This window comes from Mesorhizobium norvegicum, assembly GCF_004919685.1.
Classification (GTDB): Bacteria; Pseudomonadota; Alphaproteobacteria; order Rhizobiales; family Rhizobiaceae; genus Mesorhizobium; species Mesorhizobium norvegicum.
The window spans coordinates 1-40,937 of record NZ_SMYZ01000104.1 but is presented as its reverse complement, the minus strand read 5'-3'; the positions used below and the strand labels follow the sequence as shown (position 1 = coordinate 40,937).

At 63.7% G+C, this 40,937-nt stretch carries 38 protein-coding genes and 1 pseudogene; 20 read left to right on the top strand and 19 right to left on the bottom strand.

All coding sequences use genetic code 11. The features are described from left to right. Window positions 1-315 (bottom strand): inorganic phosphate transporter (locus FCU66_RS35455; RefSeq protein WP_181956584.1); only part of this gene is annotated, 315 nt, incomplete at its 3' end. A gap of 3 nt (window positions 316-318) precedes the next feature. Then, window positions 319-959, bottom strand: a pseudogene (locus tag FCU66_RS35450) (DUF47 family protein). Between the two features lie 151 nt (window positions 960-1,110). On the opposite strand from FCU66_RS35450, the gene FCU66_RS35445 reads away from it, so the two are divergent. From FCU66_RS35445 to FCU66_RS35400, 9 genes are all read left to right on the top strand, one after another. Next, window positions 1,111-2,010, top strand: a complete 900-nt coding sequence (locus tag FCU66_RS35445) for a LysR family transcriptional regulator (protein ID WP_136619959.1) — start codon at window positions 1,111-1,113, stop codon at window positions 2,008-2,010. Window positions 2,011-2,143: 133 nt separating this feature from the next. Beyond that, window positions 2,144-2,623: a formate dehydrogenase subunit gamma gene (locus tag FCU66_RS35440; RefSeq protein ID WP_136619924.1), complete on the top strand. Its 480-nt coding sequence runs from the start codon at window positions 2,144-2,146 to the stop codon at window positions 2,621-2,623. After that, window positions 2,620-4,176 carry a formate dehydrogenase beta subunit gene (locus FCU66_RS35435; RefSeq protein ID WP_136619925.1) on the top strand — a complete coding sequence of 519 codons (1,557 nt, stop codon included), beginning with the start codon at window positions 2,620-2,622 and terminating at the stop codon, window positions 4,174-4,176. Before FCU66_RS35440 ends, FCU66_RS35435 begins: the two co-directional genes overlap by 4 nt. Window positions 4,177-4,186: 10 nt before the next feature. Next, window positions 4,187-7,099: a formate dehydrogenase subunit alpha gene (gene fdhF / locus FCU66_RS35430; protein WP_136619926.1), complete on the top strand. Its 2,913-nt coding sequence runs from the start codon at window positions 4,187-4,189 to the stop codon at window positions 7,097-7,099. A gap of 2 nt (window positions 7,100-7,101) precedes the next feature. Then, on the top strand, window positions 7,102-7,932 hold the full coding sequence (gene fdhD / locus FCU66_RS35425) for a formate dehydrogenase accessory sulfurtransferase FdhD (RefSeq protein ID WP_136619927.1): 831 nt from the start codon (window positions 7,102-7,104) through the stop codon (window positions 7,930-7,932). After that, the gene (locus FCU66_RS35420) at window positions 7,922-8,233 is read left to right on the top strand and encodes a formate dehydrogenase subunit delta (protein ID WP_136619928.1); all 312 of its coding nucleotides are present in this window, start codon (window positions 7,922-7,924) and stop codon (window positions 8,231-8,233) included. The genes fdhD and FCU66_RS35420 overlap by 11 nt, the downstream gene beginning before the upstream one ends. Before the next feature lie 234 nt (window positions 8,234-8,467). After that, entirely contained in the window at window positions 8,468-8,704 is a 237-nt protein-coding gene (locus FCU66_RS42380; RefSeq protein WP_281285586.1) for a carboxymuconolactone decarboxylase family protein, read from the top strand. Between the two features lie 152 nt (window positions 8,705-8,856). Beyond that, entirely contained in the window at window positions 8,857-9,219 is a 363-nt protein-coding gene (locus tag FCU66_RS35405; RefSeq protein ID WP_136619929.1) for a nuclear transport factor 2 family protein, read from the top strand. Between the two features lie 40 nt (window positions 9,220-9,259). Next, window positions 9,260-9,574: a hypothetical protein gene (locus FCU66_RS35400; protein ID WP_136619930.1), complete on the top strand. Its 315-nt coding sequence runs from the start codon at window positions 9,260-9,262 to the stop codon at window positions 9,572-9,574. 52 nt (window positions 9,575-9,626) lie between these two features. Here the strand turns inward: FCU66_RS35400 and FCU66_RS35395 are convergent, their stop codons facing one another. The 7 genes from FCU66_RS35395 to FCU66_RS35365 form a co-directional block, all read right to left on the bottom strand. After that, window positions 9,627-10,112, bottom strand: a complete 486-nt coding sequence (locus FCU66_RS35395) for an ester cyclase (RefSeq protein WP_136619931.1) — start codon at window positions 10,110-10,112, stop codon at window positions 9,627-9,629. Between the two features lie 46 nt (window positions 10,113-10,158). Next, on the bottom strand, window positions 10,159-11,586 hold the full coding sequence (locus FCU66_RS35390; protein WP_136619932.1) for a gamma-aminobutyraldehyde dehydrogenase: 1,428 nt from the start codon (window positions 11,584-11,586) through the stop codon (window positions 10,159-10,161). Window positions 11,587-11,689: 103 nt separating this feature from the next. Further along, complete coding sequence (locus tag FCU66_RS35385; RefSeq protein WP_023811678.1) at window positions 11,690-12,505, bottom strand: ABC transporter permease; 816 nt, start codon at window positions 12,503-12,505, stop codon at window positions 11,690-11,692. Next, window positions 12,495-13,445, bottom strand: coding sequence for an ABC transporter permease (locus FCU66_RS35380; RefSeq protein ID WP_206077157.1), 951 nt, complete (start codon window positions 13,443-13,445; stop codon window positions 12,495-12,497). Before FCU66_RS35380 ends, FCU66_RS35385 begins: the two co-directional genes overlap by 11 nt. A 14-nt stretch (window positions 13,446-13,459) precedes the next feature. After that, complete coding sequence (locus FCU66_RS35375; RefSeq protein ID WP_136619934.1) at window positions 13,460-14,458, bottom strand: ABC transporter ATP-binding protein; 999 nt, start codon at window positions 14,456-14,458, stop codon at window positions 13,460-13,462. Window positions 14,459-14,629: 171 nt separating this feature from the next. Beyond that, complete coding sequence (locus tag FCU66_RS35370; RefSeq protein WP_136619935.1) at window positions 14,630-15,784, bottom strand: ABC transporter substrate-binding protein; 1,155 nt, start codon at window positions 15,782-15,784, stop codon at window positions 14,630-14,632. A gap of 219 nt (window positions 15,785-16,003) precedes the next feature. Further along, window positions 16,004-16,849 carry a class I SAM-dependent methyltransferase gene (locus FCU66_RS35365; RefSeq protein WP_136619936.1) on the bottom strand — a complete coding sequence of 282 codons (846 nt, stop codon included), beginning with the start codon at window positions 16,847-16,849 and terminating at the stop codon, window positions 16,004-16,006. A gap of 76 nt (window positions 16,850-16,925) precedes the next feature. On the opposite strand from FCU66_RS35365, the gene FCU66_RS35360 reads away from it, so the two are divergent. Continuing rightward, the gene (locus FCU66_RS35360; protein WP_136619937.1) at window positions 16,926-17,408 is read left to right on the top strand and encodes a helix-turn-helix domain-containing protein; all 483 of its coding nucleotides are present in this window, start codon (window positions 16,926-16,928) and stop codon (window positions 17,406-17,408) included. Between the two features lie 6 nt (window positions 17,409-17,414). Here the strand turns inward: FCU66_RS35360 and FCU66_RS35355 are convergent, their stop codons facing one another. The 3 genes from FCU66_RS35355 to FCU66_RS35345 form a co-directional block, all read right to left on the bottom strand. After that, complete coding sequence (locus FCU66_RS35355) at window positions 17,415-18,320, bottom strand: LysR family transcriptional regulator (RefSeq protein ID WP_136619938.1); 906 nt, start codon at window positions 18,318-18,320, stop codon at window positions 17,415-17,417. Window positions 18,321-18,402: 82 nt separating this feature from the next. After that, window positions 18,403-19,020 carry a DedA family protein gene (locus FCU66_RS35350; protein WP_168992005.1) on the bottom strand — a complete coding sequence of 206 codons (618 nt, stop codon included), beginning with the start codon at window positions 19,018-19,020 and terminating at the stop codon, window positions 18,403-18,405. Continuing rightward, entirely contained in the window at window positions 19,017-19,616 is a 600-nt protein-coding gene (locus tag FCU66_RS35345) for a class I SAM-dependent methyltransferase (RefSeq protein ID WP_136619940.1), read from the bottom strand. Before FCU66_RS35345 ends, FCU66_RS35350 begins: the two co-directional genes overlap by 4 nt. Before the next feature lie 286 nt (window positions 19,617-19,902). Here FCU66_RS35345 and FCU66_RS35340 point away from each other — a divergent pair, with 286 nt between their 5' ends. The 4 genes from FCU66_RS35340 (at window position 19,903) to FCU66_RS35325 (ending at window position 23,344) form a co-directional block, all read left to right on the top strand. Further along, window positions 19,903-20,577: a response regulator transcription factor gene (locus FCU66_RS35340; protein WP_136619941.1), complete on the top strand. Its 675-nt coding sequence runs from the start codon at window positions 19,903-19,905 to the stop codon at window positions 20,575-20,577. Continuing rightward, window positions 20,574-21,935, top strand: coding sequence for a sensor histidine kinase (locus FCU66_RS35335; protein ID WP_136619942.1), 1,362 nt, complete (start codon window positions 20,574-20,576; stop codon window positions 21,933-21,935). The genes FCU66_RS35340 and FCU66_RS35335 overlap by 4 nt, the downstream gene beginning before the upstream one ends. Before the next feature lie 70 nt (window positions 21,936-22,005). Further along, window positions 22,006-22,455, top strand: a complete 450-nt coding sequence (locus tag FCU66_RS35330) for an RrF2 family transcriptional regulator (RefSeq protein ID WP_136619943.1) — start codon at window positions 22,006-22,008, stop codon at window positions 22,453-22,455. After that, window positions 22,445-23,344: an NAD(P)/FAD-dependent oxidoreductase gene (locus tag FCU66_RS35325; protein ID WP_136619944.1), complete on the top strand. Its 900-nt coding sequence runs from the start codon at window positions 22,445-22,447 to the stop codon at window positions 23,342-23,344. The genes FCU66_RS35330 and FCU66_RS35325 overlap by 11 nt, the downstream gene beginning before the upstream one ends. On the opposite strand, the gene FCU66_RS35320 is transcribed toward FCU66_RS35325, so the two are convergent. Continuing rightward, a complete protein-coding gene (locus FCU66_RS35320) occupies window positions 23,341-24,117 on the bottom strand; it encodes a DeoR/GlpR family DNA-binding transcription regulator (RefSeq protein WP_136619945.1) in 777 nt (258 codons plus the stop codon). The two genes, FCU66_RS35325 and FCU66_RS35320, sit on opposite strands and share 4 nt — an antisense overlap. 501 nt (window positions 24,118-24,618) lie before the next feature. Between FCU66_RS35320 and FCU66_RS35315 the strand changes: the two genes are divergently transcribed. Together FCU66_RS35315 and FCU66_RS35310 are read left to right on the top strand one after the other, a co-directional pair. Then, window positions 24,619-25,506 (top strand): phosphotransferase family protein, encoded by an 888-nt coding sequence (locus FCU66_RS35315; protein WP_136619946.1) that lies wholly within the window; start codon window positions 24,619-24,621, stop codon window positions 25,504-25,506. Next, window positions 25,503-27,956, top strand: a complete 2,454-nt coding sequence (locus tag FCU66_RS35310; RefSeq protein ID WP_136619947.1) for a GcvT family protein — start codon at window positions 25,503-25,505, stop codon at window positions 27,954-27,956. Before FCU66_RS35315 ends, FCU66_RS35310 begins: the two co-directional genes overlap by 4 nt. Here the strand turns inward: FCU66_RS35310 and FCU66_RS35305 are convergent. Continuing rightward, window positions 27,953-28,585, bottom strand: a complete 633-nt coding sequence (locus FCU66_RS35305; RefSeq protein ID WP_168992006.1) for a class I SAM-dependent DNA methyltransferase — start codon at window positions 28,583-28,585, stop codon at window positions 27,953-27,955. The two genes, FCU66_RS35310 and FCU66_RS35305, sit on opposite strands and share 4 nt — an antisense overlap. A 103-nt stretch (window positions 28,586-28,688) precedes the next feature. Between FCU66_RS35305 and FCU66_RS35300 the strand changes: the two genes are divergently transcribed. Beyond that, the gene (locus FCU66_RS35300; RefSeq protein WP_136619949.1) at window positions 28,689-29,591 is read left to right on the top strand and encodes a phosphotransferase family protein; all 903 of its coding nucleotides are present in this window, start codon (window positions 28,689-28,691) and stop codon (window positions 29,589-29,591) included. Between the two features lie 7 nt (window positions 29,592-29,598). Here the strand turns inward: FCU66_RS35300 and FCU66_RS35295 are convergent, their stop codons facing one another. Together FCU66_RS35295 and FCU66_RS35290 are read right to left on the bottom strand one after the other, a co-directional pair. Then, window positions 29,599-30,522, bottom strand: a complete 924-nt coding sequence (locus FCU66_RS35295) for a DMT family transporter (protein ID WP_136619950.1) — start codon at window positions 30,520-30,522, stop codon at window positions 29,599-29,601. A 108-nt stretch (window positions 30,523-30,630) separates the two neighbouring features. Continuing rightward, complete coding sequence (locus FCU66_RS35290; RefSeq protein ID WP_136619951.1) at window positions 30,631-31,911, bottom strand: amidohydrolase family protein; 1,281 nt, start codon at window positions 31,909-31,911, stop codon at window positions 30,631-30,633. Between the two features lie 169 nt (window positions 31,912-32,080). Here FCU66_RS35290 and FCU66_RS35285 point away from each other — a divergent pair, with 169 nt between their 5' ends. Further along, entirely contained in the window at window positions 32,081-33,835 is a 1,755-nt protein-coding gene (locus FCU66_RS35285) for an ABC transporter ATP-binding protein (RefSeq protein WP_136619952.1), read from the top strand. Window positions 33,836-33,992: 157 nt separating this feature from the next. Here the strand turns inward: FCU66_RS35285 and ilvD are convergent, their stop codons facing one another. After that, window positions 33,993-35,837, bottom strand: a complete 1,845-nt coding sequence (gene ilvD / locus FCU66_RS35280; RefSeq protein ID WP_136619953.1) for a dihydroxy-acid dehydratase — start codon at window positions 35,835-35,837, stop codon at window positions 33,993-33,995. Window positions 35,838-36,091: 254 nt separating this feature from the next. On the opposite strand from ilvD, the gene FCU66_RS35275 reads away from it, so the two are divergent. After that, entirely contained in the window at window positions 36,092-36,562 is a 471-nt protein-coding gene (locus tag FCU66_RS35275; RefSeq protein WP_136619954.1) for a VOC family protein, read from the top strand. Window positions 36,563-36,741: 179 nt separating this feature from the next. Here the strand turns inward: FCU66_RS35275 and FCU66_RS35270 are convergent, their stop codons facing one another. Beyond that, the gene (locus FCU66_RS35270) at window positions 36,742-38,334 is read right to left on the bottom strand and encodes a peptide chain release factor 3 (protein WP_136619955.1); all 1,593 of its coding nucleotides are present in this window, start codon (window positions 38,332-38,334) and stop codon (window positions 36,742-36,744) included. A 236-nt stretch (window positions 38,335-38,570) separates the two neighbouring features. Here FCU66_RS35270 and FCU66_RS35265 point away from each other — a divergent pair, with 236 nt between their 5' ends. Continuing rightward, the gene (locus FCU66_RS35265; protein WP_136619956.1) at window positions 38,571-39,641 is read left to right on the top strand and encodes an NAD(P)/FAD-dependent oxidoreductase; all 1,071 of its coding nucleotides are present in this window, start codon (window positions 38,571-38,573) and stop codon (window positions 39,639-39,641) included. Here FCU66_RS35265 and FCU66_RS35260 read toward each other — a convergent pair. Further along, window positions 39,635-40,937, bottom strand: a 1,303-nt coding sequence (locus FCU66_RS35260; RefSeq protein WP_136625481.1) for an amidase, incomplete at its 5' end; no start/stop codon positions are given. The two genes, FCU66_RS35265 and FCU66_RS35260, sit on opposite strands and share 7 nt — an antisense overlap.

Genomic DNA, 40,937 nt, shown 5'->3' with positions numbered 1-40,937 from the left:
CGGGATGCCGGCGATCCAGGTGACGATGTTCCAGACGATGGCGCCGACGAGCGCCGAGAAGATCACCGCCGGGGTGACGATGCTGACGTCGACGATGCCTTTGCCCACTGTCTCGGCGACGTGGAGGCCAAAGAACATGAAGGCAATGAAATTGAAGAAAGCCGCCCATAGCACCGCATATTGCGGCCTCAGCACCCGGGTGGAGACGATGGTGGCGATGGAGTTGGCGGCGTCGTGCAGGCCGTTGAGAAAGTCGAAGAACAGCGCGACGGCGACCAGGCCGGCGAGAATGGGAAAGGCAATGGTTGCTTCCATCACCTAGACATTCTCAATGACGATGCCGCTGATCTCGTTGGCGACGTCCTCGAAACGGTCCACCACCTTTTCCAGCTGGCCGTAGATCTCGCTGCCGATGATGTAGGCCATCGGGTCGCTGCGGCCGTGCTTCCTGAAGAGATCCTTCAGCCCTTGCTCATGCAGATCGTCGGCCCGGCTTTCGACGCGCATGACCTCTTCGGCGATGGCGTTGAGGCGCACCGTATGGGCTCCGACCTTGCTGAGCAGCGGGATCGCCTCGGCCACCAGCTTGGCGGCGGCGACGATGACGCCGCCCATTTCCTGCATCAGAGGGTCGAATTCATTCCTTTCGAACAGCTTCACCGTCTTGACGGTCTTGTGCATCATGTCGATGGCATCATCCATCGACTGGATCAGGTCCTTGATGTCGCCGCGATCGAAAGGCGTGATGAACGAGCGCCGCACCGCCAGCAGGACCTCCGCCGTGATATGGTCGGCTTCATCTTCGAGATCGATGATTTTCTGGCACCAGCGGTGATGTCCTTGCCCTGGAGAAGCTGCTCCAGCGCCTCGGCGCCGCCGACCACGGTGCGGGAATGTCGTTCGAACAGCTCGAAGAAGCGATCTTCGCGCGGCAGAAGCTTGCGGAACCAGCCCAGCATGGTCGACCTCCCAGTTTCATCCACATAGCGCCGCATTTAGCCGCGGGGAACAGGTAGCCGGCTTAAAGATGTGGATGCAGGTCAATTGTGCATGGCGCTTGCGGTAAAGCGCGATTTCCTCGACCTTGCGCCGAACGACTGGAAAGATCGCATGATCGACAAGCTGGAATTCTTCATTGCGCTGGCCAGGGAGGAGCATTTCGGCCGGGCAGCGGAAGTGTGCGGCGTCACCCAGCCGACGCTGTCGGCCGGCATCAAGCAGCTGGAGGGCCAGCTTGGCGTCATGCTGGTTTTGCGCGGTTCGCGCTTCCAGGGGCTGACGCCGGAGGGCAAGCAAGTGTTGGTGTGGGCGCGCCGCATCGTCGGCGACACCCGCGCCATGCGCGAAGAAATGCGCGCGGCGCGCCACGGTCTTTCCGGCCGCATCCGCATCGCCGCCATTCCGACCGCATTGGCCATGGTGGCACGGCTGACAACACCGTTTCGGGCAAAACACCCCGGCGTCACCTTCTCGGTGCTGTCGCGCACCTCGATCGAGGTTCTGTCGCTGCTCGGCAATTTCGATATCGACGCCGGCATCACCTATCTCGACAACGAGCCGTTGGGGCGAGTGACCAGCGTGCCGCTCTATGACGAGCGCTATCAACTGATCACCGCGATGGGAAATCCCTATTCCGATCGCGACCAAGTGACATGGGCGGAGCTCTCAAGCCTGCCGCTGTGCCTGCTGACGCCGGACATGCAGAACCGCCGCATCATCGACCAGCATCTGGCCGAAGCCGGCGTGCAAGTGCGGCCGACGCTGGAATCCAATTCGATGATCGTGCTGTTTTCCCATATCCGCACCGGCAAATGGTCCTCGATCATGCCACTCAACCTTGCGGAAACATTCGGCTTTTCCGAGCCTATACGAGCCATTCCGATTGTCGAACCGGATGCCAGCCACACGGTCGGCCTGGTGGCGGCGCCGCGCGAACCGCACACGCCGCTGGTCTCGGCGCTGCTGGACGAGGCAATGGCGCTGGCGGACGATTTCCACGCCCACCGCTGATATAGAAATGGGAACCGATGAGGTTCGATAGAAAATTTCTATCGATCAACGAAACAGCTTTATTGATTTCGCGGGTTTCCTCTGATTTTGTAAAGACTTAGCGATAAAAGCTATCGACCAGGGAGGGCGCTGCATGACGATGCAGCCTGCAAGTACCGAGATCACATCGCGCACGGCCGCGATCATCCAGGAGCTGAAAGGTCTCGAAGGCCCGTTGCTGCCGATCCTTCACGGCATCCAGGAAGAGTTCGGCCATGTGCCGCACGATGCGCTGCAGGTCATCGCCGAAGCGCTGAACATTTCCAGGGCCGAGGTGCACGGCGTCGTCACCTTCTACCATGATTACCGCAGCCATCCGGCAGGCCGGCACGTGCTGAAGCTCTGCCAGGCGGAATCCTGCCAATCGATGGGTTCGGACGCCATCGCCGCCAAGCTGCAGCAGTTGCTGGGCATCGGCTTCCATGAGACGACCCGCGACGGATCGGTCACGCTGGAACCGGTCTATTGTCTCGGCCTGTGCGCATGTTCGCCCGCCGCAATGCTTGATGGCGAGGTGATCGGGCGGCTCGATGACGAGAAGCTCGACGAGATCGTTGCCGAGGTGCGCTCATGATCCCGCGTATCTACATTCCCGCCGATTCCGGTGCGCTGGCGCTGGGCGCCGAAAAGGTCGCCAAGGCGATCGAAAGTGAGCTGGCCGAGCGCGGCATCGAGGCCAAGATCGTACGCAACGGTTCGCGCGGCGCTTATTTCCTCGAACCCATGGTCGAAGTTGCGACAGCCAATGGTCGCGTCGCCTATGGGCCGGTCAAGCCGTCCGACGTCAAAAGCCTGTTCGACAGCGGCTTCCTCACCGGCGGCCACCACAAGCGCTGGCTGGGCGCGCCGGACAAAATCCCCTTCCTGGCCAAGCAGACGCGGCTGACCTTCGCGCGCTGCGGCGTCACAGATCCGCTGTCGCTCGAATCCTACAAGAAACATGGCGGGTTGAACGGTCTGACGAATGCGCTGGGACTGACGCCTGCCGCCATTGTCGCCCAGGTGACCGAATCCGGACTGCGCGGGCGCGGTGGCGCGGGCTTCCCGACCGGTATCAAGTGGAAGACGGTGCTCGATACCGTTGGCGACCGCAAATACATCGTCTGCAACGCCGATGAAGGCGATTCGGGCACCTTCGCCGACCGCATGATCATGGAAGGCGATCCTTTCGTGCTGATCGAAGGCATGACGATCGCCGGTATAGCCACGGGCGCGACCAAAGGCTTTGTCTATATCCGCTCGGAATATCCGCATGCGGTGGCGGTGATGAACAAGGCCGTCGAGATCGCCCGCAAGGCTGGCGTTCTTGGCGCCAGCGTGCTGGGCTCGCCCTACGCTTTCGACATGGAGATCCGGGTCGGCGCAGGCGCCTATGTCTGCGGCGAGGAGACGGCGCTGCTCGACTCGCTCGAAGGCAAGCGCGGCATGGTGCGGGCAAAGCCGCCACTACCGGCTCACAAGGGGCTGTTCGGCAAGCCGACGGTGATCAACAACGTCATTTCGCTGGCCTCGGTGCCTGTCATCATGGACAAGGGTGCGGCCTTCTACAAGGATTTCGGCATGGGCCGCTCGCGCGGCACGATCCCGATCCAGATCGCCGGCAACGTCAAATATGCAGGGCTGTTCGAAGCCGCTTTCGGCATGACGCTGGGCGAGATCGTCGACGAGATCGGCGGCGGCACGGCGACGGGGCGTCCGGTCAAGGCCGTGCAGGTCGGCGGACCGCTCGGCGCCTATTTCCCGCGCACTCTGTTCGACACGCCATTCGATTATGAAGCCTTCGCGGCCAAGGACGGGCTGATCGGCCATGCCGGTATCGTGGTGTTCGACGACACCGCCGACATGCTGAAACAGGCGCGCTTTGCCATGGAGTTCTGCGCCATCGAAAGTTGCGGCAAGTGCACACCCTGCCGCATCGGCTCGACGCGCGGTGTCGAGACCATCGACAAGCTCGCAGCCGGCATCGAGCCGGAGAAGAACCTCGCTCTAGTCACCGACCTCTGCAACACGATGAAATTCGGCTCGCTGTGTGCGCTGGGCGGCTTCACGCCCTACCCTGTCATGAGCTCGATCACCCATTTCCCCGACGACTTCAAGCCTGCGCCCGTGCGCGTGGCTGCTGAATAGGAGCTGGCAGATGAACATCAAGGCCGACTTCCCATCCCTCGTCGAAGAGATCGACTACGGAACCCCGCAATCGAAGGCGCAGAAGCAGGTCACGCTGAACGTCGACGGGCGCAGCATCACCGTCCCGGAAGGCACCTCGATCATGCGTGCCGCGATGGAGGGCGGGGTCGAGATCCCGAAGCTTTGCGCCACAGACATGCTGGACTCCTTTGGTTCGTGCCGTGTCTGCCTTGTCGAGATCGAAGGACGCGGCGGCACGCCGGCCTCCTGCACGACGCCCGTCGGCGAAGGCATGGTGGTGCGTACGCAATCCGAGCGGCTCGACGCCATTCGCCGCGGCGTCATGGAACTCTATGTCTCCGACCATCCGACCGGCTGGAACGAAAAGGCCGGAACCGGCGCCAGCGAGTTCGATGCAGTGGCGAAGTCGATCGGCTTGACCGAGAACCGCTACGGCATCGAGGGCCGCAACCACGTCAAGCCGGAAAACGGCGTGGCGCCCGGCCATGGCTCGCTGGCGGTCGACTACATCGCCCGCGACGAGTCCAATCCCTATTTCACCTATGATGCCTCGCAATGCATCGTCTGCTCGCGCTGCGTGAGGGCCTGCGAAGAGGTCCAGGGCACCTTCGCGCTGACCATCGAGGGACGTGGTTTCGAATCCCGGGTTTCAGCGGGAATGCACGAGGCGTTCATCGATTCGGAATGCGTGTCCTGCGGCGCCTGCGTGCAGGCTTGTCCGACTGATGCGCTGCGTGAGAAAACGGTCCTTGCCAAGGGCCTGCCGGAGCGCTCGGCCGTCACCACCTGCGCTTATTGCGGCGTCGGCTGCTCGTTCAAGGCCGAAGTGAAGGGCGACGAGGTCATTCGCATGATGCCCTACAAGGAGGGCAAGGCGAACCATGGCCATTCCTGTGTAAAGGGCCGTTTCGCCTATGGCTACGCCACCCACAAGGACCGCATCCTGTCGCCGATGATCCGGGAAAAGATCACCGATCCCTGGCGCGAGGTGAGCTGGGAAGAGGCGATCGCCCACACGGCCAAGGAATTCCGCCGCATCCAGTACCAGTATGGACGCACCTCGATCGGCGGCATCACCTCGTCGCGCTGCACCAATGAGGAAACCTACCTCGTCCAGAAGATGGTGCGGCAGGGCTTCCGCAACAACAATGTCGACACCTGCGCACGCGTCTGCCACTCGCCGACGGGCTACGGGCTCGGCCAGACCTATGGCACTTCGGCCGGCACGCAGGATTTCGACTCCGTCGACTACACCGACGTCGCCGTCGTCATCGGTGCCAATCCCGCCTCGGCCCATCCGGTGTTCGCCTCGCGGCTGAAGAAGCGGCTGCGCCAGGGCGCCAAGCTGATCGTGCTCGATCCGCGTCGCACCGAGATGGTCAAGTCGGCACATGTTGAAGCGGATTATCACCTGCCGCTGAAGCCCGGCACCAATGTGGCTGTGCTGACGGCGCTGGCGCATGTCATCGTCACCGAAGGTCTTTTCAACGAAGCCTTCATCCGCGAACGCTGCGACTGGACGGAGTTCCAGGATTGGGCATCGTTCGTCGCCTTGCCGGAGAACAGCCCCGAAACCGTCGGCAAATTGTCCGGCGTCGATCCCGAGCTTATCCGCGGCGCGGCACGTCTCTACGCCACCGGCGGCAACGGCGCGATCTATTATGGCCTGGGCGTGACGGAACACAGCCAGGGTTCGACCACGGTGATGGCGATCGCCAATCTCGCCATGGCCACGGGCAATATCGGCCGGCCCGGCGTCGGCGTGAACCCGCTGCGCGGCCAGAACAATGTGCAGGGCTCCTGCGACATGGGCTCCTTCCCGCACGAACTGCCCGGCTATCGCCACATCTCCGGCGAAGCCGTGCGCGACATCTATGAGACCCTGTGGGGTGTGAAGCTGGATGACGAACCCGGCCTGCGCATCCCCAACATGCTGGATGCCGCCGTCGACGGCACTTTCAAGGGCATCTACATCCAGGGCGAGGACATTCTGCAGTCCGATCCCGACACCAAGCATGTCGCTGCCGGCCTCGCTGCGATGGAATGCGTCGTCGTGCACGACCTCTTCCTCAACGAGACGGCAAACTACGCGCATGTCTTCCTACCGGGCTCGACCTTCCTGGAGAAGGACGGCACCTTCACCAACGCAGAACGCCGCATCAACATGGTGCGCAAGGTTCTGGAGCCGAAGGCGCGCTACGCCGATTGGGAGGCGACACAGGAGCTTGCGCGCGCGATCGGGCTGGACTGGAACTATCAGCATCCCTCGCAGATCATGGACGAGATCGCGATGACGACGCCGAGTTTCGCCGGCGTTTCCTTCGAGTTGCTCGACCGTGTCGGATCCGTGCAATGGCCCTGCAACGAGAAGGCGCCGCTCGGCACCCCGATCATGCATATCGATGCGTTCGTGCGCGGCAAGGGCAAGTTCATCCGCACCGAATATGTGGCAACCGACGAGAGGACCGGGCCACGTTTCCCGCTGCTGCTCACCACCGGCCGCATCCTGTCGCAGTACAATGTCGGCGCGCAGACCAGGCGTACCGAAAACGTCATGTGGCACTCAGAGGACCGGCTGGAGATCCACCCCCACGATGCCGAGAACCGTGGACTGCGCGACGGCGACTGGGTCCGGTTGACCAGTCGCTCAGGCGAGACGACGCTGCGCGCGATGATCACCGACCGGGTGTCGCCAGGCGTCGTCTACACGACGTTCCATCATCCGGACACGCAGGCCAACGTCATCACCACCGACTTCTCCGACTGGGCGACCAATTGCCCGGAATACAAGGTGACGGCGGTGCAGGTCGGTGCTTCCAACGGGCCGTCCGAGTGGCAGCGCGACTATGACGAGCAGGCACGCAACAGCCGTCGCATCGCGAAGCTGGAAGCGGCGGAGTAGTCTTGAGCGCGCGCCGCAAAGCCACGACGCAGGTATCGCGGCTGGCGCGCCGCGCGGTCGGCACGACGGCTGCCGACCGGATGGTGCCGGAAGAGACGCCGGTGGCGTTCTCCTTTGCCGGCACCACGCATGCGGTGATGATGGCAAGCCCGGCCGATTTCGAGGATTTCGCGCTCGGCTTCTCGCTGACCGAAGGCATCATCGCCTTGCCTGACGAGATCGAAGCCATCGAGGTCGAGGACCATGGCGCCGGCATCGACATCCAGATCCGGTTGAAGGACACCGCCAACACGCGCTTTGAAGCACGGCGGCGCCGGCTGGCCGGGCCGGTCGGCTGCGGGCTCTGCGGCATCGAATCGATCGAGGAAGCGATGCGCTCGGTCGATGCGGTTGGTGCGTCAAAGCTTACACTTGATGCCGACGACATCGTCCGCTCGGTCAAGCTTCTGTCGAAAGTGCAGCCGCTTCACACAGAGACCGGAGCGGTGCACGCCGCCGGTTTCTATGTGCCTGGCAAGGGCATCGTCATGGCGCGCGAAGATGTCGGCCGTCACAATGCGCTGGACAAGCTGGCCGGCGCGCTGGCCAGGGCCGGCATCGATGGCGCATCCGGTGCTGTCGTGGTGACGTCGCGGGTTTCGGTCGAAATGGTGCAGAAGACGGCGGCCATCGGCTCCGCCTTCATCATCGCCGTCTCGGCGCCGACCGCACTGGCCATCCGCACGGCGCAGGAGGCCGGCATGACGCTGGTGGCGCTGGTTCGCGGCGACGATTTTGATATTTTCACCCACCCAGACCGGGTGGTTTGCGGAGTTGCCAAGCATGTCGCATGACGAAGAACACATCATGAGCACCGGCGAGAAGCTGGTGCGCATGGCAAACCAGATCGCCGATTTCTTCCATTCGAAGCCGCGCGAGGAAGGCATTGCCGGCGTCGCCGAGCACATTAACAAGTTCTGGGAGCCGAGGATGCGGCGGCAGCTGTTCGAGATGCTGGACGGCGGCACCGAGAACTTCAACGAGTTGGTGGTGGCCGCCTCCGCCAGGATCAGGCGGCCGATCACACCGGTTGAGGCCGACCTCAAACTCGGGCTCAAGGCCTTCCCTGGAGACGTCGCCGCCTTGCAGAAATAAACGTCGAGCCGCGCTGGCTTATATTCGGCGCCGCTAAAGTTTGAGCTGCCGCAATCGGCGCTGCTCTGCTATGGTTGACGATCAGAAATCGTCAGGCCGGGCGGAAAACCTCGTGAGGCCGATCGAGACCCGATACGCCCTTAGCGGCGATGTGCGGATCGCCTATCAGGTGGTCGGCCAGGGGTCGTTCGATCTCGTCTTCGTGCCGGGCTTCATTTCCAACCTCGACCTGCACTGGGAAGACGAGGGCTACAGCCGCCTCCTGAAGCGGCTGTCAACCCAAAGACCGCGCTTGACGGCAAGACCAAGGGCCTGTTGGGCCTCGCCGTCGCGTCGCAGATCCCATGCCAGTGCTGCATCTATTTCCACACCGAAGCGGCCAAGCTCAACGGCGCCAGCGACGAGGAGATCAAGGAGGAGGTGGCGCTGGCCATCGTGCGCCACTGGTCGACGATGCTCGACGGCAGCTAGGTCGATCTCACGGCCTTCAAGAAGCAGACCGATGACGTGTTCGCGGCCGTCAAGGCCAAGTCGCAGTAACGAAAGTTGCTGCCTGGCGCTCATGCCGGGCAGTGTCCGATCAATCGAACGCCCGGAAATCAGACGGGCCAATGGAGGATGAAATGCCGACCAAGACCCAAACAGTGGATGGCGCGGCGATCAAGAAGGCGATCGAAGGCCGTGACGGCAAGATGCTGTCGAGCTTCTATGCCGACGACGCGCTGGTGCAGGTGATTGACCGCAACAACCCACCGAGCAAGCCGCGCGAGATCCGCGGACGCGCGGCGATCACAACATTCTGGGACGATATTTGCAGCCGGGCGATGACCCACAAGGTCGATACCACCATCGCCGACGGCGACAGCCTCGCCTTCACCGAGGCCTGCGCCTATCCGGACGGCACGAAAGTGTTCGCCGCGGCGATGCTGGAGCTGAAGAACGGGCGGATCGCACGGCAGACCGTCGTGCAGGCCTGGGACGAGTAGATCAATCGCGGGCTCAACCGCAATCTCGGAGGAAACCAACATGTTCAGCGCCAGATGGCAGATCGACGCCAAGTTCGGGCACAAGCAGACCGTGCTCGAACTGTTGAAGAAATGGGAACGCGAGATCGGCTCGCAGGTCGGTATCGCTGACCTCAAGTTCCAGATCATGACCGGATCGATCGGCGCCCGAGAAGCGACGGTCGAGTCGCATCACCAGGTCGAGAGCCTGGCCCAGCTGGAGGCGATGTTTGCCAAGATCGGCAAGATCGACGCGCACGCCAAATGGGGCAAGGAGATGGAGCCCTATGTCGTGTCGGGCACCAGCCTGTGGAACATCTATCGCATCGTGGAGTAGTGGCCGACGCCCTTCTCCCCGGCAACGGGGAGAAGGGAAGCAGACGGCGCTGCTACATCAGGCCAAGCTGCTTGTAGAAGCCGAGTGCGTCGTAATAGTCGCTCTGGGTCGCGATCTTGCCGTCCTTGATCGAGAACATCGAGGCACCGGTGAAGGAAAACTTCTTGCCGGTGGCAGCGGTGCCGTCGGCCCAGGCGCCGGTGTTGGTGCCGGAAAATTCCCATTCGAACGAGACACGGTCGCCCTCCACGACGGGCACACCCTTCATCGTCCAAACCGCGTCGGGGACGGCCTTGAGGAAATTGTCGATGACGCCGGTCTTGGCGGCCTCCCGACCCGTGACGGGCTTGCCGACAGAAGCGTCGTAGTAGGTGACGTCGTCGGCGAAGTAGCCGGCCGCCTTGGCCGAGTCATGCGCATTCCAGGCGGCGACATAAGCTTCGACCACCGATTGCGCTGTGTCGGCGGCAAAGGACGGCGCCGCCACGAAGAGCGTGGCGGCAACGGCTGCGGATGTCAGAAACTGGCGGCGATGCATGGTTCTTCCTCCCTGGTTTTGAATGCTTGTACTGCGCGCTCAAGCGCTAGCCGTGGGCCACCATCACATGGCGGACGGCGGTGTAGTCCTCCAGCGCGTAGAGCGACATGTCCTTGCCGTAGCCGGATTGCTTCAATCCGCCATGCGGCATCTCGTTGGTCAGCATGAAATGCGTGTTGATCCAGGTGCAGCCATATTGCAGGCGGGCGGCCGTCGCCATGGCGCGCGAGACGTCCTTGGTCCATACCGACGACGCCAGGCCATAGTCGCTGTCGTTGGCCCAGTTCACCGCCTCGTCGACTTCCGAAAAACGGGTGATGGAGACGACCGGCCCAAACACTTCGCGGCGCACGATCTCGTCTTCCTGCAGGGCGCCTGCAACGACGGTCGGCTGGTAGTAGAAGCCGGAACCCTCGCCCGGCTTGCCGCCGGTGGTGATCTCGATGTGCTTCAGTTCCGAAGCGCGCTCGACGAAGCTCGAGACGCGGTCGCGCTGGCGGCGCGAAATCAGCGGCCCGATCTCGTTTTCCGTGTCGTCCGGACGATTGTACTTGATGGTCGAGACGGCCGAGGACAGATCGGCGACGAGTTTGTCGTAGATTTTCTTGCCGGCATAGATGCGGCAGGCGGCGGTGCAGTCCTGGCCGGCATTGTAGTAGCCGAAGGCGCGCAACCCGTTGACGACGGCGCCGAGGTCGGCGTCGTCGAAGACGATGACCGGCGCCTTGCCGCCGAGCTCGAGATGCGTGCGCTTGACCGACTTGGCGGCCGCCTGCAGCACCTTCTTGCCGGTGGCGACGTCGCCGGTGATCGAGATCATGTTGACCTTGGGGTGATTGATCAGCGTGTTGCCGACGCTGTCGCCGCGGCCGAGAACGACATTGACGACGCCCTCGGGCAGGATTTCCGCCAGGATCTTGGCAAGCTTCAGCGCCGTCAGCGGTGTCTGCTCGGACGGCTTGAAGACCACGGTGTTGCCGCCGGCGATCGCCGGCGCCAGCTTCCAGGCCATCATCATCAGCGGATAGTTCCACGGCGCGATGGAAGCGACGATGCCGATGGCGTCGCGGCGGACCATCGACGTGTGGCCGGGAATGTATTCGCCGGCGACGACGCCCGGCATCGAACGGACGGCGCCCGCGAAGAAGCGGTAGCAATCGACGATGGCCGGGATTTCGTCATTGAGCACGGCGTTGATTGGCTTGCCGCAATTGAGCGCCTCGAGCGTCGCGAACTCCTTCGCGTCGGCCTCGATGCGGTCAGCGATCTTCAGCAAATAGCCGGAGCGCTGCGCCGGCGTGGTGCGCGACCACGTGACGAACGCTTGTTCGGCGGCAGTGACCGCTGCCTCGATCTGCGTCTGGCTGGCCTCGGGCAGGTTGAGGATGGTCGCCCCGGTCTTTGGATTGAGGATCGGCTCCTCGGTCTCGGTACCCTTCTCGAATTTCGAGCCGATCAGCATTTGAGTGTCCATGTAGGTTCTCCTTGAACAGGAGCGAGTAGCGAATAGCGAGTAGCGAGTAGGGTTCGACCGTCGATGATCCCTATTCGCTATTCGCTACTCCCTATTCGCTGATTCATTTTCCACTGCCCGCAATCTGGTCGCCGTCGCGAGTGAGGTAATAGGCGGCAAGGATCGGCAGCAGCGTCACCAGCACCACGACCATGGCGACGACATTGGTGACCGGGCGCTGGCGCGGACGGATCAGCTCTTCCAGCATCCAGATCGGCAGCGTCTGCTGCTGGCCGGCCGTGAAGGTGGTGACGATCACCTCGTCGAAGGACAAAGCGAAGGCCAGCATGCCGCCGGCAAGCAGTGCCGTGGCGATGTTGGGCAGCACGACATGGCGGAAGGTCTGGAAGCCGTCGGCGCCGAGATCCATCGATGCCTCGATCATCGAACCGGAGGTGCGGCGGAAACGGGCGACGGCGTTGTTGTAGACGACCACCACGCAGAAGGTGGCGTGGCCAAGCACGATCGTCCAGAATGAGAACGGGATATCGGCAAGCGAAAAGGCCGAGCGCAGCGCGATGCCGGTGATGATGCCGGGCAGCGCGATCGGCAGGATGACCAGCAGCGAGATGGTTTCGCGGCCGAAGAATTTTGTTCGCGACACCGCCGCCGAACAGAGCGTGCCGAGGACGAGCGCGATCGCCGTCGAGATCGCCGCGACCCTGACCGACAGCGACAGCGCCTGCCAGACATCCGGCCGGTTCCAGGTGACGGCGAACCATTGCGTCGTCAGGCCGGGCGGTGGCCAGACAAAGCTCTTTTCTTCGGTAGTGAAGGCATAGACGAAGATCAGCAGGATCGGCAGATGCAGGAACAGCAGACCGCAGGCTGCGGCTATCTTCAGGCCGAGCGGAGCCGACTGGGAACCATCAGAGCGCATCGAAGGCCCCCATGCGCTTGGCGCCCCAGAGGTAGAAGCCCATAATGACGATCGGCACCACGGTAAAGGCGGCGGCGAGCGGGATGTTACCGGCGGTGCCTTGCTGCGAATAGACCGCCTGGCCGATGAACAGCCGCGAGGTGCCGATGATCTGCGGGATGATGTAATCGCCGAGCGTCAGCGAGAAGGTGAAGATCGAGCCGGCGACGATGCCCGGCAGCGCCAGCGGGAACAGCACGTTGCGAAAGGTCTGGCCGGGCGAAGCGCCGAGATCGGACGAGGCCTCGACCAGATTGCCCGGCACGCGCTCGAGCGCCGCCTGCACCGGCAGGATCATGAACGGCAGCCAGACATAGACGAAGACGATGAAGGTGCCGGTGAACGACACCGACAGCGAATTGCCGCCGACGACCGGCAGCGACAGCCAGGTGTCGAGCACCCACAACAGATGCAGCTTGGCGAGCAGCCAGGTGAGGATGCCTTCCTTGGCCAGGATCAGCTTCCAGGCATAGATCTTGACCAGATAGCTCGACCACAGCGGCAGCATGATGCCGAGGTAGAACAGCGCCTTCCAGCGGCCGCGCGCATAACGCGCCGCGTAGTAGGCGATGGGGAAAGCGATGACGGCCGAGGCCAGCGTGACCAAGGCCGCCATCGTCACCGTGCGCAGGATGATGTCGAGATTGGCGGCCTGGAACAGGTCGCCATAGGTCTTGAGCGTGAACTCGCGGTTGATGAGGCCGGAAAACTCGTCGATGGAGAAAAAGCTCTGCGCCAAGAGCGCGAACAGCGAGCCAATATAGACGATGCCGAGCCACAGCACGGGCGGCAACAGCATGAGCAGCAGCAGGACCTTCGGCTTGCGCCAGAAAAGGTCCGACAACGCGCCACGCAGACCGCCGCTACCCGGCAGGATGGCGGGCGCCGTTGCACGCACCATGGCGGCGTCGAGACTCATGCCGGCTCGTCCATCAGATGCAGGTGCTCGCGATTGAAGGTGAGCACGACCGCCTCGCCTTCGGCCGGCAAGGCGGTGCCCGCCGGCACGATGGCGTGCAGCCGCAGCCCGTCGGCGTCGAGCGCCAGCTTGGTCGTGGCACCTAGATAATTGGTCGAGACGAGGCGGGCGGACACGCCCTCGCCACTTGCCGCGCGGCCGACGCGAATGGATTCAGGGCGCAGACTCCCCCAGCGATGCTGACCGGAATAGCGCTGGACGAAATCCGGCGGCAGCACGTTGGAGGAGCCGACGAAATCGGCAACGAAGCGGGTCTTTGGCCGCTGGTAGATATCCTCCGGTGTGCCGATCTGCATGATCTTGCCGTCGTTGAAGACGGCGACGCGGTCGGCCATCGACAGCGCTTCGCCCTGGTCGTGGGTGACGAAGACGAAGGTGATGCCAAGCGCCTTCTGTAGCGACTTCAGCTCCTCCTGCATGTTCTCGCGCAATTTGAGGTCGAGCGCGCCGAGCGGCTCGTCGAGCAACAGCACCTTGGGCTGGTTGACCAGCGCACGGGCGAGTGCCACACGCTGGCGCTGGCCGCCGGAAAGCTGGCCGGGCCGGCGGGCGCCATAGCCGGGCAGCCGCACCAGTGACAACGCCTCTTCCGCCGCCTTGTGCCGTTCAGCCTTGCCGATGCCCTTGACCATGAGGCCATAGGCAACGTTGTCGAGCACGTTCAGATGCGGGAACAGCGCATAGTCCTGGAACACGGTGTTGACGTTGCGGCGATAGGGCGGAACGCCCTCGGCGCGTTCGCCGAAGATCGAGATCGAGCCCGATGTCGGCTGCTCGAAGCCGGCGATGAGGCGCAGGCACGTCGTCTTGCCGGAACCGGATGGCCCGAGCATGGCGAAGAATTCGCCCGGCGCGATGTCGAGATCGACCGCGTCGACGGCGCGCACGCTGCCGAAATGGCGCGAAGCTTTCTGGAAGGAGACGGCGGAGGTCATGGGCTGTCAGTCTGTTGCCGGTTTGATGTGTTGATATCGCGCGACGTCCTACCTCCCCTTGTGGGGAGGTCGCGGCGAAGCCGCGGGTGGGGGTGCCTCGAAAAATGCCGAGCAGACCCCCACCCCGACGCTGTGCGTCGACCCTCCCCACAAGGGGGAGGGTAAGAAAAATCACCGCCCGCCGATGACGCCGATATAGTCGGACACCCAGCGGTAGTAGGGCACGCACTGATCGTTCTGGGTGGTGCATTTCGACACCGGCGTCTTCCAGAACTTGATCTTGTCGAAATTGTCGTAGCCGTTGGTCTTGCAGCCCTCGTCGGTCAACAGCTCATCGCCCTTGCAGGCGGCGGGCACGACGGGCAGCGAACCGAACCAGGCCGAGACATCGCCCTGCACCTTCGGCGACAGCGAATGTTCCATCCACATATAGGCGCAGTTGGGATTGGCCGAGTCGGCCTCCATCATTGTGGTGTCGGCCCAACCGGTGGCGCCCTCCTCCGGGATGGTGGACGCGATCGGCTTCTTGGCGGCGACCAGCGTGTTGACCTGATACGGCCACGAGCCGGAAGCGACGACGCCTTCATTCTGGAAATCGTCGACCTGGATGGCGGCGTCATGCCAGTAGCGGCCGACCAGCGTGCGCTGGACGCGCAGCAATTCGAGCGCTGCCTTGTACTGGTCCTCGTTCAGTTCGTAGGGATCCTTGATGCCGAGTTCCGGCTTGTGGAACATCAGATAGTTGGCGGCATCCGCGATGTGGATCGGCCCGTCATAAGCCTGGACGCGGCCCTTGTTGGACTTGCCGTCCGGCAGCTTCATTTCCTCGAAGACGATGTTCCAGCTCTTGGGAGCCTCCTTGAACACGTCGGTGTTGTACATCAGGACGTTGGGACCCCACTGATAGGGAACGCCGTAGTGGGCGCCGCCGACGGTGAACCACGGAGCGTCCTTGAGGCGCTCGTCGACCGTCTTCCAGCTCGGGATGAGATCGGTGTTGATCGGCTGCACGCGCTTGCCGGCAACGAGGCGCAGCGAGGCATCGCCCGAAGCGGTGACGAGGTCGAAACCGCCCTCATTCATCAGCGAGACCATCTCGTCGGAGGTGTTGGCCGTCTTGACGTTGACCTTGCAGCCGGTCTCCTTCTCGAAGGAGGTCACCCAGTCATAGCCCTTGTCGGTCTCGCCGCGCTCGATGTAGCCCGGCCAGGCAACGATGTTGACCTGGCCTTCGCCCTTGCCAAGTTCCTTGACCTGGGCGACGGCCTGACCGGAAAAGGTCAGCGCGACCGTCAGTGCAGTGCATGACTTCAGGAATGAATTCATTGTCGATCTCCCATTTGGCGCCTGACCCCGAAAGCCGGTTTCGGTCTTCGCTAGGGGTCACGCGCGGACTGAAAAACTGTCAGTTCGTCCGTTGGACGCATGTCGCTCTGATGGCGGCTTTGGTCCCTGATCGTGAAAGTGCTTTGAAAATTCCGGTTTCGCAAATTCATTTATCAGAAGGGCGATATCGGTTTTTCCGATAGCCAACCACCCACCCCTTCAAGCCAGCGCCGTCACCAACCAGCAGGCGGCATTGAAGAGAGCCTCGCCGTCCTCCACGAAAGGCGCGAACGCAGCAGGCAACACAGTAGCGATTTTTTCGGCCGTTGCCCGGTCAACCTCGCGCAGCGCGGCGCCGACCGGCCCTAGCCGGGTGGCATACGTCATCAGATCGCCTTCGGCGATCTGACACAGGACGTCCGCCTGTTCGACTTCGATTGACGACCAGCCGCTCGCTTCAAGGATCCGCTTCACCTTGGCACCGTCGGCAAAGGCAAACTGCCCCGGCGCATCGGGGTCTGGCGCGGGTGCGGGCGGCAGGAAAGGTGCAGCCGCTCGCGCAGCGGTCGTCATGAATTCATTCTCGACCGGACTGCGCCAAGCAACAAAGGCGAGTTTGCCACCGCGCCTTGCGGCCTGTCTTATGTTAGCGAACGCGGCCACGGGATCATCGAAGAACATGACACCAAAGCGCGAGACAACAGCGTCGAAGTGCCCGGATTCGAACGCATACGCCTGGGCATCGCCCACTTCAAAACTTGCGTTTGCTACCTTTTCCACCCGCGTGCGCTCCGTCGCCAGGGCGACAAGCGGCTGCGAGATGTCGAGCCCAACACAACGTCCGTCGTTGCCCACGCGGCGCGCCATCGCCAGCGTTGTGGCGCCAGCGCCGCAGCCGATGTCCAGGACATTGCCCCCTTCCCCGGGATAGCCGGCATCGACTACCAGCCGCTCGAACGGCGCCAGTATTTCGTCGAGGATCGGCTGCATCTCGACCCAGGCCTTTCCGCTGGCGTCATTCCAGAGTGCGGCTTGGCGTGTGTTTGGCTGTGCGGATTGCGGCATAACGGACCTCGCTTTTCTGTTGTTCTCACCGATCGTCGCGAGCAGTCTACGAGTTCAAGCCGACTTGAGGTCAAGAATGAAAGATATGGACATTGCCGAAGTGTCGCGCCGCACCGGCGTGCCCGCCTCGACGCTTCGCTACTACGAGGAGAAGGGCCTCATCGCCTCGATCGGCCGTCGCGGCCTGCGCCGCTTGTTCGACCCGGCCGTCCTGGAACGGCTCGCCTTGATCGTGCTTGGACGCGCCGGTGGATTCGCACTGGACGAGATTTCCGCGATGCTGACGCCCGACGGCCTGCCGAAAATGGATCGAGGGCGCCTGCATGCCAAGGCGAACGAACTGGACCACACCATCCAGCGCCTGACCGCGATCCGAGAGGCTTTGCGTCACGCCGCCCGATGTCCGGCCGCCCAGCCGATGGAGTGTCCGACGTTCCGCCGGGCCGTCAGGCTTGCTGGCGCCGGCCGCTTCGAGGTTGCTCCGATCGGGCCCTTCAAGGCGGAGGCGGTTTCCGTCACAAGGCGCAAGCGCCAGACTGGCGACGTCAGCCTGGAGTAGGCCACACTAGCGGCGCACCGTCCGCTGTGACTGGGCAAGGCCGATGAAATCGCGCGCCGCCTGCGGCAGGCCGGAGCCGCGCCGCCAGACCATGCCGACCTGGACCACCGGCAAGGAGCCCGAAATATCGCGCGATTCGATGCGGTCGCCTTCCAGCGACCAGGGCCGGTAGACGAGGTCGGGCAGCAGCGCCACGCCGGCGCCGGTGGCGACGAGACTGCGCACGGCTTCGACCGAGCGGGTGCGGAAAGCGACATGCGGCTTGGCGCCGATCGCCGTCAGCAGCTTGCCGGTGTTTTCCTCGATCTCGTCGACGGTCAGCATGATCAGCGTTTCGGAGGCAATGTCGCCAATGCTGATAATGTCGGCGCTGGCGAGCGGATGGCCGAGCGGCAGCCACAGCCGGTAAGCCGAGACTTCGAGGATTTCCGACTGCAAGGCGGTGCGGTCGCGCAAATTGGAGGTGACCATGACGGCAATGTCGAGCTTGCCGCCGATCAGGAGATGTTCGAGGTAGTCGCCATTGTCCTCGATGGCCGAGACCTCGACACCCGGATAGGCGCGGCGGTAGCGGGCGAGCAGATCCGACAGCACATAGCCGGCGACCAGCGAGGTGACGCCGAGCTGCAGCCGACCGCCCGCCACCGCCTGCTCGCCGGAGAAAGAGCGGCGCGCGTCGGACACGTCCGCGAGGATCTTGGTGGCGTGGCGCAGGAACTGGTGACCCTTGTGGGTGATGTTCAGGCCGCGCGGATGGCGTTCGAACAGTTCGACGCCGAGATCGCTTTCTAGTTCCTTGATCGCTTCGGTGACCGACGACTGCGAGATCGAGAGGTTTTGTGCTGCGCCAGAGACCGTGCCTTGCTCGGCAACGGCGATGAAGAACTGCAATTGGCGGATGGTGAAGGCCATGGCCGGACTAAACACCGGCGCGCCGGGGAAGGAAAGCCGACGGCGGAGCTTATCCCGTGACCGGAGATCCGGCGCTGCGTGGTCAGCCGAGCGCCAACTTGATGCGCCGCCGGCATGCGGGGCCATAGCGCAGCACAAGCATGAATGCCGTCTCCAGAGCCACGACGATGACAATGATGCGCAGGCCCACCGTGAACGAATCCCGGCCGCTGCCGCGCAGCAGATAGCCGGTGGTGAGAAAGCCGGCGTTCCAGAGCGTGGCGCCGAGCAGCGTCGCGGCCGCAAAGGGGAAGGCAGGCAGACAGAGCGCGCCGGCTGCGATCGGCAGGTAATTGCGCACCGTCGGGATGAACTGTGCCAGCAGGGAGACCCGGACATGATTGCGGCGGTAGGCCTGGCCGAGCCTGCGGTAGGTCGCGTGGCGCAGGAAGACATATTTGCCGAAACGTTCCACCAGCCTGTCGGCACGATCAGGCCCAATCCGGCGGCCGACCGCATACCAGACAAGGCAGCCGCTGGCGGAGGCAAGCGTCGTCACCAGCAGCAAGACCGCCAGCGTCGAACCATCCGGCGCCGCCGTCATGCCGAGGAACAGCAGCAGCACATGCGAGGGCGGGATTGGCAGGATCTTTTCGGTGAAGGCGAGGCAGAAGACGCCCAACAGACCGAAGCCGAGGATTGTCGCCAGCGGGCCGGTCACGCGAAGCGCCAGTCATAGGTGCTGAGCGTCTTGATCCTGGCGATGCGATAGACCGTCGCCGGCGGGAAGTTGCGAAAGGTATGGCCAACCCGCGTGACCTCGAGATCGAGCCGATCGAGCAGCGACTGGTCGAACGGACAGCGCCGGCCGAGCGTGAACTGATAGAGCGCGCCGCCTGGGCGAAGATTTGCGAAAACCCCGTCGAGAATGGCGAGCGTCTTGCGCGGTGAGATCAGGCGGAAGGGCAACCCGCTAATGGCGGCGCCGACCGCCGGCCCAGGGAATAGCGATAGATGGCGCAGGCCGACGGCATCCATTTCGAAGACCCGGGCGGCGGGAAAGCGCCGCTTGAGCAGTGCGGCGAAATCCGGATCGGATTCGATCAGCGTCAAATCCTCTTCACTGACCCCGCGCGCCAGCAGCGCCCGGGTGAACGGGCCGGTTCCGGGACCAAGCTCCAGCACGGGGCCGGTGTCGGGACCGATGTCGCGCGTCATCAATGCCGCCAGGCTGGAACTGGACGGCGTGACGGAGCCGATCCTGAACGGCGCCACGGTCCACGCCATGAGAAAAGACAGAGCATCATTTGCAGACATAGCTAACCTCAATCCGGACAGCAGCGCGACAATCAGTTTGGTGCGGCCATTTGATTTCATTTCAGCGCCGGACCCGACCTGTTGCATATTCGGGCCCGACGCCTTGATGCCGGCATGGCGGTTCGTGCCGACTGGCGCTGTTTGCCGTGACTGGATTGCATAGACATTGCGCAAGGTGGCAGATGCAAAGAAAGGGCGCGTCGACGCCCGCTGCCAGGATTTGCCATGCTTGCGCAATGTTGGCGCTGTAGCGCCTGCAGCAGTGGTCTTTGTAAGAGGATGGTGGATGCGTATCCTGCTGGTCGAAGACGAGCCTGAAATGGTCTCGGCCTTGCGTGCCGCGCTGAAGCGCCACGACATGGTGGTCGACCACGCCGGCTCGCTGCTCGAGGCGGAGGGCTTCGTTGCCGCCGACAGCTACGACGCCATCCTGCTCGACCGCCAATTGCCGGATGGCGACGGGCTGTCGCTTGTGCCCAGACTGCGCGCAGCGAAGAACACCACGCCCGTGCTGATGCTGACCGCGAAGGGCGACACGTCGGACAAGGTCGACGGGCTGAACATGGGCGCGGACGACTATCTGGCAAAGCCGTTCGCCTTCGAGGAATTGCTGGCCCGGTTGCGCGCGCTGCTCAGGCGTCCGGTGCCGATGCAGTCGCAATTCATCCGCGCCGGCCATCTGGTGCTCGATGTCGGGCATCGCGAGGTGTCGATCCGTGGTGAGCCGCTCAGCCTGCCGCGCCGCGAACTCCTGGTGCTGGAAACGCTGATGCGGCGGACCGGCCGCATGGTGCAGCGCGAGGCGCTGATGGAAGCGGTGTTCGGCCTCGACGACGAGATTCAGTCCAACGCGCTCGACACCCACGTCTCGCGCCTGCGCCGCAAGCTCGCCGACGCCGACGGCGGCGTGACGGTCAACGGCATTCGCGGCGTCGGCTATCTCTTGCGCGAGACGACATGACGATCAAGCGCCCGCGTTCGCTGAAATGGAGCCTGGTGCTGCGCATCGCGTTGCTGCAATGCGCGATGCTGACACTGATCATCGTCGGCATTCTTGGCGCCATGCTGGCCACCGGGCTCATTCCGCACGACTATGAGGACGGCACGATGGACGTGCTGGCGGATGCGGTGGCACGTGACGCCAGCGGCAAGCTTGTCGTCCGCGAGACGGCGGATATGGCAAAGCTGCGATCTGGAGTTCCGGACCTCTGGTTCATCATTCGCGACAAGCAAGGGCAACGGCTGCAGGAAGGAACGGTACCGACCATCTTCCAGCCCTTTGTCGGACTGCTGGACACCATCAGCGACGCCCGTATCGACCCGACCCTGGGGCAAGCCGCGCCACCCGGAGGAAAGATCCGCTGGACCGATACGGCAGCCGGCAACGTCCAGATCTTCACCGGCACCAAGGGCGGGCTTTCGCTCATGCGCCTGCTTGGGCAGGCGCCGCAATTTTTCCTGCAAGGGATACTGCCGCTCGCCGGGCTGATGGCGCTGGCCACGCTGTTCGCGACGCCCTGGGTGGTGCGCGGCGCGCTTTCAGGGCTTGGCCATGCGGCGGCCGAGGCCGGGCGCATCGACGTCGACCAGCGCGGCGTACAGCTGCCGCTGAAGGACGTGCCCTTGGAGGTGACACCGCTGGTGAAAGCGGTGAATGCGGCGTTATCGCGCCTCGACAAGGGCTATGAGCGCCACAAGCGTTTCCTGACCGACGCGGCGCATGAACTGCGAACACCGGTCGCCATCCTCAACACACGCCTCGCCGCGCTGCCGGCGACACCCGAACGGGCACGGCTGCTGCAGGACGCAGCCCGGCTTTCGACGCTGACCGACCAGCTGCTCGACCTGCAGCGTCTCGACCGGCAGGCCGCGGCTTTTGAAAAGGTCGACCTTGTGGCGATTGCGCGCAACGTCATTGTCGACCTCGCGCCGATGGCGTTTTCGGCCGGATACGAGATGTCGTTCGAACCCGAAGCAGAAGCAGTTTTCGCCTCCGGTGACCGCACCGCGATCGAACGCGCCGTGACCAATCTCGTCCAGAACGCCATCGAACATGGCGGCCGCTCGGGCAAGATCACCGTTGGCATTACAGCTCCCGCCGTCATCGAGGTGCGGGACGAAGGCGGCGGTGTGCCACTGAGCGAGCGGGAACGCGTCTTCGAACCGTTCTACCGGCTGCGCCCGCAGGACCACGGCGCGGGACTCGGCCTCAACCTGGTGCAGGAGATCATGCAATTGCATGGCGGGCGCATCGATATCCTCGACGGCAGGCCGAATGGTGCCTGCTTCCGGATGAGTTTTCGCGCTTTGCCAGCCTAGGCTTCCCATAGGCGACCGCGTGAGTGCAGGCGCGTTTGACATCGGCGCGAATCGTAACTAACTAAGTTACATGAAACGCAACAGCAGACTGTCCTCGACCCTGCACATTCTCGTCCACATGGCCGAGAAGCCCGAACGGGCGCTGACCTCCGAGCAGCTTGCCACCTTCATCCACACCAATCCGGTGGTGGTCCGCCGCACCATCGCAGGCTTGCGCGATGCCGGCATCGTCACCTCGTCGCGCGGGCACGGCGGCGGCTGGCTGCTCGGGCGGGCGCCCGAAAAAATATCCCTGGCCGAGATCAGCGTCGCCCTTGGCGAGACGCTGCTGCCGTTCAGCACCGAGCCGGAAAGCCCCGGCTGCCTCGTCGAGCAGGCGGTGATCGCCGTGCTCGACGATTTTCGCGTCGCGGCCGAAAGGCTGCTGGCGGAAAAACTCGACCGCATCACGCTGGCCGACCTGACCGCCGATTTCCGCCGCCGTTTTGATCTCATTGGAGTCTCCAGCCATGCAGTATGATCTTGCCGTCGTCGGCGGCAGCTTTGCCGGCCTGTCCGCCGCCATCCAGGTGGCGCGGGCAGGACGCAAGGTGCTGGTGATCGACGCCGGCCAGCCGCGCAACCGCTTTGCCGAGCATTCGCACGGCTTCCTCGGACAGGACGGGCGCTCGCCCAGCGCAATCCTGGGTGACGCAAGGCGGCAGCTGCTGGCCTATCCGACAGCCAGGGTTGTCGACGGGCGCGCGGACAAGGCCGTTGCCGCCGGCAGCAGCGATTTCGAAATCACCACCGATGGCGGCGAGACATTCGCCGCCGCACGGCTGGTGCTGGCCACCGGGGTGCGCGACATCCTGCCGGAGGTGGCCGGGCTTGCCGAGCTCTGGGGAAGGAGCGTGCTGCACTGCCCCTATTGCCACGGCTACGAAGTTTCCGGTGGGCCGCTCGGCGTGCTCGCAACCGGTCCGATGTCCCTGCATCAGGCACAGCTGATCGCCGATTGGGGCGATGTCACGCTGTTCGGCAACGGCCTGTTCGAACCCGACTCCAAGCAGATGCGCGCCTTGGAGAGCCGAAAGGTGCGGTTTGAGCCCACCAGCGTGACCGAGCTGCGGGAAGACGGCTCCGGCGGATTGATCGTCCACCTCGACGACGGCAGGAAGGCCGGCGTCAGGGCGATGTTCACGGCACCGCGCAACACCATGGCCAGCCCGTTTGCCGAACAGCTTGGCTGCGGCTTCACCGAAGGCCTCCTTGGTCCGGTAATCGCCGTCGACGACAGGCAGCAGACGACCGTGCCCGGCGTCTACGCCGCCGGCGACGCGGCACGTTCGATGCACAACATCGCCTTTGCGGTATCGGCTGGCACCTTCGCGGGCGTGTGCGCCCACCAGTCGCTGGTCTTCGGCTAAAACCCGGCTTCTTCGCCGGCGATGCTGAGCCGCGCGCCGGCCTGTGCCAGGGCGGCGGCTATGTCGCGCGGCGGCGAACGGTCGCTGGCGAGTTCGGAAAAGCTGTCGAAGCCGCAGACCTGGACCAGACCAAGGCGGCCGAACTTCGAGTGATCGGTGATGACGAGTGAACGCTGGCCGCGCGACAGCACCATGCGGGCGAACTCGGCCTCTTCCAGATCATAGTCCATGACGCCCATCACCGCATCGATGGCGCCGGTGGAAATGATGGCGTGGCTGACCGAGAAGCGGCTGACGAAGTCGATGGCCGAGGCGCCGAAGGCAGCGCCGGAATCGCTGCGCAGCTCGCCGCCGGCCATGTAGACCTTGTTGCCGTTGATGGTGGCCAGCGTGCGGGCGATGTCCGACGAGTTGGTGACGACCGTCAGGCGCCGGTGGCCGAGCAGTTCACGGGCAAGGAACGAGGTCGTCGTGCCGGTGTCAAGCATGATCGATTCGCCGTCGCGGATGGTGGCGGCGACCATGCGGGCAATGACGCGCTTGGCGTCGGCATTCTCACGCATGCGTCGCTCGAACGGTGCTTCTCCGATCATCGACGGTAGGCTGATAGCGCCATGCATCTTGAGGACGGAGCCGTCACCGGTGAGCGGCTTGACGTCGCGGCGCACGGTCTCGAGCGACACGCCCAGCCGGTCGGCCAGACTGGCGATGGTGACGGTGCCCTCTTCCTGCAGCAGCCGCAGAATCTCGCCATGCCGTTTCGAATGGGTCATCGGGGTCGTTTCCGGTCGCATCGCCGCGTAGATGACCGCTTCTAAGCCAAATCCGCTGGGTATTACAAGAAAACTCGAAAGAATTCGGTCATAAAAGCAGAAAAAGCCACAGAATCCCGTTGACATCAGGCATTGTGCGGCGTGACACTGATCTGGTGACAGGCTCGGACTGCCACGGGAGAATGATGGCAGAGCCGTATCCAAACTTGCGTGCCCAAAGGTCTGGAAACTGTCTGGCGCAAGGGCGAGGGAATTTTTCGAATCCGCGGGGGCGGATGCCGGCCTCGAAGAGCCCGGCACATGGGACTCGTCGGTGCGGCGCCGGATACCGATCCTGATGCCGCGCCGACGAGCTTTTTTCCAAAACGAGCATTCGTCGAAACGGCACGCTCTCTCTGCTGTGCCGCCCTGTCGATGCCGTGTCCGAGAAGAGACCAATCGACAAGCGGCCAATAAACGGGCAGCCAACAAACGGGCGGCCAATAAATGGGGGGCCAATCCATGACCGCCGAAGATCGCATCCGCGCCCTGCCCTGCTGGATCGGCAGCATTGAGATCGCACCGCTGCCCGGAGGCTTGAGCAACGCCAATTATGTGGTCAAGGACGCTGCCGGCAAGCATGTCGTGCGCTTCGGCCAGGACTATCCGTTCCACCATGTCTTTCGCGAGCGCGAGGTGATGACGGCGCGGGCGGCGCATGCCGCCGGTTTCGCGCCAGCCGTCCGCCATGCCGAACCGGGCATCCTGGTCACGGAGTTTCTCGGCGCGAAAACCTATCTGGCAGAAGACGTGCGCGCCAATCTCGGCCGCGTCGCGGCCCTGATGCGCGGCTTCCACCGGGAGATGCCCAATCACGTCTCGGGCGCCGGCTTCATGTTCTGGGTGTTCCATGTCATTCGCGACTATGCGCGTACGCTTGAAGAAGGCGGCAGCCGCAAGCGCAGCGATCTGCCACGCCTGCTGACGCTGGCCGACGAACTGGAGCGCGCACAGAAACTGCTGCCGATCGTCTTTGGCCACAATGATCTTTTGCCGGCCAACATACTCGACGACGGCAACAGGCTGTGGCTGATCGACTTCGAATATGCCGGCTTCAACACGGCGATGTTCGACCTCGCCGGCGTCGCCTCCAACGCCGGCATGAGCGACGAGGAATCCTTCGCCTTCCTGACCGCCTATTTCATGAAGGAACCTGACGAGGCGATCCGCCGCTCGCACGCGGCCATGCAATGCGCCTCGCTGCTGCGCGAGGCGATGTGGAGCATGGTGTCGGAGCTCTATCTCGACGCGCCCGGCATCGACTACGTCGCCTACACCGAGGAAAACCTGACGCGGCTCGAAGGCGCGCTGGAAAACTACAGAACGAAGTACGGGATACAGAAATCATGACATTGCCCAGCCAGGCCGCGATCGTCGTCATCGGCGGCGGCATCATCGGCTGTTCGACAGCCTATCATCTGGCACGCGACCACAAGGCCGATGTGGTGCTGCTTGAGCAGGGCAAGCTGACCTCGGGCTCGACCTGGCATGCCGCCGGCCTTGTCGGCCAGCTGCGCTCGTCGGCCTCGATCACCCGCGTGCTGAAATACTCCGTCGACCTCTATAAGGGGCTGGAGGCCGAGACCGGCCTCGCCACCGGCTGGAAGATGACCGGGTGCCTGCGGCTCGCCACCAATGCCGACCGCTGGACCGAGTACAAAAGACTGGCGACGACGGCGAAAAGCTTCGGCATGGACATGCAGTTGCTGTCGCCGGCCGAGGTCAAGGCCATGTGGCCGCTGCTGGAGACCGGCGATCTCGTCGGCGCCTCCTGGTTGCCGACCGACGGCCAGGCGAGCCCTTCCGACATCACGCAGTCATTGGCCAAGGGCGCGCGCATGCATGGCGCCAAACTGTTTGAGGATGTCCGCGTCACCGGCTTCGAGATGAAGGACGGCCGCATCACGGTGGTCAAGACCAGCAAGGGCGACATCGCTTGCGACAAGGTGGTCAACTGCGCCGGGCAATGGGCGCGGCAGGTCGGAGCAATGGCCGGCATCAACGTGCCGCTACAACCGGTGAAGCACCAGTATATCATCACCGAGAAGATCGACGGACTGGCGACCGACGCGCCGACCATCCGCGACCCGGACCGGCGCACCTATTTCAAGGAAGAGGTCGGCGGGCTGGTGATGGGCGGCTATGAGCCGAACCCGCAGGCCTGGACCACCGGTCTCCCCGGGGGCGACGTGCCTGACGATTGGGAGTTCCGGCTGTTCGACGACGATTACGACCATTTCGAACAGCATATGAGCCAAGCGATCGCGCGCGTGCCGGCGCTGGAAACCGTCGGCGTCAAGCAGATGATCAACGGGCCGGAGAGTTTTACGCCGGACGGCAATTTCATTCTCGGCACAGCGCCCGAATGCGCCAACATGTTTGTCGGCGCCGGCTTCAACGCCTTCGGCATCGCCTCGGGTGGCGGCGCCGGCTGGGTGCTGGCGCAGTGGGTGGTCGATGGTGAAGCGCCGCTCGACCTGTGGGTGGTCGACATCAGGCGTTTTTCCAACCTGCACCGCGACCGGCAGTGGGTCTGCGATCGCACGCTGGAGGCCTATGGCAAGCATTATACGATCGGCTTCCCGCATGAGGAGTATGCCAGCGGACGACCCCGCATCGTCTCGCCGCTTTACGAACGGCTGAAACGGCAGCGCGCTGTGTTCGGTTCCAAGCTCGGCTGGGAGCGGCCGAACTGGTTCGCACCGCAAGGCGTCGAACCGCAGGACATCTATTCGATGGGGCGGCAGAACTGGTTCGCGGCGGTCGGCGACGAACACCGGCACGTGCGCGAAAAGGTCGGCATCTTCGATCAATCGTCCTTCGCCAAATACGAGTTGAGCGGGCCCGACGCGCTGAAAGCACTGGACTGGGTCTGCGCCAACGATGTCAGCAAGCCGGTCGGCCGGCTGACCTACACCCAGCTTCTCAACACACGCGGCGGCATCGAGGCCGATCTCACCGTGGCGCGGCTGACCGAGGACAAATTCTACATCGTCACCGGCACCGGTTTTCGCACGCATGATTCCTCATGGATCAGCGACCATATCGGCGAAGGGCTCAATGTCACACTTGTCGATGTCACGGAGGATTTCGGCACGCTGTCACTGATGGGTCCTCGGGCGCGCGACGTGCTTTCGGCGGTGACCGGCGCGGACGTGTCGAACGCGGCATTCCCATTTGGCCATGTGCGTGAGATTGCCATAGCCGGCCACACAATTCGGGCGCTGCGCGTCACCTATGTCGGCGAGCTCGGCTGGGAACTGCATGTGCCGATCGCGGCCACCGGCGAAGTCTTCGACGCGCTGATGGCGGCAGGCAAAAAGCATGACATCCGCCCAGTCGGCTACCGGGCGCTGGAATCGCTGCGGCTGGAAAAGGGCTATCGCGCCTGGGGCTCCGACATCACGCCCAACGACACGCCGCAGGAAGCCGGGCTCGGCTGGGCGGTCAAGCTGCGCAAGAACACCGATTTCATTGGACGGCGCGCGCTCGAGAAGACCAGCGACACGGCGTTGAAGAAACGCTTTGCCGGCTTCACGGTCGACGATCCCGAGATCGTGCTGCTCGGCCGCGAAACCATCCTGCGCAATGGCGAGCCGGTCGGTTATCTCACCAGCGGCGGCTATGGCTACACACTGGGCAGGAATATCGGCTACGGCTATGTGCGCAACGCCGACGGGGTGAGCGACGATTTTCTGACCTCGGGCGACTACGAACTGGTGGTCGCGATGGAGCGGACGCCGGCCAAGATCCATCTCGAGCCGATATACGATCCGGCAGCGGAGAAAGTGAAGGCCTAGTTCACGCGCAGGGCGAGACCGCGGCTTGGCACGGTGTCGGCCTCGCCCGGCATGGAGACGTAGGGGCGCGTTTCGTCGACGCGGGTGACGAGGCCTTGCGCCTCGAGCTCAGTGATCCGCGCGGCAAAGCCCTGATCCCACAGCGTGTTCTTGACCGTCAGCACGATCACCCCGCCCGGCCGGCAGATGCGGATCAATTCGTCCAGCCCCTCGACGCCGACATGGCCCGAGGTGAAGACGCCGGCCGAGATGATCCCGGCATAGGCGTCATCGGCAAAGGGCAGATGACCGCCCAGCGCCAGGCAATGCAGCGCCGAATAGACGCCCTTGCGCGCCGCCTGGGCCAGCATGCCTTCAGAAATATCGAGTGCCTCGACCTGGGGATAACCGGCGATGTTCAACCATTCGCCGATCAACCCGGTGCCGGCCCCGGCATCGAGCAGCGGCGCGGCCCCCCGCGGCAGATGGCGGGCCAGCAGCGCAAGGCAGATCGTCGGATGGCGATAGCCGGCGGCCGACATGTCGGCGTCATAGGTCTGCGACCAGCGGTCGTAGAGTGCCGCGACTTCCTCCGGCCGCTTCGCCGCATAGGCCTCGGCGAGTGCGCCCTGATGTTTGCTGTCCGCCACTTTTGTCCTGTCCACCATTCCTTGGGTCTCGCATCGGATGATAGCCAAAGCACGAAAATTGTGGAACCGTCGCTGCGACAAATAACAGCGTGGGGGCGCAGGCATGGTGACAGACGAGGCGCGTGCGGTACTGGACGCCATTCCCAGGCTGGCCGGCTACACCGGGCCAATGGAACGGCTCGGCGGCCTCACCAATCTGGTTTTCAAGGCTGGCGAGTTCTGCCTGCGCATTCCCGGCAAGGGCACCGAGGAGTACATCAACCGCGCCAACGAGGCGGTGGCTGCGCGCGAAGCGGCAAAGGCAGGGGTCAGCCCCGAGGTGCTGCATGTCGATCCCGGCACCGGGGTCATGGTGACGCGCTTCATCGCCGGCGCCGAGACGATGTCGCCGGAAAAATTCAAGGTTCGGCCCGGCAGCCCGGCCCGAGCCGGCGAGGCCTTCCGCAAGCTGCACAATTCAGGCGCGGTGTTTCCCTTCCGCTTCGAACTGTTTGCGATGATCGACGATTATCTCAAAGTGCTGTCGACCAAGGATGTCGCCCTGCCCACCGGCTATCATGACGTGGTCCGCGAGGCCGAGACAGTGCGGTCGGCGCTCGCCGCCCATCCGCTGCCGCTCGTCGCCTGCCACTGCGATCCGCTGTGCGAGAACTTCCTCGACACCGGCGAGCGGATGTGGATCGTCGACTGGGAATATTCGGGCATGAACGACCCGCTCTGGGATCTTGGCGACCTCAGCGTGGAAGGCAAATTCGACACGGCGCAGGATGAAGAGATGATGCGCGCCTATTTCGGCGGCGAGGCCAGGCCGGCGGAGCGCGGCCGCATCGTCATCTACAAGGCGATGTGCGACCTGTTGTGGACGCTGTGGGGGCTGATCCAGCTCGCCAACAGCAATCCAGTCGACGATTTCCGTGCCTATGCCGACGGGCGGTTTGCCCGCTGCAAGGCGCTGATGGAGACGCCTGAGTTTTCACGGCACCTGGCGGCTATCCGTCAGGGCTGAGCCTGGACTAATTCACGCCCTTCGGCACGTTCTCCGGCGGCACCGTAGTCTCGACCACTTTCTGGCGGTGGAAGATGAACATACCGGCCAGAACGACGATGCCCGAGCCGATCAGGATGCGCGTGCCTGGAACGTCGCCGAAGAACACCAGCCCGAACACCACCGCCCATAGGAGCAGCGTGTAATGCAACGGCGCCAACGTCGAGGCCGGCGCCAGCTTGAGCGCCCTGGTGATCATCAGATGCGCGCCGCAGGAGACGATGCCGAGCAACAGCATGGCGCCGAAGTCGAGCGCCGACGGCGTCTGCCAGGCGCCGATGGTCAGCACACCGCCGACCAGCAACGTGCCGATGGTCTGCCACGTCACCAGATTGGTGTCGCTGGTGCCGCGCAGCCGGCGATTGAGGATGATGGCGAAGGCGAAGGAGATGCTGCCCACCAGCGCAAAGCCCGATGACAGCGAGAACGCCGCCGAGGACGGTTTGAGCATGATCAGCACGCCGCAGAAGCCGAGCAGGATCGCCATCCAGCGGCGCCAGCCGACCTTTTCGCCAAGCAAGAGGTGCGAGAGTGCCGCAACGTAGATCGGCCCGGCCATGTAGAAACTCATGACATCGGCAAGCGGCAGATAGACGACGGCGGCGTAGAAGAGCGCGGTGTCGAGCGTGGTCATGACCACGCGCAGCAGCTGCAGCTCCAGGCGTTCCATGCGAAACAGCTTGGCCGTGCCCTGATGGGCGATCATCGGGCCAAGCACGAAGAAGGCGCCGATGGAGCGGATCAGCACCACCTGGCCGACGGAGAAGCTGGCGACCAGCCACTTGCCCATGGCGTCGTTCAGCGCAAACAGGAAGTCGCCGGCCAGCATCAGCAGAATGCCGGCCAAAAGCACGTTCCTGACTGTGGAATTCTGCGCCACGGGCTGCGTCATGCCGATCCCGATTCCTCCCTTGCGTAAGCCGCGTCGTAGACGGAAGCGGCTGCTTTGACGAGGCGAAATCCGAAAATCGGCAAGGCCAGCGCCGGGATTCGGCTGGATCTAGGCGGATATGTGCCGCCGGTTCACCATTCCCGGCCTTCCGTCGATGGACAGCCTGGTCTCCTGCTTCGTCCGCTCCGCCACCACCTTGCCCCTGGCGATGACGCACAGGCGCTCGGCGCGCAGGCGCAAGGCCTCGACCGCATTGCCGGCGTCGAGGACGACAAGGCTGGCGCGCTTGCCGACCGCGAGGCCGAGATGATCAAGGCCCATGATCGCGGCATTGACGTTGGTGACCATGTCGAAGCAGCGCGCCATGTCGGCCGGGCTCGACATTTGCGCTACATGCAGGCCCATGAAGGCGACGTCGAGCATGTCGGCGGTGCCCAGCGAATACCAGGGATCGAGCACGCAATCCTGGCCCCAGCCGACGCGGATGCCGAGTGCCTGCATTTCCTTGACCCGGGTCATACCCCGGCGCTTCGGGAAGGTGTCGTGGCGGCCCTGCAGCATGATGTTGATCAACGGGTTGGGGATGGCGGAGACGCCCGCCTCGGCGATCAGCGGCAGCAGCTTCGAGACATAGTAATTGTCCATCGAATGCATCGAGGTGAGGTGCGATCCGACCACCTTGCCGTGCAGACCAAGACGCTGCGTCTCATAAGCAAGCTGTTCGATGTGACGCGACAGCGGATCATCGGTCTCGTCGCAATGCAGGTCGACCATCAGGCCGCGCCTTGCCGCGATCTCGCACAGCTCCGTTACCGAACGCGTGCCGTCGGCCATGGTGCGCTCGAAATGCGGAATGCCGCCGACGATGTCGACGCCCATGTCGAGCGCGCGGATGGTGTTTTCACGTGCCGTCGGCGAGCGATAAAACCCGTCCTGCGGGAAGGCGACCAGTTGCAGATCGATGTAGGGGGCGACCGTCTTCTTGACCTCGAGCAGCGCCTCGACCGCCAGCAGGCGGTCATCGCAGACATCGACATGGGTGCGGATGGCGAGCAGGCCCATCGACACCGCCCAGTCGCAATAGGCAAGCGCGCGGTCGCGTACCGCCTCATGCGTCAAAAGCGGCTTCAATTCGCCCCACAGCGAAATGCCTTCGAGCAGCGTGCCCGACGCGTTGATGCGCGGAATGCCGTAGGAAAGCGTCGCGTCCATGTGGAAATGCGGATCGACGAAGGGCGGCGAGACCAGATTGCCACGGGCGTCAACCTCGGTCCGCGCGGAGCCCTGCAGAGTGGGCTCGATCGCCGCGATCGTCTCGCCGCTGACGCCGATGTCGGCAACCCTGCCATCAGGCAGTGCGCCGCCGCGAACGATAAGGTCGAAATCCATCTGTCGTCATCCCGTCAAAAGAATCATCTGATGTAGCCGAGGCTGAAAATCGCATCCCGTCGATGCCGCTTGCAACAACGGTTTGTCCGCAGCGGCCGCGGATGGTTCCATCCGGCCGCAACTCCCTCTATAAGCCGCCTTCGTTGTCCCGGTTTCAAGGATCCGCCGTTTGTTTCGTTTCTTCCGCTCGACGGAAAACCAGCGCCTCGTTGCGAGGCTGCTTCGGGAATCCTTTTACCAGCACAGGTTTGGCTACGGCGCCGCGATCTTGTCGATGCTTGTGGTGGCCGCCACGACCGGCGCCAGCGCCTGGATTCTCAAAGAGATCACCGACGAATTCGTGGTCTTCAAGCGGATTGACCGCGTCAACCTGATTGCGGCGGGGGTCGCCACGATCTTCATCCTCAAGGGCCTCGCCAACTTCATCCAGGCCTACTTCATGAGCCGGGTCGGCAACGCCATCATCGCCGACCGTCAGCGCAAGATCTACGACCGCATCCTGGCGCAAGGCATCGAATTCTACCATTCGACCTCGTCGTCCGACCTGATCACACGCATGACCAACAACGCGCAGGCGGCGCGCAACGTGCTCGACCTCGTTGTCACGTCCTATGTGCGCGACCTGGTGTCGCTGGTTGTCCTGGTAGGGGTCATGGTCTGGCAGCAGCCAGCCCTGTCTCTAATCTGCTTCGTCGTCGGCCCCTTGGCTATCTACGGGGTCAACCGCATCCTGAAACGTGTTCGCAAGTTCGCCGCGATGGAGTTTCGCTCGGTCGGCCAGATCGTGCAGGTGATGCAGGAAACCGCAATCGGCGTCCGCGTCGTCAAATCCTTCAACCTCGAAGGCGCAATGCGCAAGCGCATGTACAAGGCCGTGTCGGACGTCGAGAACCGGGCCAACAACATCGCGACGCTGGAGGCTGCGACAAGCCCGGTGATGGAGACGCTGGCCGGACTGGCAATTTCCGGGGCGATCTTCGTCAGCGGCTTCCTGGTCTTGCAGGGCGGCCAGATGCCGGGAAACATCATGGCCTTCATCGGGGCGCTCCTGTTTGCCTATGAGCCGGCGAAGCGCCTTGCGCGCGTGCGCATATCGCTGGAAAGCGGCATTGTCGGCGTGCGCATGATGTTCGAGCTCGCCGACCAGCCGCTGACTCTGGTCGAGAAGCCGGACGCGAAGCCGCTTCTGGCCGGACCGGGCGAGATCCGGTTCGACGCCGTCAGCTTCGCCTATCAGAATGGCCCGCCGGTGCTGGACAGGTTCGACCTCACCCTTGCGCCCGGCAAGATGACGGCGCTGGTCGGGCCTTCCGGCGGTGGCAAGTCGACTGTTCTAAACCTGATCATGCGCATGTACGACCCGAAGAGCGGCAAGGTGCTGTTCGATGGTCAGGATATTTCCCATGCGACGCTGGCATCGGTGCGGGAAAAGATCGCCTATGTCAGCCAGGATACGTTCCTGTTTGCCGGCACGATCATGCACAACATCCGGCTTGGGCGCGAGGGCGCGACCGACGAAGAGGTGATCGCCGCCGCCAAGGCGGCCAACGCGCATGACTTCATCAGCGCGCAGGCGAAAGGCTACGAGACGGATGTCGGCGAGAATGGCGGCCTGCTGTCGGGCGGCCAGCGCCAGCGCATCTCGATCGCGCGCGCCATGTTACGCAATGCCGAGATCCTGCTGCTGGACGAAGCGACCAGCGCACTCGACGCCGAATCGGAAGCGCTGTTTCGCGATGCGCTGCAGCAATTGACGGTCGGGCGCACGACGATCGTCATCGCGCATCGTCTGTCGACCGTGCACCAGGCCGACACCATTGTGGTGCTCGAAGCCGGCAAGGTGGTGGAAAGCGGCCCGCACAAGACCTTGCTCAAGCAGGGCGGGCTTTACCAGAAGCTTTATGAGTATCAGCTGATGCCGTGAGGATGTTCCGGATGTTGGAGCCATGCCCCCTCATCCGGCCCTTCGGGCCACCTTCTCCCCGAGGGGAGAAGAGATTGCGAACGCCGGCGTCAGCCTCTTCTCCCCACCGGGGAGAAGGTGGCCGCGAAGCGGCCGGATGAGGGGGTCGGCGCCAACCTTACTCCGGCACGAACCTCACCGCACCCTTGGCCGCGCTGGTGGCCATCGCGGCATAGGCGCGCAAGGCTGTCGTCACCTTGCGCTTGCGCTTTTCCTCGGGCTTCCAGGCCAGGGCGCCCTTGGCCTCCATCGCCGCCCGGCGGGCAGCGAGTTCTGCGTCATCGACAGCAAGGCGGATGCTGCGGTTCGGGATGTCGATCTCGATCGTATCGCCCTCCTGCACCAGCCCGATTAACCCGCCTTCGGCGGCTTCGGGCGACGCATGGCCGATCGACAGGCCCGACGTGCCGCCGGAGAAGCGGCCGTCGGTGACCAGTGCGCAGGCCTTGCCGAGGCCCTTCGACTTCAGATAGCTGGTCGGATAGAGCATCTCCTGCATGCCGGGGCCGCCGCGCGGCCCCTCATAGCGGATGACAACGACATCGCCGGCCTTGATCTCGTTGGAGAGGATCGCCTTGACGCTCGAATCCTGGCTTTCGAAGACGCGGGCCGGGCCGGTGAATTTCAGGATCGATTCATCGACGCCGGCCGTCTTCACGATGCAACCGTCGAGCGCCAGATTGCCTTTCAGCACGGCAAGGCCACCATCGTTGGAAAAGGGGTGTTCGGCCGAGCGGATGACACCCTTTTCGCGGTCGAGATCGAGCTCATCCCAGCGGCGGTCCTGGCTGAAGGCGACCTGTGTCGGCACGCCGCCTGGGGCGGCGAGGAAGAAATCGCGCACGCTCTGACTGGTCGTACGGGAAATATCCCAATGATCGAGCGCTTCGCCCAGCGTTGACGTATGCACCGTCGGCAGATCGCGGTTGATCAGGCCGGCATTGTCGAGCTGGCCGAGGATCGCCATGATGCCGCCGGCACGATGGACGTCTTCCATATGGACGTCGGATTTTGCCGGAGCAACCTTGCACAGCACCGGCACCTTGCGCGACAGCGCGTCGATGTCGTCCTGATCGAAATCGATTTCGCCCTCATGGGCGGCGGCCAGGATGTGCAGCACGGTGTTGGTCGACCCGCCCATGGCGATGTCGAGCGTCATGGCGTTCTCGAAGGCACCCTTCGAGGCGATGTTGCGCGGCAGCGCCGTCTCGTCGTCCTGCTCGTAGTAGCGCTGGGCGAGATCGACGATCAGGTGGCCGGCCTCGACAAACAGCCGCTTGCGGTCGGCATGCGTGGCCAGCGTAGAACCATTGCCGGGCAGCGAAAGGCCAAGCGCCTCGGTCAAACAGTTCATCGAATTGGCGGTGAACATGCCCGAGCAGGAGCCGCAGGTCGGGCAGGCCGAGCGCTCGATGACCTTGACGTCCTCATCGGAGATCTTGTCGTCGGCGGCCGCCACCATGGCGTCGACCAGGTCGAGCGCCTGCGTCTTGCCAGCGAGCACCACCTTGCCGGCTTCCATCGGTCCGCCGGAGACAAAGACGGTCGGGATGTTGAGGCGCAAGCTGGCCATCAGCATGCCTGGCGTGATCTTGTCGCAATTGGAGATACAGACCATGGCGTCGGCGCAGTGGGCGTTGACCATGTATTCGACGGAATCGGCGATCAGCTCGCGCGACGGCAGCGAATAGAGCATGCCGTCATGGCCCATGGCGATGCCGTCATCGACAGCGATGGTGTTGAATTCCTTGGCAACGCCGCCGGCCTTCTCGATCTCGCGCGCCACCAGCTGGCCGAGGTCCTTCAGGTGGACATGGCCCGGCACGAACTGGGTGAAGGAATTGACCACCGCGATGATCGGCTTGCCGAAATCGCTGTCCTTCATGCCGGTGGCGCGCCACAGGCCGCGGGCGCCGGCCATGTTGCGGCCATGAGTGGTGGTGCGGGAGCGATAGGCAGGCATGTTTTTTCCTTGGTGGCTGGCCGCAGCCCAGGAATGGCGCGGCAGAGCTGAATTCGGACCGCAGGCGTTATAGACGCGCAAATATGGTCTGGCCACAATTTTGCAATGCGCCAGATTCCCCCAAAAAATCATATCTTCCGAAAAAAATTGCGTCCTGCTGTCGGATTGCGCCGCGCACGGCCGTCCTTGGGCAAACGGCAAGGAAATGGCACCATTCCCGGAGTCAGCCGTTTCACCGCCCGAGGAGAATGACAATGCAAAAGATCACCACCTTCCTGTGGTTCGACGGCCAGGCCGAAGAGGCCATGAACCACTACGTATCGATCTTCAAGAATTCGAAGGTGTTGAGCGTCACGCGCTGGCCGCAGGGCCACGCCCAGGAAGGCAAGGTGCTGGTGGCCTCGTTCGAGCTCGACGGCGTGCAATTCCAGGCGCTCAATGGCGGCCCGCAATACAAATTCACAGAGGCCATGTCGCTCTCGATCGACTGCAAGACGCAGGCTGAAGTCGACCATTTCTGGAGCAAACTCACCGAAGGCGGCGGCGAACCCGGCCGCTGCAGCTGGCTGAAGGACAGATTCGGCGTTTCCTGGCAGGTCGTGCCGGAGCAATTGCCCAGGCTCCTCGGGGATGCGGACCGGGCCAAGGCCGGCCGGGTGATGTCGGCGATGATGCAGATGGGCAAGATCGACATCGCCAAGATCGAAGAGGCGGCGAAGGGGTGAGAAGCGGTCCGCGTAGCGGACGGAAAGCCAATTGCTTGGCTTTTCGAGCTTCGAACGCCCGGAGCCTGCGACGGGCCGGGTGGCATATAGGAGCCCATTAATCCTTGAGATCGGCGCTGCCCCTCATCCGCCCTTCGGGCACCTTCTCCCCGTAGAACGGGGAGAAGGAAAGCTGTACTTCAAGCCGCCTTGTCGCGGACCTGATAGTCCTTGATCGTGGCAAACTTGATCGCCTTCCAGCGTTCCGCTTCGTAGTTTAGCGAAAAGGCGTGCTGGGCCAGAAACACCGGGTCGTTGTCGAGGTCGCGGGCGATGTCGCCGCGATGCGCCTCGATGAAGCGCAGGACCTCGGCCTTGTCGTCGGCCGATATCCAGCGGCAGACCGAAAAGCGCGACATCTCGAATTCGACCGGCAGCGTGTATTCGAAGTTCAGCCGTTCCTTCAGCACGTCGAGCTGCAGCGCGCCGACCACACCGACGATGGCCGGTGAGCCGTCCTCCGGCGAAAACAGCTGCACGACGCCCTCCTCGGCCATCTGGTGCAGCGCTTCCTTGAGCTTCTTGGCCTTCATCGCATCACCAAGCCGGACACGGCGCAGGATTTCCGGCGCGAAATTCGGCACGCCGCGGAACAATATCTCCTCGCCCTCGGTCAGCGTGTCGCCGATGCGCAGCGTGCCGTGGTTGGGAATGCCGACGACATCGCCGGCGAAGGCCTCGTCGGCGGTGACGCGGGTGCGGGCAAAGAAGAATTGCGGCGCCGACAGCGACATCGGCTTTCCCGTGCGCACCAGCTTGGCCTTCATGCCGCGCTCGAGCTTGCCGGAGCAGACGCGGACGAAGGCGATACGGTCGCGGTGGTTGGGGTCCATGTTGGCCTGGATCTTGAAGACGAAGGACGTCATCTTCTCTTCGGTCGCCTCGACCTTGCGGGTATCCGCCTCCTGCGCGCGCGGCGGCGGCCCAAAGGCGCCAAGCGCCTCGATCAGGTCGCGGACGCCATAGTTGCGCAGCGCCGAGCCGAAATAGACCGGCGTCAGATGACCTTCGCGGAAGGCTTCTATATCAAGGGGTCTGCACGCTTCTCGCGCGAGCTCCAGCTCCTCGATGAAGGCCTCGCGCTCGTTTTCCGGCAGCAGCCCGGCAACGCGGTTGGAATCGGGGCCGTTGACCGGCGTGCGTTCTTTCTCCGCATCGCCCTTGCGCACCGCGTTCAGCGCCAGATGGTAGGTGCCGGAGAACGTCTTGCCGCGGCCGATCGGCCAGGTGATCGGTGCGGTGTCCAGCGCCAGCTTCTGTTCGATCTCGTCGAGTATCTCGAAGGGGTCGCGGCTTTCGCGGTCCATCTTGTTGACGAAGGTGATGATCGGGATGTCGCGCAGCCGGCAGACCTCGAACAGTTTCAGCGTGCGCGGCTCGATGCCCTTGGCGGCGTCGATGACCATGACGGCCGAGTCTACCGCCGACAGCGTGCGGTAGGTGTCGTCGGCAAAATCCTCGTGGCCGGGCGTGTCGAGCAGGTTGAAGACATTGTCCTCATACTCGAAGGTCATCACCGAGGTGACGACCGAAATGCCGCGCTCGCGCTCGATCTTCATCCAGTCGGACCGCGTCTGGATCTTGTCCTTCTTGGCCTTGACCTCGCCGGCAAGCTGGATGGCGCCGCCGAACAGCAGCAGCTTTTCGGTCAGCGTCGTCTTGCCGGCGTCCGGGTGTGCGATGATCGCGAAGGTGCGGCGGCGCGCCACTTCTTCTTCTATTGCTTCGGGCATTCTCTGGGATTTCCGTGTGACAGGCCGGGCTTCTAGCAGTGCAGTGCCGGGCTGTCGACCGGTCGGGCGGCGCGGATGCCGCTGGTTGCCGCCTCACCGTCAGAGCATGCGGCTCCGTCATGCTGTGGTTCAGGTCAGCGCATTGCCGCATATTTCGCGCTGCGCGATGTTGGCAAGCGGCTGCCAGGATGGCACTGGATGAACATCCCATGGGATGATGAGGCAGAGGAACGAGTATGACAACGGCGAAACAAGTGATCGTCATCGGCGCCGGCATCATCGGCGCCTCCATCGCCTGGCATCTGACCAAGGCGGGCGCGCTGGTGACAGTGATCGCCGACAGTGACTCCGGCGGCGTTGCCACGCCGAATTCCTTCGCATGGATCAATGCCAGCTGGGGCAATCCGGAGCCGTATTTCCGGCTGCGCACCCGCGCAATGGCCGAATGGACGCGGCTGGCGCGGGACCTGCCCCTCCCGCTCAGCTGGTGCGGCGGCCTGTGCTGGGATTTGTCGGCGGCCGACATGGAAACCTATGCCACGCAGCATTCCGCCTGGGGCTACGGCATCGAGCGCGTCGACCGCGCCCGCGCGGCTCTTATCGAGCCCAATCTCACCGAGCTTCCGGACTTTGCCTTGCATGTGGCCGAGGAAGGCGTTGCCGAACCGGTGACTGCCACCCGCGCCCTATTGGCAGACGCGGAGCGACATGGCGCGAAAATCATCACCAGCACGGTTACGGCGCTGGTCCAGACCGGCGGCAAGATCACCGGTGTCGACACATCGCATGGGTTGATTACCGCCGACGAAGTGGTGATCGCGGCAGGCGTCGGCTCATCGGACATTGCCGCGACGGCCGGGATCCACCTGCCGATCGAAACACCGCCCGGGCTGATTGTCCATTCGCGGCCCACCAAAAAGCTGCTCAACGGCTTGGTGCTGGCCGAGCGGCTGCACATGCGCCAGACTGCGGAAGGCCGCATCATCGCCGGCTCGGACTTCGGTGGCGCCGACCCGGGCATGGATGCTGAAGCCACCGCCCACGCGCTGTTTGCGGCCATGAAAGCCATGCTGCGCGGCGGCGACGGGTTGGAACTCGATTTCCACACGGTCGGCTACCGGCCGACACCGATCGACGGCTTTCCGATCATCGGCCGCGCCGAGGGCGTGGACGGTGTCTATGTCGCCGTCATGCATTCCGGCATCACGCTGGCGCCGGTCGTCGGCCTGTTCGCCACAAGGGAAATCCTTGAAGGCGAGCGCGACCCGCTGCTTGCGCCTTATCGATTGTCGCGTTTCGCTCAATAGGCGGGCGGTCGGCGAAAGCCGCCGGTCAGTGGTTCGATTGCCCTGGCGATGCCGAGTAGCCGCGCTTCCGACCAACGTCTGCCGACCAATTGCAGGCCGACCGGCAAGCCGGCGCTGTCCAGTCCGCACGGCATGGAAAGCGCTGGATGGCCGCTGTAGTTGAACACCGCGCCATAGGCCGGCAGCATCCAGTAGCTCTGCTCCTTGCCGTCGACCTTGATCGGTGTGCCGGGCTCGCAATGCGGGAAGGCGTTGGTCATGGCGACCGGGCAGAGCAGCGCGTCCCAATTTTCGAAAAACCGGTCCCAGGCGAGAATGGATTGGTCGCGGCGGGCGAGCGCCTCGAACCAGTGCGAGATTGATGTCGGTTCCTCCGGTGGTTCCGGCTGCGCGGCCTCCAGCATCATGCCTATCAGCGCGCTGCCTCGCTCCAGATCGTCGTGCAGGTCGAGTTTCGGCAGTTTCGCTTCTTCGACGACGGCGCCGGCGCGTTGCAGCTGGCTTGCGAGACTTTCGACCGCGGCGCTGATGTCATCGGCCACCGGGAAGCCGGGAAAGGATGGCGCGAAGGCGATGCGCAGTGACTTGAGGTCGAGCTTCAGCATGGCTTCGACCGGCACCGGCGCAAGATCGGTGTCGCTTCCGTCCGGCCCGGCGATGATTTGATAGATCAGCGCCAAATCTTCCACGCTGCGCGCCAGCGGCCCGAGGCAGGACATCAGCCGCACGCTGCGCGCGGCACCTTCAGGATCGGGGAAGGCGCCGGCCAGCGAGACACGGTGCTCCGTCGGCTTCAGGCCGTAGACACCGCAAAAAGAGGCCGGCAGCCGGATCGAATCCTGCATGTCGGTGCCGACATCGAACGGCGTCATCCCCGAGCAAAGTGCCGCAGCCGCGCCGCCGCTGGAGCCGCCCGCCGTGCGCTCGAGATTCCATGGATTGCTGGTGCGGCCGAACAGCGGATTGTTCGACTGCCAGTCGCCCAGCATGGTCGCGACATTGGTCTTGGCCATCAGCACGCCGCCGGCCGCCCTCAACCTGATAACGATCGGGCTGTCGTACCTGGCGACATAGTCGGCGAAGGGCAGGAAGCCGACCGTGGTCTTCATGCCGGATGTCTCGTGCATGTCCTTCAGCGTGAACGGTACGCCATGCAGCGGCCCAAGTGCCTCGCCGCGCGCCTGGGCCGCGTCTGCCATTTTGGCTTGGCTGCGAGCCCCTTCCCTGTCGAGCGAGATGACGGCGTTGACCGCATGGTTGTGGGCGTCGATCTGCGCTAGATGTGGAGCCTCAACA

What these genes read in the sequence shown, in the direction of transcription:
- FCU66_RS35445 (WP_136619959.1), top strand. Translation starts at nt 1,111, where the DNA reads ATGATCGACAAGCTGGAATTCTTCATTGCGCTGGCCAGGGAGGAGCAT.
- FCU66_RS35440 (WP_136619924.1), top strand. Translation starts at nt 2,144, where the DNA reads ATGACGATGCAGCCTGCAAGTACCGAGATCACATCGCGCACGGCCGCG.
- FCU66_RS35435 (WP_136619925.1), top strand. Translation starts at nt 2,620, where the DNA reads ATGATCCCGCGTATCTACATTCCCGCCGATTCCGGTGCGCTGGCGCTG.
- fdhF (WP_136619926.1), top strand. Translation starts at nt 4,187, where the DNA reads ATGAACATCAAGGCCGACTTCCCATCCCTCGTCGAAGAGATCGACTAC.
- FCU66_RS35420 (WP_136619928.1), top strand. Translation starts at nt 7,922, where the DNA reads ATGTCGCATGACGAAGAACACATCATGAGCACCGGCGAGAAGCTGGTG.
- FCU66_RS35405 (WP_136619929.1), top strand. Translation starts at nt 8,857, where the DNA reads ATGCCGACCAAGACCCAAACAGTGGATGGCGCGGCGATCAAGAAGGCG.
- FCU66_RS35400 (WP_136619930.1), top strand. Translation starts at nt 9,260, where the DNA reads ATGTTCAGCGCCAGATGGCAGATCGACGCCAAGTTCGGGCACAAGCAG.
- FCU66_RS35395 (WP_136619931.1), bottom strand. Translation starts at nt 10,112, where the DNA reads ATGCATCGCCGCCAGTTTCTGACATCCGCAGCCGTTGCCGCCACGCTC.
- FCU66_RS35390 (WP_136619932.1), bottom strand. Translation starts at nt 11,586, where the DNA reads ATGGACACTCAAATGCTGATCGGCTCGAAATTCGAGAAGGGTACCGAG.
- FCU66_RS35385 (WP_023811678.1), bottom strand. Translation starts at nt 12,505, where the DNA reads ATGCGCTCTGATGGTTCCCAGTCGGCTCCGCTCGGCCTGAAGATAGCC.
- FCU66_RS35380 (WP_206077157.1), bottom strand. Translation starts at nt 13,445, where the DNA reads ATGGTGCGTGCAACGGCGCCCGCCATCCTGCCGGGTAGCGGCGGTCTG.
- FCU66_RS35375 (WP_136619934.1), bottom strand. Translation starts at nt 14,458, where the DNA reads ATGACCTCCGCCGTCTCCTTCCAGAAAGCTTCGCGCCATTTCGGCAGC.
- FCU66_RS35370 (WP_136619935.1), bottom strand. Translation starts at nt 15,784, where the DNA reads ATGAATTCATTCCTGAAGTCATGCACTGCACTGACGGTCGCGCTGACC.
- FCU66_RS35365 (WP_136619936.1), bottom strand. Translation starts at nt 16,849, where the DNA reads ATGCCGCAATCCGCACAGCCAAACACACGCCAAGCCGCACTCTGGAAT.
- FCU66_RS35360 (WP_136619937.1), top strand. Translation starts at nt 16,926, where the DNA reads ATGAAAGATATGGACATTGCCGAAGTGTCGCGCCGCACCGGCGTGCCC.
- FCU66_RS35355 (WP_136619938.1), bottom strand. Translation starts at nt 18,320, where the DNA reads ATGGCCTTCACCATCCGCCAATTGCAGTTCTTCATCGCCGTTGCCGAG.
- FCU66_RS35345 (WP_136619940.1), bottom strand. Translation starts at nt 19,616, where the DNA reads ATGTCTGCAAATGATGCTCTGTCTTTTCTCATGGCGTGGACCGTGGCG.
- FCU66_RS35340 (WP_136619941.1), top strand. Translation starts at nt 19,903, where the DNA reads ATGCGTATCCTGCTGGTCGAAGACGAGCCTGAAATGGTCTCGGCCTTG.
- FCU66_RS35335 (WP_136619942.1), top strand. Translation starts at nt 20,574, where the DNA reads ATGACGATCAAGCGCCCGCGTTCGCTGAAATGGAGCCTGGTGCTGCGC.
- FCU66_RS35330 (WP_136619943.1), top strand. Translation starts at nt 22,006, where the DNA reads ATGAAACGCAACAGCAGACTGTCCTCGACCCTGCACATTCTCGTCCAC.
- FCU66_RS35325 (WP_136619944.1), top strand. Translation starts at nt 22,445, where the DNA reads ATGCAGTATGATCTTGCCGTCGTCGGCGGCAGCTTTGCCGGCCTGTCC.
- FCU66_RS35320 (WP_136619945.1), bottom strand. Translation starts at nt 24,117, where the DNA reads ATGACCCATTCGAAACGGCATGGCGAGATTCTGCGGCTGCTGCAGGAA.
- FCU66_RS35315 (WP_136619946.1), top strand. Translation starts at nt 24,619, where the DNA reads ATGACCGCCGAAGATCGCATCCGCGCCCTGCCCTGCTGGATCGGCAGC.
- FCU66_RS35310 (WP_136619947.1), top strand. Translation starts at nt 25,503, where the DNA reads ATGACATTGCCCAGCCAGGCCGCGATCGTCGTCATCGGCGGCGGCATC.
- FCU66_RS35300 (WP_136619949.1), top strand. Translation starts at nt 28,689, where the DNA reads ATGGTGACAGACGAGGCGCGTGCGGTACTGGACGCCATTCCCAGGCTG.
- FCU66_RS35295 (WP_136619950.1), bottom strand. Translation starts at nt 30,522, where the DNA reads ATGACGCAGCCCGTGGCGCAGAATTCCACAGTCAGGAACGTGCTTTTG.
- FCU66_RS35290 (WP_136619951.1), bottom strand. Translation starts at nt 31,911, where the DNA reads ATGGATTTCGACCTTATCGTTCGCGGCGGCGCACTGCCTGATGGCAGG.
- ilvD (WP_136619953.1), bottom strand. Translation starts at nt 35,837, where the DNA reads ATGCCTGCCTATCGCTCCCGCACCACCACTCATGGCCGCAACATGGCC.
- FCU66_RS35275 (WP_136619954.1), top strand. Translation starts at nt 36,092, where the DNA reads ATGCAAAAGATCACCACCTTCCTGTGGTTCGACGGCCAGGCCGAAGAG.
- FCU66_RS35270 (WP_136619955.1), bottom strand. Translation starts at nt 38,334, where the DNA reads ATGCCCGAAGCAATAGAAGAAGAAGTGGCGCGCCGCCGCACCTTCGCG.
- FCU66_RS35265 (WP_136619956.1), top strand. Translation starts at nt 38,571, where the DNA reads ATGACAACGGCGAAACAAGTGATCGTCATCGGCGCCGGCATCATCGGC.